Genomic DNA, 46,482 nt, shown 5'->3' with positions numbered 1-46,482 from the left:
ACAAATTAATTTAACATAAAATTTACCCTCACGTAACATTAACACCATAACAGCATGGATATCAGCCACTATTTTTTTAAACAACTGTTTGCTTTTTTTATCTGAAAGCTAGGAATGTATTAAGATTGGATAAATAAACGCCCGAAAATAAAAGGTAATTACATAAAAATACCTCCAAATGGAGGTAAAGATAAGCTATAAAAAAAGTCTATTAATATTCAAACAAAATACTTCCCCAAGTAAAGCCACTACCAAAAGCGGATAGTAAAACTAAATCCCCTCTTTTAATTTTCCCTTTTTCAATCGCTTCACTTAGCGCTATCGGGATAGATGCTGCAGTTGTATTACCGTATTTTTGAATATTGTTATATATTTTTTCATCCGGAAGTCCAAATTTCTGCTGTACAAACTGAGCAATTCGGAGATTTGCCTGATGTGGAATAAACATATCCAAATCTTCTATCGTTTTACCTGCCTTAGATAATGCCTCCTGCATGGTTTCCGGAAATCGTGTTACAGCATTCTTGAAAACAAAATTCCCATTCATAATAGGATATACTTCTTTATTGGTTACATTTTCTGGTTCTTTTCTCATCCTGTCGCTCCAGCCAAATTTGGAACCCGGAAACTGCGTACAGAGTTCGTCTGCATATTTCCCTTCAGAATGCATGTTCATTGCCAAAATATCTCCTGCATTTTCATCTTCGGTTGCAGAAAGAACTACTGCTCCTGCTCCGTCACCGAAAATTACAGATACTCCTCTTCCTTCATCCGAAAAATCTAACCCAAATGAATGAATTTCAGCTCCCACAACAAGAATATTTCTGTATGTACCAGATTTTATGAATGCATTGGCAACACTCATCGCATATATAAATCCGGAGCACTGATTTCTTACATCTAAAGCTCCAATAGTATCACAGCCTAACATTTCCTGAAGTAAAACTCCACATCCAGGAAAGTAGTAATCTGGAGAAAGCGTTGCAAAAATAATGTAATCTATATCTTTTGAACTTAAACCTGCATCTTGAAGTGCTTTTTCGGAAGCTTTAAATCCTAAATATGCAGAAGTTTCGTGAGAATCATTTCGGTTGAGACGGTGTCTTCTTTCTTTAATGCCGGTACGCTCTGTAATCCATTCGTCATTGGTCGTCATTAATTTTGCTAAATCATCATTGGTAACAACATGATCTGGGACATGAAATCCTATTCCTTTTATTGTACTTTTAATCATATAGTTTGTTTAATTTTGGCAAATATAAAACTTATTGAATACATACTATTTTAAAATATCAGTATTTTTACTTTATGCCGATTAATACATTTTACAGAGATTCTAACTGCGAATGGATAGACGTAGAAGCTCCAACTCCAGAAGACATGCAGTTTCTACATGAAAGATACCAAATTAATAATCTTCTTCTGGAAGACACCATGGATCCTAACCACCTCCCAAAATATGAGGAAGATGGTGATGTGAAATTTTTTCTCCTGCGTGAAAGTACTGAACTGGAACGGAAAAACCTGAATACTATAAGCGATATCAGCACAAAAATAGGAATCTTCATTCTTGAAAAAACGATTATCACCATCCACAGAATGAAAACAAAAAGTATTTCTGAAACCAAAAAAAGTCTTTCTGCCAATAATGAATTTTATTCTCCCGATAAAATAGCTCTGAAAATAAGTCTGCTCATTATGAAAAGCTTTGATGATGAATCTCTGAGCCTATTTGAAACAATGGATAATATCGAAAATGAAATTTTCCTGAAAAATACCAACCACACCAACGAAATCCGAAGACTATACCGACTGAAAAGAAAATCTGGTCTCAACTCCCGTGTAATGACTATTTCTATTGATGCTATTGATAAGTTTAAGCTGCTTGATATTCAGGATGCAGAATTTGTAGATTTAAAGGATAAGCACAAAGATGTTTTAACAGATTTCGATCATCTTAATGCCCAAATTACCAACTTAATTTCTATGTTTTTAGCCCTTTCGGATCAGAAAGCCAATCAGGTAATGAAAGTTTTGGCAATTTATTCTGTATATTTTTTACCCATCACCTTTATTGCAGGTTTATACGGAATGAATTTTGACAATATGCCTGAACTCCACACCAAATCTGGCTATTATATTACTTTAGGCATCATGCTCGCCATTGTAGTAATAACTTTTATATATGCAAGAAGAAAACAATGGTAAAAAGAAAACCGTTTCAAAAGAAACGGTTCTTAAAATATTTAGGTAATCTGAATTTCTGATTTATTCTTTTTTGAAGGCAAATTCATTAAAATAATTGCCATGAGAATTAAAAGAATTCCGATCCACTGAATTAATATTACTTTTTCATTTAACATAAAAAATGCCATCGTTACGGAAACCGGGAGTTCTAAAGACGATATAATACTTCCCAAACCTAAACCTGTTTTAGGAAATCCCAAGTTGAATAAAATGGGCGGTATTATGGTTCCAAATAGTGCCAATACAAAACCGTAACTCCAAAAAATAGATGTATTAAATGGCTTTATGTGTGCTGTATTGTCTGTAAAATTTAAATAAAATAATTTTAGCGCATCAAAATGCATAGGACCTATCTGAGCAAAAAACAAAAATATAAGTATAATAACAGAGCCACCACTCAACATAATAATACTTTTTCTAAGTACCGGAAGATGCGTGGCTATGGTATTGGAAGTAAACATGGTTGCCGTAAATGATGCCGCCGCCAATAAACCCCAAAATATCCCTCTCCAATCGAGCGTTACCTCCAAATGAATTAAATTAGTTGCTAAAACAGTTCCGCATAAAACAATAATGGTTGCCAATATTTTTCTTGCGTTGGGAAATTTTTTCACCAAAAAGCTTTCTACTACAACACTGAACCAAACCGACTGCATTAAAAGGACAATTGCAACCGAAACAGCAATATACTGAACTGAAATATAATAAAACAAACTTGTACATCCCAACGAAGTTCCTGCAAAAACCAAACCTCTCGTTTCTTTTGCAGTGGGTGATGAAAGTTTCTTTTTAGAAGTTATTGTCTGAATAAAATTCAAAATTAAAAGTCCTACTAACCCTAAAACAAACTGTGACGTAGTAACTTCTGCTGTTGTATAACCATCTTTATAAGACATTTTAACGAAAGTTGCCAACATCCCATAAACGCTGGCTCCCAATGCCACAAACAAAATTCCTTTTACAATGTTCTTCTTCATAATTTTTTAAAAAGCCGGCAAATATACAATAAATAATATTGTTATTTTTTACAGAAGCAATTACAAAATTATTTCTGAACAATCAGTTTTGTTTTAAAATCTACCCCAATTCCCTGAACACTTACTACATAAACTCCATTTTCGAAATCTTTAGTAGAAACAGGAATTCTTGCATCTGGAGAAGATCTGTTTTCGGATAACACAAGTTTTCCGGACATATCATACACCTGAACAAACAATTTACCTATGGTATTATCTTTCAAATAAATAAAAAATTCATCTTTTGCAGGATTGGGATATATTCTAATGAGATTTCGGTCTACGGGAGCATTTGTATTACCGTCTCTACAGTCCGCAGGTACAGAAAAATCTTCTACCTGATCGTTTATATTGGTTTTGCTTCCTGCTAATGCATTCAATCCTAAACCTCTTCTTGCAAATGTTTTCCAAATCATACAACGGTCTTCTCCTTTAGAAGTAATAATTTCTGCATCCAAAATTGCATTTCTGCCATCAATAAACGTAGGATTACAGGTCTGTAATTTTAATGCATCGGTTACCAACTGTAAAACTTTGGCACTTCCACTATTTTTATCTGTTACAACATCTGAGGAATAACCATATTTTGCTGCATACTGCCAATGTAAATCCCAAAGCATCGATGCCCAAACAAAACCTATTCTGTGAACATCCGGAACTATCTGTGAATCCTCTTCAAACTCCATTCCATTGGTATCTCCGTAAGTATAATCGTTCACAGAAAAATCCGGAGAATATTTTGCAGGTCTGAATCCCAATCCGGTTTTAGGTTCTCCACTTGCATAGGAGCCTACACTTCTAGGAACTGAAGCATTATCTCCTGGGCTGTTGGTAAGCATTAAAGCAAAAAAATCTGACCATCCTTCTCCCATTTGTTCTTTACTTTGAACTGCTGAAAGGCAAGTAAATCCGTTTCCGGTTAATCTGTTTGAAATTCCATGACCGTATTCGTGAGTAATAATTCCATTATCAAAACTTCCATCGGGAGTTACTGCAGTATTGGGATCGCTTTTCAGGCTTACATTTACTGTTAAAGAATTATTTAATTGTGTTTTAATATATTCTCCTTCTGTATAGTTGATTAAAACTGAAGGTATAGTTATAGACGGATCTATTCCTCCCATCGAAGAAGGAAAATTTGCTGCTCCCTGATTGTTATAAATGATTACAGCAACTGCACCAGCATCTTGAGCATTCTTCACTTTCGATACAAAAGTACAGTTCGTACCACCTCCCCTTTCAATAAGCCCAATTTTTCCTGCTAAAGAATTGGCAGCTAACGGTGAACACCCATTTATTACATTTGCTACTACCACATCGCCTGTTACGCCAACATTATTTAATGAAGGACCAAACTGGGCAGCACTTGCCTGAGGAATACGCACAACCGCTGAAGCAGGTGCATTATAATAAAAATACCTGTTTACCGTAGACCAAAGATACATTTGCATAACAGGTTTATTTCCATCTGCTGGAGTAGTAAAATTTGCATTATTCAGTCCACCGCCGTCTTGAGCTTCAGCTAAAAGATAATCGTTTCCGACACCACCTTTCCCGAAATTATTCTGCTGAAAATTTCGTGCAGATTCTGTAAAACCAAACTGATAAAATATATCATGAACTTTATTGGTTGTATAAAATAAGTTGGTAATTGCCGCATTTTGATTGAAGGCTGGGCTTCCATTAAGAGAAAAAGGAAAATTAAAACTTCGTGCAGAACCCCCATCCGGAGAATATCCTGGCTGATTTTTATCTGCTTTATCTTCATATGCAAAAACATTGTTTCCTCTTGTAATGGTATATTTATCTATTCCTGTTGAATGCCATCCTTCTGGTGAAGAAGATAAAATCCAAGGATTTGATACTATGGAGCGATTTCCAAATGTAGGTGCTTCTATAGGCAAAGGAAATACGTTATAGTTTGCGTTATCAGGTGAAAGAAGTGATTTTTTTACCTCTTCTTTCTTATTTTCTAAGTTTGGGTTTATGATATTCCGAGAATAGGCATCAGGATGAAAACTGCAGCTTAATGTTAGATTTTCTTTCAGAATAATTTCCCCTGAATGAGCATCAACAATGATATTCCAAAATTTTGAACTTTTTAAATCTTTTACAGAAAACTGATAAGCCAATTTCAAATCTGACCGATCTGTAAAATACACCAGTTTTTGTCTGACAAAACCTTTATTTTCTGGCTCTCTATCGGATTCATTAAGAATTGCATAATTTTCAATTTCTTTTTCATTCAAAAAAGTTGAAATATTCTGAAGTGCTTTCTCTTTGGTAACAGACGCTATTTCTGATGAAACATAAGAATAGTTTTTAATGAAATTATCTTCATAATAAATTATTTTTTGATCTTTAATAACAGCAGTACCCACAGAATTATATACCGGAAACCCTTTGAAAATTTGCTGAGTTTTCACAATCTCTGCATTTAACGATTGAGAAAAATCAGTATTATCTATTTCAAAATCCGTTAAATCCGGTTTTTCAAAATTCTGAATTTGTGTAGTAGAGATATAATTTTTCAGCAATCTTTGGTTTTCCTGAGAAAAAAAAGAATACGGAATTAAAATAAAAAGAATAAAAAAATATATCATATTTATTTTAAAAGTAAATTTACTATTCATAACTACACTTTTCGCCTTATAAAAGTAAGAAATCTTTCTAATAAAAAAGACTGTCTCTAATGAAACAGTCTTTGTATTAATAATTTTTAAAATTACTATTTGGATACGATAACTTTAGCTGTTGTATTGATACCTAAGCCTTTTACCTTCACCATGTACGTTCCATTAACCAATTTATCTGTAGAAATTGATTTTTTAGAATCGGGAGAAATTTTATTTTCTGAAGTAACAAGTTTACCCGACATATCGTAGATTTCCACATTCACTTTTCCTAAAATATTTTTCGGGAAATTAATGAAAAATTCATTTTTGGCTGGATTTGGATAAATTGAAATTGCTGTATTTTTAACACTTTCTGTTTCAGAAGTTGAAAGCACACATTCTGTAGGAACTGTAAAATCTTCTGTTTGATCATTAATGCTTGTTTTAGTTCCCGCAGAAGCATCTACTCCAAGACCTCTTTTAGCAAAAGTTCTCCAGATCATACATCTGTCTGCACCACCCGTTTTTGCCATTTCTGCAGCCAAAATAGCATTTCTTCCATCTATAAAAGTTGGATTACACGCTTGTAGTTTTAGTGCATTAGTTACTAATTGTAAAACTCTCGCACTTCCACTTGTGGGATTTGAAGTAACATCGGATGAATATCCATATTTATTTACATATTCCCAATTAAGATCCCAAAGCATTGTTGCCCAAATAAAACCAATTGAATGAACATCTGGAACTATAGCTGAGCCGTTATTATACTGCATTCCGTTTGTATTTCCATAAGTATAAGCATTTATAGCAAAATTAGGAGAATATTTTGCAGGTCTTATCCCTCCGCCAGTAATAGGTTGCCCAGAAGCATACGTACCTATGCCTCTTGCCACTGATGCATTATCTCCTGGCTTGTTGGTTAGCATTAATGCAAAGAAATCTGACCAACCTTCGCCCATTTGTTCTTTGCTCTGGTTAGAGTTTAAGCAATTATACCCACTTCCTGTTAATCTATTGGAAATCCCATGTCCATATTCATGAGTAACAATACCGTTATCAAAACTTCCATCGTATTTTGCATCGAGTCTTAAATCTACATTCACCGGTATATTTGAAAATAATTTACTCTTAATATATGTTCCTTCAGAATTACTTATTAAAATCGACGGAATTGTAATTGTAGGATCTGTTCCCTGCATTATTCCCAATGTAGATCCATTTGCCGCATCATTATAAATAATAACTCCTATCGCACCTGCATCCTGAGCATTTTTAACTTTTACAGGGAAACTACAGTTAGAACCACCTCCTCTTTCAATAAGACCTATTTTTCCTGTGAACTCTCCAGCAGGAAAAGGTGTACAACCTGTAACATTGCTTGCAAATTTTACATCTCCGGTAACACCTACATCATTCAGTTCTGGACCAAATTGCGCATAACTTCCAACAACATTTCGTGAAACTGCATCCGAAGGAGCATTATAAAACAACCTTTTATTAGACGCAATCCAAAGATACATTTGCATTATTGGATTATACCCATCAGGATAAGGTGCAAAATTAGCATTATTATATCCTCCTCCATCTTGAGACTCAGCAAAAACCTCATCATCACTTGCTCCTAAATTTCCGAAGTTATTATTCTGAAAGTTTCTTGCGGATTCTGTAAAGCCAAATTTGTAAAAAATATCGTGCACCATATTGCTTATATAAAACAAATTGGTAGTAGAAGCAGATAAATTATTAATTGCTTTCGCATTAGCATCATAAGGAAAATTGAAATTTCTTACACTTCCTCCATCAGGAGACAATCCGAAAGTAGTTTCATCATCATCTTTATCATCATAAGCATAGACATTATTACCTCTTGTTATGGTATAATGAAGCAACCCATTAGAATGCCACCCTTCTGGTGAAGATGCTAAAATCCAGGGATTGGTAACTATACTTCTCGAAGCAAAAGTTGGAGCTTCGGTTGGTAGTGCAAAAACATTGTACGAAGCATTGTCTGCCGACAAAACCAAACTGTTTTTACTTGTATTGTAATATTCCTTATTTTGAGGAAATAAAACACTGTAACTTTCAGAATCTCTACTATAAGCTCCTTCGTGAAAGTTACAAGATAGATTAATATTTTCTTTACTTAAAATATTTCCCGACTGTGCATCTATAAGATAACTCCAATGGTTAGAAGATTTAGGCTCGTGTACTAAAAATTCGTACGCAAACTTCAAACTTCCAGATTCATCGGAAACATATACCAATCTTTGTTTAGCAGCGAGATGCTTATTATTTCCAGCATCAGAAAATTTAATAATTGGAAGATTAGAAATTTCGGCTTTTCCAACATCAAGAGCTATTTTGTTAAGGGCTATTTTTGGGGTAATTGAAGCTGTAGCTTCAGCAGCGACTTTATAATCTTTAATAAAATTATCTGTGTAATAAACAATTTTATCATTTTTTACTAAAGCAGTAGCAACTGCATTGTAAACCGGATAACCTTTATAAGTTTGTTGTGTTTTAATTATATCACCATCTAATGATTTTGAAGAATCTACATTATCTATAACAAATTCATTAAGATCTGATTTCTTATATTCTTTAATTTTATTTTGAGAAATATAATTTTTAATTAAATTTTCATTAGACTGTGCAAATGATTTCAAGGATAATGTTGATAAAACAACAATTACAAGCGGTAAAACTACTTTTTTCATTTTAATTTATAAGTGCGCAAATGTACAATTAAAAACCAATGAAATTGAATTTATATTGAATTATTCATAAAATATATTAAAGCGTAAAATTTAAGAGTTTTTATCTAAAATCATATTAAAAAAAAACCACTCTTGCGAGTGGTTCTTATATTAAAATGTGAGTGAGATTATTTACCTCCTTCCATTTTCTTTTTCAATTCTGCTAATGCATCGATATCTCCTAGAGTAGATCTTTCTTCGTTATTAGATGAAGAAGATACATTTCTGTTAGCAGATTCTTTCACATTCTTTTTCTCCTCATCTCTGAAGATTCCTGTGTGAGAAACTACTACTCTTTTAAACTCTTTGTTGAATTCGATTACCTTGAAATCAGCCTCTTCACCTTTCTTGATTTTAGATCCATCTTCTTTCTCTAATAATCTAGATGGGCAGAAAGCTTCAACTTCAGCATCTTCAAATTGTACAGAAGCACCTTTATCGTGTACTTCTACAGCTTTACCAGCGTGTACAGTTCCTTCAGCGTATTTAGTTTCGAATTTATCCCAAGGGTTTTCAGTTAATTGTTTGTGACCTAGAGATAATCTTCTAGCTTGGATGTCTAATTCTAGAACTACAACATCTAATTTATCACCAACTGCACAGAATTCAGATGGGTGCTTAATTTTCTTAGTCCAAGAAAGATCAGAGATGTAGATTAATCCATCAATCCCTTCTTCCAATTCTACAAATACACCGAAGTTTGTAAAGTTTCTTACAGTTCCAACATGTTGAGAACCTACAGGATATTTAGCTTCGATATTTTCCCATGGATCTTTAGATAATTGTTTCATACCTAAAGAGATTTTTCTGTCTTCTCTATCTAAAGTAAGAACTTCTGCTTCTACTTCATCACCAACTTTTACGAAATCACCTGCACTTCTCAAGTGAGTAGACCAAGACATTTCAGAAACGTGGATTAGACCTTCAACACCTGGAGCGATTTCTACGAATGCACCATAGTCTGCAAGAACTACTACTTTACCTTTTACTTTATCACCTACTTTCAAGTCAGCAGAAAGAGCATCCCAAGGGTGAGCTTCTAATTGCTTCATACCTAATTGGATTCTTGTTTTCTCGTCATCAAAATCAAGGATAACCACTTTCACAGTTTGTCCGTCTTCTAGGATTTCAGATGGGTGGTTCACTCTAGACCAAGAAAGATCTGTGATGTGGATTAATCCATCAACACCTCCAAGATCGATGAATACACCGTAAGAAGTAATATTCTTAACAGTACCTTCAAGAACTTGTCCTTTTTCTAACTGAGCGATGATTTCTTTTTTCTGACCTTCGATATCTGCTTCGATCAATGCTTTGTGAGATACAACTACGTTTTTGAACTCAGGGTTGATTTTCACAACTTTGAATTCCATAGTTTTACCTACGAACTGATCGTAATCTTTAATAGGCTTAACATCGATTTGAGAACCAGGTAAGAATGCTTCGATTCCGTGTACGTCTACGATCATACCACCTTTAGTTCTAGATTTAACAAAACCGTTTACGATTTCTCCAGTTTCGTGAAGTTCATTTACTTTATCCCAAGCTTTAAGTGTTCTAGCTTTTCTGTGAGATAATTGTAACTGACCTGTTTTGTCTTCTCTTCTGTCTACCATTACTTCAACTACATCACCTACGCTTAAGTTTGGATTGTAACGGAATTCGTTAAGAGAAATAACACCTTCAGATTTGAAATCGATGTCTACGATAGCTTCTTTGTCAGTTAATCTTACAACTTTACCAGTGATAACGTCGTTATCATTTAAGCTGCTAAGAGATCCGTTGTAGATTTCTTCAAGATCACTTTTTTCTTTTCTTGCATCTGCATCTAGACCAGATTCGAAAGAATCCCAGTCAAATTGTTCTGGTGCTACGTTTTGGTTTAATAAAACCTCTGCTGAATTTGTCTCTTTTGACATTTTCTAAAAAATTTGTATTCCTTCTTTTTTAACGGTTTGAAAAATTGTGGTTTTAAAAAATACGGAAGTCATTAATTATTAATATTTTACTTTCCCCAAACCTTACCACGAAAAGTGGTGCAAAATTACGATTTTTTTATTAATATAACTATATAAATTCCAAGTAAAATATTTTATAATATAAAAAACAAAAGCCTTACTATGAAGAGGTAAAGCTTTAAAAAATTTAAATATAAAAATTAATCACCATCATTCATCCGTTTTAGAAGAATCTTCAAGCAACAGAGATAGTTTGGAAAACTCTTCCTGGGTAAGATCCCGCCATTTGCCGACCGGAAGATCCAGTTTTATATTCATAATCCGAATACGTTTTAGTTTTTTTACTTCATACCCCAAAAACTCGCACATTCTTCTGATTTGCCTGTTTAAACCCTGAGTTAAAACAATACGAAACGTCATATCATCTATTTTCTCTACCTCGCACTTCTTAGTAACAGTATCTAATATAGGAACACCGCTTCTCATTTTCTCAAGAAATTTCGGGTTAATAGGCTTGTCTACTCTCACAAAATATTCTTTTTCGTGATTATTTCTTGCACGAAGAATTTTGTTAACAATATCTCCATCCGATGTAAGAAGAATAAGACCTTCACTGGGTTTATCCAGCCTTCCGATAGGAAAAATTCTTTTGGGATGATTAATGTAATCTACAATATTGTTTTTTTCTCTATGCGTATCTGTGGTACAGACAATCCCGATAGGTTTATTGAAGGCGATATATACATGATCTTCCTGAGGCTCGCGGATAGCTTTACCATCCACTTCCACAAGATCTTCATCAGAAACTTTAGTTCCCAATTCCGGAATAACTCCGTTAACAGTAATTCTTCCTTCCTCCAAAAGTTTGTCTGCAGCTCTTCTTGAGCAGTATCCCATTTCGGATAAATATTTGTTGATGCGTGTTTTTTCCATTTTACTGAAGCTTCTTGTTAGAAAAAAAGGTAATTCCGTAAGAAAAGCCTATAAAAAAAGTACTGTTTCCGTCAAAATTCTGAACATCCAAATTAATTTGAAACTTATTTCCCAGACTTTTAGTAATCGGTTCAAAAAAACCGAAGGAAAGACCTATTAGCTTCGCATTTTTAGAGGAAGTATGATTAATCTGAGTTCCAAAATTGGCAGAAATATAGGTAAATTCTTCATCTTGCGGATTACTTATAATAAAAAACGGCTGAACCGTCCAATATATCACATGAAAGTTTGGATCAACATAACTGTACCTAAGCCCTATTCCTAAAGCAAACCAATTGAGTGGCTGATACCCAACCTGTGCCGCAAAACCATAATTAAATTTTCCGGGATCAAGGTTTTGTCTCTGATATTCGCTGGTTACCTGGCTTTGCTTAATCATCGCAGCAACATCGAAACCAATATTGGCTTCCACTACACCAAAAATGCCCAATTTATTGGGTTTTTCCTGAGAAAATAAGAAGTTTGAAATTAGAAGCAGTAAAAAATAAAATTTTTTCATTCTAAAAAAGTAAAATCGTTTTCGAGGTAATTTTTATGGGCATCTTCAACAGAATACTCTCCTATTTTGGTTCTTCTAAGCTGAGTAAGATATGCTCCAACGCTCAATTCCTGCCCGATATCGTGTGCAAGACTTCTGATATAAGTTCCTTTTGAACACCCCACAATAAAGCTAACTAGAGGGAAATTAATTTCAATCTCTTTAATATAATGAATGGTGGTTTTTCTGGATTTCATTTCTACTTCTTTCCCTGCTCTTGCCAAATCGTATGCACGGTTTCCGTCAATTTTAATGGCGGAAAAAATGGGTGGTTTCTGTTCAATTTCACCTAAAAATTTGTCTAAAGCCGTTTTCACATCTTCTCCCGTAACTTTTGAATAGTCCTGCTGAAGAATTTCCGGTTTTTCGGTATCGTAAGATTCGGTTTGTACGCCTATTTTTATTTCTGCCCAATATTCTTTGGGGGCATCCTGTATTTCGGGAATTTTTTTGGTGAATTTTCCGGTACAGACAATTAAAAGCCCTGTTGCTCTTGGATCTAAGGTTCCTGCATGACCAATTTTGAATTTTTTCGGAAGATTAAACTCTCTTTTGAGTTTGTATTTGAGTTTGTTTACTGCCTGAAAGGAAGTCCAGTCCAGAGGTTTATCCAGGAGAAATATATGTCCGGTTTGCAATTGTTCGGAAGTCATTTTTAGGAATAATGAGGGGTGAATAATTTTAAAAATTTCAATTGGGCTAAAATAATGAATTTACATCCGAATTCTACAGCCCGGCTTGAACGGAGCTCTTTTTGCGAGGAGGTACGACGAGCAAAAAAGCGGGAGTGGAAGACGGATTAAGCTGCCCAAATAAAAAAAATACTGAGATTATTTAAACCAATAAAAATAAACCAAAAGCCCTATTCCTACGATAATTCTGTACCAACCCCAAGGTTTGAAGCCATATTTATTGAGCAATCCAATGAAGGATTTTATGGCAATTAACGCTACAATAAATGCCACAATATTGCCTACAACAAATACGGTGATATTTTCTGAAGATGAAAAAATCATTTCGTAGCCTTTGCTTTCATTAGGTGTTCCTTTTCCCCATGTTTTCACGAAAACTGAATAAACCGTCACCGCTAACATGGTAGGAACTGCCAAAAAGAAAGAAAATTCTGCAGCGGCTTTTCGTGATAACCCCTGAGTCATTCCACCGATGATGGAAGCGGCACTTCTACTGGTTCCAGGCATCATAGCGAGACACTGCCAAAAGCCTATGGTTACTGCTTTTTTGATGGATATTCCTTTTTCATCGTGAATGACAGGATTTTTGAACCATTGGTCTGCAAACAAAAGCACGACCCCACCTAAAACCAAAACCGTGGAAATGGCAATCTGATTCCCTAAAACGGCTTCTATTTTATCGTCCAGAAAATATCCCAAAACCAAAGCAGGAACTACCGCAAAGGTAAGTTTATAATAGAATTTTAAATTACTGAAATCGAAAAACTTTTTCCAATATGCGACAACCACCGATAATATTGCCCCAAACTGGATGGAAACCTGAAACATTTTTAGAAATTCGGTTTCCTGCATCCCCATTAAACTGGCGGTAAAACCCATGTGAGCCGTTGAGGAAATTGGCAGATATTCTGTAAGCCCTTCTATGATAGCAATAATGATTGCTTTGATTAAATCCATCTTGAAATATTAAATTAAAAAAGATTAAGAAATTGAGATATTTAGTAACGAATAACCAAATTTCTGAATTTCTTAATCTCTGTATAAAAAACTGTAATCTATTTTCTTTTTAAAATAGCGTAAACTTCTATCGCAAAACCTATCACGACAAATAATGGCGCTATTCTTATTCTTCTGATGGAAAAAATATCTTCGTTCCAAGAATTAGGATCAAACTTACCGTTTACTGTATTGGCATCCGAACCCATCATCAAAAGAAATCCGAGCACAATACATGCAAGCCCAATCAGCATCCATTTGTAATTTTCTTTTCCGAAATAGAAATTATTTTCTTTAGGAGTTTCTGTATTGCCTCCAAAATCTTCTGCAGAAAATTTGTTTGTTTTTTTGCTCATGTTATGAATAATATAAATCGTCGACATTAGATCTCAGGAATCTCCATGTCGCAATAATTGTACTTAGAACCGTTATAAATATTCCTACTCCAAAAACACCTGCTACTAACCAAATATACTGGTTGGTATCCTGTACAAATGGAGTTTTGATGGTTGTTGTAAAGTAATACCAAATTCCAAATAATGCAAGCAATCCTATTACTGCCCCTAAAAGACCTAAAACAACAGCTTCTTTAATAAATGGTGTTAAAATAAATCTACGTTTTGCACCGACAAGCTGCATGGTTTTAATAATAAATCTTTTAGAAAATACCTTCAGACGTATCGAATTGTTGATTAAAACAATTGCCAAGACCAAAAATAAAACACAAAATCCTAAAATCCATTGCAGTATGGTATTGAGTTTATCGTAAATCTGCTGCGATTCTGAATCATTTTTAACATCTACAACACCTGGAACTGCCTTAATCTGTTTAAGTACATTTACAATTTTTATGGAATCGTTGTATTCCGGCTTTAACGCTACTTCTACTGATGCAGGATAAATATCGTCTTCAAATAAAGCTTCAGTATCTATCCCCAAACTTTTTTTAGCTTCTGCTGTTGCCATTTTCTTGGAAATATACTTGGTATGCTTTACAGATTCCATTTTTTGAATTTGTTGTACCGCATCATCTTCAAGCTTCGCTATTTTTGCAGAATCTTTAGCATCGTAGTTTTCATCAAAATAAGCATTTACAACAAGTTGCTCCTTAAGATAATCAGAATATTTCTGTGCATTGATTAAAATAAGCCCCATAAGTCCCAATAAAAATAAGACCAAGGCAATACTTACCACTACCGTAATATTGCTGGATCTAAGCCTTTTCTTATTAAAATCATCTACCGATTTAGCCATTAATATTAAAATTTTTGGCTAAAATAGAAAAAATCTTCCGAAATTTGGGACGAATTAAAGAAAATCATTGTTAACGAAATCATAAAAAACATTGAGTGTAAAAGCCAAAAAACATCTCGGACAACATTTCTTGACCGATGAAAATATTGCCCGTAAAATTGTAGACGGACTTAGTTTTGAAAACTACGGCAATATTCTGGAAGTAGGTCCCGGAACAGGGGTTCTCACCAAATATTTATTAGAAAAAGAACAAAATCTTTATCTCGCAGAAATTGATACTGAATCTATTGATTATCTAAAAAATAATCATGAAGAAATCACCGATAAAAATTTTGTAGGCGACTTTCTAAAATACGATTTTTCTCCTTTAGCTGAGCAACAGACTGCTATTATAGGTAATTTTCCATACAATATTTCTTCGCAGATTCTTTTCAAAATTATTGATTATTATGAATTGATTCCTGAAATGGTTGGTATGTTTCAAAAAGAGGTTGCAGAAAGAACAGCAGCAGTACCAAGAACTAAAGATTACGGAATACTTTCTGTCTTAGTTCAGGCTTATTACGATGTAAAATATCTTTTTACAGTACATGAAAATGTATTCAACCCGCCACCCAAGGTGAAATCGGGTGTCATTAAATTAACCAGAAATCCTAAGGAAGGTCTTGCCGGAAATGAAATTCTTTTTAAACAGATCGTTAAAGCAGGATTTAATCAGAGAAGAAAAAAATTATCTAATGCTCTTAAAATACTTACCATTCCGGAAGCTCTAAAATCTCACGAGTTTTTAGACAAAAGAGCAGAAGAACTTAGTGTTGCCGATTTTATTTCTTTTACGAAATTGTGGAAAGATAATATATAGAAAAATGCCTCTCAAAACTTGAGAGGCATTTTAAATTTCTGTGAGAGATATTACTCTCTATTTTTAAGCATAATCCAACCCGATCTGTTCATCTGAACTTTAGACTTGTTGTATTCAAAATTAAACTTGTACCAGTAAGTTGCCGTAGGAAGTTTTTTACCTCCGACAGTACCATTCCAAACTGGAGTTTCTTTTGAGAATCTGAAAACCTCAACTCCATATCTGTCGTAAATAGAACCTGTGAAGTTTTTGAAATCTTTAAGCGATGTTAAATCTAAGAAATCGTTTACACCATCTTGGTTTGGAGTAATAATGTTATTAATCTGTAAAGTGAAAAATTCTATACTTCCGCTGCAGCTTGTTCCTTTGGTACGAACTCTTACCGTATAGTTGGTATTATCCAAAAGCCCCGTAAACACATTTGAATCCTGCCATAAAACCCCATCTAAAGAATATTCCAAATTGACCGAAATATTATTAATCATAGGATTAGCAGCTGTAACTGTAAGAGTATTGCTTTCGTAATTCAGTGCTGTAACATAAGGAGATGCAGCAGCCTGAACTTTTACTGTAAATTCGTCCTGGCAAATTCCATTTTTAATTAAAACTTTATAAATTCCTAATTTGGTAGCATTAATGGTCTGTGTTGTAGCACCGGTACTCCAAAGATAAGTATAATTTAATCCAGCACCTCCTGCATCCAGTACTATACTGTCTCCTATACACATTTCTACATCTTCAAGTGGGGTAGAAATTGCAGGAATTACTTCTACAGTAAATTTTGCAGGCTTTAAAGATTTACATCCTTTCGCTCCTATTGCATACACTTCAAAAGTTGTAGTTTGAAAAACTGTTGCAGTCTGTGTATTTCCATTTCCGCCGAAGTTCACCCATTCATAAGAAACGCCCCCTGAAGCGGTAAGAGTAACAGATTCTCCTGCACAAATCCTTATTCTGTCCGATATAAGACCCGCAACTGGAGTTACTTCACGCTGTAAAGTAAGCTTTACAAGAATACTACAAAATCCTCCGTCTGAGATAACAACATGTAGAATTTGCCCATCGGTTCCGTTATAATTGGCAACATTGGTAATAAAATTGGCATTTTTTGCCAGCGCATCTGCTAAATTTTCGTAAAAATGAAAAGTGGCATTGGGTGTTGGGCTCATTAAGGGTTTTGCTCCATTCAGATCAAAAGTTGTAATGTCTGGTGTACTGCAAAGTCGATATGTAGCATCTTGCCCCAAAGGTGTTGATCCTCCATTGATTTTAATAGATGCTTTTCCAGGACATGGATTTCCCGGAACACTCACTTCAACAGTATAATTCCCAGGTTCTATCACAGTAATTGTATTAGTTGTTGCACCAGGAATAGGATTTGTCCCGTAGAACCATTGAAATGTCATTGTTGGATCATTTACTGAAGCCGTAAGTACTGTAGGAACTTTATCACATACATTAATTTCACTTGGTAAAGTTGCACCAGTATTATCCAACAGTTCTACTCCAATATTAAAAGATCCACCTTCTAAAAATACAGCGGTATCGAAACTCGTATCTGCACCATAAGGTCCAAAATCTGCCACTACCATCTTAAAATGATAAGCTTGCCCGGGAATAACCGTTGCAACCGCTGTTAAAGGAACTGTTCTTCCTCTAAAATTAGTTTCTATAGGCAATGTATTATATCCAGCAAAGTAATTAGCATTAGATGCAGCGCAAGACCCAGGAATTTCAGGTCTGATATTGGTTACACTTACAGGTCCCGCTCCTCCGGGAAGAACCGCCATATTTACATAAGGACCACCAGATACAGGCTTAAGAAGTAGCGCAAATCCGTCCGCATATCTACATGGATATGAGCCGTTATATTCCTCTGAAGCAAGCAAATAATTAAATTTTATCTGCGATGTTGTTGGTACAAAATCAAACTCCAAAATTGCTGAATTAGTAAATGTACCAGCAACTCCTATGGCTGCGACAAGATCCGGATCGCTTCCACCAGTATTATTATCACTCAAAGTTCCTCCATAAGCTGAGTTACCAGCATTTCTTGCAAATCCTGTAGATAAAATAATTCCGTCTTTAAAAGGAAAATTCGTTGTCCCTCGATGAAAATACCCCCAAGATCTATTATTGTTGCTTACTGCTGAATTAGGAGTAACTGTCGCATTGGTAACATTCGGAACCAAGCATGTATTACTTCCTGAAGAAATCAATACATCTTTTACCAACTGTAAAGGAGAAAAATTGGTTTCCTGATATCCTGCCGCATTAACATCAATAAAAGCACCGGATTTTTTAGATTCAGCAGAAAGTATTTTCTTTTGAGGTTGTCTAGGCTCAGATATTTGAGCATCATATTTATTTACTGATATTAACAATAATAAAAAAAATAGTAAAAGCTTCTTCATAAGAATATTTTTTTAATCAAATTTATGAATTTATAACAATAAACCTTTATTATGAACAATAATTATTAAAAAAAAGAGTTGTTTTTTTACAAAACAACTCTTTTCAGGTTTATACTAATTTCTATTTTTCAGGAGAATCCATCCAGATTTCAATTCTAATTTTTTACTGGCTGGGTTTTCCCATTGTACGCGATACCAGTATGTTGCCGTTGGCAAATTAATCCCTTTAATAGAACCATCCCAACGGGTGTTAAATTTATCCGCCTTAAATTGTTCTGCTCCATACCGATCAAAAATTGATGCTGCGAAATTTTTATAATTGCTGATTCCGCTAAAATCTATATAATCGTTTACGCCATCGCTATTGGGTGTAATAGCATTACTCATAACAAAGGTAAAAAATGCTATAGTATTACTACATTTTGCTCCTTGAGATCTTACGTAAATAGAGTAGTTTGTATTTTTCAGAACATTGTAGAATATATTTGAAGGCTGCCATGTGACACCACCATCAATAGAATATTCTAAAATTCCACCAGTAGGATTTGTCGCTGTTAAAGTAAGCACATTTTCCTCATATCCGATATTTGTAAACTGGGGCAAATCTGGATTTATAATTTGAGCAGTAAATAATTTTGAACAGGTACCATTACTTATCGTTACCGAATAAGATCCAGGTACATTGGTAGTGATTGTTTGTGTTGTTTGTCCTGTACTCCAAAGATAAGTATAGTTGGGACCTGCTCCGGCATCTAGAGTTCCCGGATCTCCTGCGCAAACATAAACATCTTTCAATGTAGAGGTTATAGCGGGAACTACCTGTATTGTAATAGTAGCAGGAGTATTAGAAACACAACCATTACCTCCTAAAGCAAAAACCTGATAGGTTGTGGTAGTGGTCGGAGACACAACTTGGGTATTTCCTGTCCCAGTTAACCCCGTCCAATTATATGTAAATCCGCCACTTGCAGTTAAGGTCACCGATTCTCCGACACAGATTTTTATTTTTGTTGCTGTAACAGAAGCTGTTGGAGGTCCCACAACAACAGTAACAAAAGCCTGATTTGCTGAAATACATCCATTTGCACCTACAGCAAACACAGAATAGGTAGTGGTGTTCATTGGAGAAACGACCTGTACGTTACCATTTCCGGATAAACCTGTCCAATTATAGGAAACACCTCCTGAAGCGGTTAGCGTTACCGATTCTCCCGGACAAATCTGTTGAACAGACGAAGCAAGATTGGCAACTGGCAGAACTTTATCTAATACTACAGTTACTGTAGAGTTATAAGTGCAATTCAAACCGGAGGGTGAATTCGTATTTATAACCGTTAAAGTATAAGTTCCACCAGCATTCACTACCGGATTTAGGGTATTTCCTCCTGAAACTATATTTCCTCCAACAGTAGACCATTGAATTGTAGAACCCGAAGGAATAACAGAAGCTGAAGCATTCAATGTAATCTGAGGCTGAGAACAAGTGATCGTTTGCGGTGGCGCAATCGTAAGATTTGTTACAGCAGTTGTAAGAAGTTGTAAACTTACCACATAAGAACACCCACCGTTTTTCACCAAGACATAAATGGTTTGATTTCCTGCACTTTGGAAATTAGTAGCATTATTAATCGTATTAGCATTCCCGGCATTTGCATCCGCCTGATTTAAATAATAAGCAAATGTTGCCGTTGAAGTTGATGTAATATCAGATTGAGCAGATGTTAAGTCATAACTTATATTTCCTTGCTGATAACATTTTAAAATTGATGAATTCTGTACAGTAATCGGTTGCGAAACCTCAATAGTTATGGTTGCAGGATTTGCAGAAACACATCCATTTGCTCCGACAGCAGTTACAGTATATGTTGTCGTAGAAGTTGGCGTAACTGTTTGTGTATTTCCATTTCCCGAGAGCGATGTCCAATTATAAGTAGCTCCTCCCGAAGCAGTTAAAACCACAGATTCACCTTGGCAAATAAGTATTTTACTTGCAGATAAACCTGTATTGGGCGGTGCACTATCTCCCGTAACATTTACTGAAGCCGTTTTAGAACAGTTTACATTTCCCGGCTGAAAAACACTTGAAATTGTTAAGGTATATGTTCCTGCAGAATTTACTACTGGGTTCAAAGTATTTCCACCTGAAACAATATTTCCACCTCCTGTGGCTGCCCAAGAAAAAGTAGAACCTGTTGGATAAACCGATGCCGATGCATTTAAAGTAACTTGAGTATTAACGCATGTGATAATTGAAGGATTTGCTATTGTCGCTGTAATTTCCGGAGCTTTAACCAATTGTAATTGGGCAACTTTAGAACAAAAACCATTTTTTACCAAAACATAAATCGTCTGATTTCCCGCACTAGAAAAAGTTGTAGGCGTATTAATGGTGTTTCCATTTCCCGCATTGGCATCACTTTGATTAAGGTAATACGCAAAAGTTGCTCCCGGAGTTGTACTTATTGTCGTTTGGGCAGACGTAAGATTAAAATTAACATTTCCTGCAGCATAACAACTGGTTAAAGTAGCATTCTGAACAACAGGCGATGTTCCTCCAACAATTGTTACCGTTGCCGATCCCGGACATGAATTTCCCGGAATAAGTACTTCTACTTTATAAACTCCCGGCTGAGTCACAGTATATGACGCATTTGTAGCTCCGGGAATAGGGTTAGTTCCTAAATACCACTGGTAAGTTGCTCCCGCAATTTGTGTTGAAGCAGTAAGCGTCTGTGGTGCATTATCGCATACATTAATCGAAGATGGAAGCTGAACCCCTGCCGGATCTAAGATTTTGACACCAATATCAAAAGAACCTGCTTCTAAGAAAACCCCTGAATCGTAGGTAGGATCATCATAATCCGCCAATACCATTTTAAAATGATAGGTCTGCCCGGGAATTACTGTTGCCGTTGCAGTAAGAGGTATTGTTCGACCATTGAAGTTGGTTTCAATACTCGCTGTGTTATATCCTCCAAAATAAGCTTCATTTAAAGCTCCACACGACAGAACTCCACCACCAAACTGTGTTGAAGGACGAATATTTCTAACACTTACAGGACCTGCACCACCAGGAAGAACTGCAAGATTGGTGTAAGTAGGATCTCCAGATTTCTTTAACAATAAAGCGAAACCATCAACAAACTGACACGGAAAAGTACTATCATATTCTTCGGAAGCAAATAAATATCTGAACTTAATTTCTGTTGCAGTCGGCACAAAATCAAACTCGATGTATGTTGCATCTTCCAACATATTGTTGGGAATATTAAGTGCCGTAGCAAGATCTATATCTCCCTGAGTTCCTAAAGCATCGCCTAATGGACCTGACTGAAAAGAATTTCCGGCTTTTCTTGCCTGTCCTGTACTAAGCACAATTCCTTTTTCAAAAGGAAAATTTGTAGATGCTCTATTGAAAAATCCCCAGCTTCTGTTTTGGTTACTTGCTGCAAGATTGGGAGAAACAACAACATTAGAAACATTTGCCGTAGAACAGGTGGAACCTCCTGCTATTAAAACATCTTTTACGAGTTGAGTTATACTGTAAGAAGATTCTGTATAATTGGGAGTATTTATATCAATAAAAGCTCCTGCTTTCATTGTGAGATTAGAGGGTTTGCTCAAAACTTTAGCATTACGTCGCTGCGAAAAAACAGAATTACTCAGCAAAGTAAATACTAAAAGAAAAAATATATTTTTAAGTATGTTGTTGAACATTTTAACTATTTTCAACAAAAATACTATTTTTTTATTTAAATTCTATCTGAAAATCAATTACATTATTAACAGCTTAATTTTCGCTAACAGTTTGAATTCAGTATTTTAGAAAACAAAAAAGACCGAAATAATCGATCTTTTCTTGTCAACATTTTAGTAAATCTTACCAATTTGAATTATGTCTAAGAAAAATCAATCTTTATTCAGTTCTTCTATTTTTTTCTGAAGTTCTTCTATTTTGTCTTTCAAAAATTTAATCTCATTTTTGTTGTTGCTTACGTTACTCTTCAAAATCACATTTTTAGCACGTTCGCTGTGATCTTCATCATCTTCCTCGTCATTTATTTCCTCGATATCTTCCTGGATGTCTTCAATATCTTCGTTAATTTCCTCAATATCTTCACTTATCTCCTCGATGTCTTCACTAATTTCTTCAATATCTTCCTGAATATCTTCAATATCCTCCTGAATATCTTCAATTTTTTCATGACTTTTATTTACCGACATCTGAATAAAAATAGCAAGATATATAGCTTCCAAAGAAACCACTGTGGTTAAAATTAAAAGCATTTTATCGAACTCAACAATATTGAGCATGGGAAGCAAAAACGAAATGATGAAAAATAAAGTATGCGCAATTAATGAAGGGATAGACCCTATCCACCAAGTAACTCCTTCTGCTATCTTTTCTAAAAATGCCATTTTTTCATCTTGTTTTTCCATTACTTTATTTTTTTAAATATTTAAAACAATTCTTTACTTACTCCCAAACCAAATAATGCGAAATCGTATTTTGCAGGATCTTCAGCATCAAGCTTTCTTACGACTTCATCTAATTCTAATACCGTTTTCCAGTCATTCTGCTTTCTGGAAATAAGTTCCAGCTTACGTGAAATATTCCCGGTATGAACATCTAAAGGAATAGATAAAAATCTTTGATCTATTTTTTCCCATATCCCGAAATCTACACCGCGATTGTCTTTTCTTACCATCCATCTCAAAAACATCATGATTCTTTTGGAAGAAGAATTCTTATAAGGTGAACTTACATGTTTATGCGTTCTGTGCTTTTCCAATCCCAAAAAATCTTTTCTGAATCTTTCGATGGAATGTTGAAAATTATGCTCTTCCTGATTTAGTAAAAACAATTCTTCCAGACTTTTATGATGATTATAAATTTTCTGAAACTGTTTTATAAAATACGAAAAATCTTCTCCATTGAAGGTTCTGTGTATATTTTTATCTTTTATAAAATCTAAATCTCTTTCGGCATGGTTAATTACGAAATCGTAAGGGGAATTCCCCATAATTTCGAGCATTTTTTCCACAGATTTAATAATCGACTTTCGGTTTCCCCAAGCAATAGTTGCGGAAAGAAATGCAGTAATTTCAATATCCTGCTTCAACTGAAAACGATGAGGAATCTGTACAGGATCATCGACTATAAAATCCGGACTGTTGTAGATATCCGCTTTTTCGTCAAGAAATTCTTTAAGTTCTAATAGATTCATCTTCAATTCAAATTTTCACACAATCCAATGCTTTGGGAAGATAGGTATTGGGGAAAACAGTTCTTGCTTCATCGGTAAAAACCGTTAAATCACCATAACGATTAGAGAAATGTCCTAAAATTAATTTTCCAACATTTGCTTTTTTAGCTATCGCTGCTGCTTCTAATGCTGTAGAATGACCTGTGTAATCTGCCATTTCTTTAAGATCGTGCAGAAAAGTAGATTCGTGGTAAAGAACCGTTACGTCTTTAATGATAGGAACTACAGATTCTAAATATCTTGTATCACTGCAAAATGCATACGAAACCGGAGCAAGCGGATCTGTTGTTAAAATTTCATTCTTCAGAACATAGCCATCGCTGAGAACAAAGTCTTTTCCGGCTTTTAAATAATGATAATCGCAGCTTTCTATCTCGCTGTACTTAGACACTTCTGCCATATTAATATGTCTGTCCTTTGGTTTTTCCTTAAAAAGATAACCATTGCAGTAAATTCTGTGATCGAGCGGAATGGTGTACACTTCTACCCTATTATCTTCGTAAATTTTTTCGGAATAATTTTTATCCAGTTCATGATAAACAACCTCAAAACCTCGGTGGGTTTCTGTAATCGTAAATATTGTTTCCAACATTTTTTTTATTCCTTTCGGTCCGTATACATGAAGCGGATTTTCTCTTCCCAAAAGCCTGAAAGAAGCAATTAATCCCGGCAAACCAAAACAATGATCGCCATGAAGATGAGAAATAAAAATATGATTTATTTTAGAAAATCTTGCTTTGGCTTTTCTAAGCTGGACCTGTGTTCCTTCCCCACAATCGATAAGGAAAGACCGCTCCTCCATTTCCAAAAGCTGTGAAGTTGGAGAAGAATTTATGGTAGGTATTGCAGAATTAAAACCTAATATTGTTAAATAAGTGCTCAAAACTATAATTTATCGTTCGCAAATGTACAATAAAAGCCTGAAGTTGAAATCGGTTTAAAATTGACATGAATTTTTAATTCAAAAATAAAATAATGAGAAGATCAATTTAAACCTTACACCAATCAGTCTTTCAGAAAATCCAGAAATGAATCTAAAGCTTTTTTTCTGTGGCTTATTTTGTTTTTGTCTTCAGGATTCATCTCGGCAAATGTTTTTTCATATCCTTCCGGAACAAAAATAGGATCATAACCAAAACCTTTAAAGCCTTTATTTTCATTTAACAGAGTTCCATAAACTCTGCCTTCGAAAAATTTTGCTCCATTATCGTCAAAATAACACAAAACTGTTATAAAATAGGCTTTTCGATTTTCAAGACCACTCATTTCATCTAATACTTTTGCGATGTTCTTGGCAAAATCATGATCTCCTGCATATCTTGCAGAATAAATACCCGGTCTTCCGTCTAAAGCTTCTACAGCCAAACCGCTATCATCACCAAGACTTGGAATTCCGGTTTTCTCGAAACAATATTTTGCTTTTATTAATGCATTCGCATTAAAAGTATCTCCATCTTCAACAATTTCTTCGTGAATATCGTAATCTGTAAGACTTTTTACTACAAAATCTACTCCTAAAATCTGCTGAATTTCCTCTTTTTTATGAATATTGTGGGTTGCTACTAATAATTCCATTAAACTTAGATGTTTGAAAATCGATTAAACTATTTTTGATAATATTTTCTATTACCATCAGACAAATATAATGTTAATTGTTTCAATCTTCCGAAGTATCGATCAGATAAACCATGTGAAATAAATTTAATTTGAAATATCTTCTTCTGAAATCTCATTTAACGACATAAAAAAACTGCCCAATTACTCAGGCAGTTTTCAGTTGTATTATTTAATACTATTTTTCCAGCTGCTTATAGCTTCTTTGGATAAAGTCCGTAAGATCTTTTCCTTTCAATAGATTTTGAGATAATTTTGCCAGATCTAAAGCATATTTTATCTGTGTGTGTTTCTCTTCAGCATTATCGTTGGAAAGAATTTTTGATGCAAATTCGCTGTTAGAATTCACTACAAGATTATACATCTCAGGAAATCCTCCCATACCGAACATTCCGCCTCCTCCGGTAGCCTGCATATCTTTCATTCTTCTCATAAATTCCGGCTGAGTGATGGTGAAAGGAGCATCACTGCTATCTAAATCTTCAAGCTGAACAGTGAATTTCTGATCATTGATAGATTCTTCAACGGTCTTTTTTAACGATTCTTTTTCTGTTTCATTCAGTTTAGAAATTACAGGTTCATCTTTTTTAATTAAATTATTAATATGATCTGCATCTACTCTTGCGAACTGAATTTTCTCTTTTGAAGACTCCAGTTTTTGAATTAAATGCGGAACAATAGGAGAGTCTAAAAGAAGAACTTCGTACCCTTTGTCTTTGGCAGACTGAATGTAAGAATGCTGCTCATCTGCATTGGTAGCATAAAGAATCACCAAATTACCGTCTTTGTCGGTCTGGATGGGTTTTATCTTTTCTTCAAGCTCATTCCAAAGGAAATATTTTCCGTCTGTGGTTGGGTAGAGTGCAAATTTGTCAGATTTTTCGAAGAATTTATCTTCAGAAATCATTCCGTATTCAATTACAATTTTAATGTCGTTCCATTTTTTCTCGTAATCTTCACGGTTTTCGTTGATTAAAGCAACCATTTTATCTGCCACTTTTTTGGTGATGTAAGAAGAAATTTTCTTCACCGCACCGTCAGCCTGCAAATAAGAACGGGATACATTCAGCGGAATGTCCGGAGAATCTATTACTCCTCTCAATAACATCAGGAAGTCAGGAACAATCCCTTTTACCTCATCGGTTACAAAAACCTGATTCTGGTAAAGCTGAATTTTATCTTTTTCGATATTCAGATTGTTGCTCAGTTTCGGGAAATATAAAATTCCGGTAAGATTGAACGGATAATCAACATTTAAATGAATATTGAATAAAGGCTCTTCGAACTGCATCGGGTAAAGCTCGTGATAGAAAGAGGCATAATCTTCTGCAGTAAGTTCAGATGGTGCAATCGTCCAGGCTGGTGTAGGATTGTTGATGATATTGTCTACTTCTTCCGTCTCTGGCTTTGTACCTTCCGGTGCATCTTCAGGAAGAGGAAGTGTATGTGTTTTGGTTCCGAATTTAATAGGAACAGGCATGAATTTGTTGTACTTTGTCAACAATTCACGAATTTTATTTTCTTCTAAAAATTCTGTAGAATCTTCGGCAATATGGAGGATAATTTCTGTTCCTCTTTCGGTTTTTGCAGTAGTTTCTTCTAAAGTAAATTCCGGGCTGCCGTCGCAAATCCAGTGAACTGCCGGTTCGTCTTTATAAGATTTAGAAATAATTTCCACTTTCTCTGCTACCATAAATGCAGAATAAAAACCAAGACCGAAATGACCGATAATTCCTGAATCTTTTGCAGAGTCTTTATATTTTTCCAAAAATTCTTCAGCTCCCGAAAATGCCACCTGATTGATGTATTTCTCAACTTCTTCGGCGGTCATCCCTAATCCCTGATCTATGATGTGAATTTTTTTATTCTCCTTATCAGCTTTTACTTCAATTTTCGGGTTTCCGTATTCTACTTTGGCTTCACCGATAGACGTTAAATGCTTCAACTTCAATGTGGCATCCGTTGCGTTGGAAATAAGTTCTCTTAAAAATATTTCGTGGTCACTGTAAAGAAATTTCTTAATCAATGGGAAAATATTTTCCACCGATACATTAATACTTCCTTTCATATGTATATAATTTTATTGTTTTCTGAATTCTCAATTCTCAAAAAAAATACCATCGCTTAGAAACTGTCATTTTGACAGATTTAAAAATATAAACCAATGCAAAAGAATAATTTTCTTACATTTACTTGTCTTCAAAAAAATTTCATGGAAATTATTATCAATAAAAACCTAATCCTTTCTAATCCTGAAACCAAAAGCTTTCTTGCAGATGCTTTTTATCCAAAAACAGATCAATTATTACCATTGGTAATTTTTGTTCATGGTTACAAAGGTTATAAAGATTGGGGAGCATGGGATCTTATGGCTGAAAAGTTTGCTGAAGCCGGTTTTTTCTTTGTGAAATTTAATTTCTCTTACAATGGAACCACCGTTGATGCACCGAATCATTTTGAAGATTTGGAAGCTTTCGGGCACAACAATTACTCTAAAGAACTTTCAGATTTAAGTTTTGTACTGGAGCATTTCTTACAATATCCACAGATTGATAAAGATAAAATTATTTTAATAGGACACAGCCGTGGCGGAGGAATTTCTTTGGTGAAAACTTCAGAAGACATCAGAATAAATGGAATCATCACTTTAGCGAGCGTGGACAGTTTAGATCGTTTTCCAAAAAATGATTCACTCGAAAAATGGAAAGAAAATGGTATTTATTATGTTGAAAACGGAAGAACCAACCAACAGATGCCGCATTATTATCAGTTTTTTGAAGATTTCAAAAACAATGAATTAAGACTGGATGTTGAACGTGCAGCAGAAACGGCAAAGGCTCACTTTTTAATTATCCACGGTACAAATGACGAAAGCGTTAATGTAAAAAATGCTGAACATCTGCATATTCTCAATCCTAATTCAGAATTATTTTTAATAGAAAATGCAAACCATACTTTTGGAGCTAAAGAACCTTGGGAAAATCTTGAAATGCCAAAAGATTTAAAGACTGCCACCGAAAAATCTATTTCTTTCATCAAAGAAAAATTTTCTAATTAATTTCAATTTGGAATAGGCAATGTTAAATAACTGATATTCAAATAACAATTATTTTATCGCTAAGAAAAACGAAGAGCAGTTTAATTTTTTGAAATGTTTTTAAGCTATACAATGGCACTTTGTTTAACCTCGCGTTTTATAAATCCACATCCCGAACTCAGGTTAATTAAAGTTTTTTAGATTTTACCTGAATTTAATGTACAAAAAAAGTTTATTGAGAAATTTCAATAAACTTTCTATATCATTATTAAAATCGGCACTAAAGAAATAATCCCGATTTTTTTTGATTTATTCCTTAAATGTTAAGCTTTTTTTACAAATTCAGACTTAAGTGCCATTGCACCAAAACCGTCAATTTTGCAGTCAATATTATGATCAGATCCTGGTCTAAGACGGATATTTTTCACTTTAGTTCCAGCTTTTACAGGTTTTGGAGCACCTTTTACAGGCAAATCTTTTACTACAACTACAGAATCTCCGTTTTGAAGTTCATTACCATTAGAATCCAAAATTTTATCTTCTGTATCTGCTTCTGCGGGATCCCACTCGTGAAAGCACTGCGAACAAACCATCATTCCATCTTGTTCGTATGTGTATTCTGACTGGCATTTAGGGCATTGGATTGTTTCGCTCATTTTTGTATTATTTTAAAAATTATTAGTTCTAATTATTCTGATAAAATAAAAAATCCTGTAATATCTTACAGGATTGCGATCCGGACGGGACTCGAACCCGCGACCTCCGCCGTGACAGGGCGGCATTCTAACCAGCTGAACTACCGGATCATTTTAGTAGTGCAAAAATACACATTTTAGATCAAATTCAAAATTATATAATAAAAAAATGCTTTCCAAAGACGGAAAGCATTCATTATCAAACTAATTATTTTATAAGTGTGCACTTAATTTTTCGGCGATAACTTCTTTAGGAGCTACCCCTACCAATTTATCTACAACTTCTCCGTTTTTAAAAATTAAAACTGTAGGAATATTTCTGATACCATACTGCATTGAAATTTCCTGATTGTTGTCTACATCCACTTTCCCTACAACAGCTTTCCCTTCAAAATCGTTAGCAACCTCTTCGATAATTGGACCTAAAGTTCTGCATGGACCACACCATACTGCCCAAAAGTCTACCAATACCGGTTTATCTGATTTTAAAACTGTTTCCTGAAACGAGCTATCTGTAATTTCTAAAGCCATTTTTTTATTTTTAAATTATTACTATTCTAAACTTGTAAACAAATTTACAACTATTAAGCGACAAGACTATCTATGCTCAACATTTGTATTTTCTATAACAAAATCTTTCGAGATTTCTTTTAAAGCATCCACCAAAGCATCTATTTCGTTTTTGGTCGTTAAATGACTGAATGATACTCTTAAAGGTGTACAGTGATCCATTTCTTCTTCCGATAAAACCATCATCATCACCATTGAAGGTCTAGAAGCCCCTGAAGAACAAGCACTTCCTTGCGAAACCGCAATCCCTTTCATATCGAGTTGCAAACCGATTAAAGGATTTTTAAAAGGTAACAATACACTTACAACTGTGTATAAACTGTTATTCAACTCTGAACTTCTTCCGTTGAATTTTACTCCAGGAATTTCTTCCGAAAGTCTTTCTACAGTATATTTTTTTATATTTTGCATGTGGGAAGAGTATTCTTCCATATTTTTGAGAGACAATTCTAATGCTTTGCCCAAACCGGCAATTCCTGCCACATTTTCTGTTCCCGCTCTAAGGCTTCTTTCCTGAGGACCACCTGTGATAATCCCTTTCAGACCACTCGCTTTTCTTATAAAAGCAAAACCTATTCCTTTAGGCCCATGAAATTTATGAGCACTGCAAGATGCAAAATCTACCGGAATATCCGAAAAATCGAGAGTCATGTGAGCCATGGTCTGTACAGTATCCGAATGTAAAAGAGCATTGTTTTCCTTACAAATTTCTGCTACTTTTTTAAGATCAATCAGGTTACCTATTTCGTTGTTGGCATGCATTAAACTTACCAGTGTTTTTTTATCCGAAGATTTCAGAAGATCTTCAAGCTTAGATAAATCTATATCTCCTTTTTCATTAGGGCGAATGTATGCTACTTCTACTCCTTTTCGGCTTTTCATATCCAAAATACTTTCAGAAACACATTTGTGCTCCAATGGAGAACTGATGATTCTTTCTACTCCCAAATGCTCTACACAAGATTTGATGATCATGTTATTGGATTCTGTTCCGCACGAAGTAAAAATAATTTCGGCAGGACTTACATGAAGATAATCTGCAACCTGTCTTCTTACATTTTCGATTAAAATTTTAGCTTCCTGGCCAAAACTATGTGTAGAAGAAGGATTTCCAAAATTAATTTTCATGGTTTCAATCATTGCATCAATCACTTCATTAGAAAGAGGTGTTGTCGCTGCATTGTCCAAATATATTTTAGTCATTTTTACTTTGAATATTTTAGTTGTACGGAAGTGAATTGATAACTTGAAGGAACTGAAAATACAAACCAAGGATTAGACATAACCTGAATTGCCATTCCGCCAGATTCGTACTTAGGGATTTCCACATACAGAATATTATCTTTCGCAGAAATATTTGTAATTTCCTTTACTTTATGATCTCCAGAATTGAAAGTTCCCAAATAACAAACCACAACTTTTTTATCTTTGGGGAATGCAGGGGTTTCTATTATTGGATACTGCCCCGAAGCAGTGTATCTTTCTTTTATTTCGTCTGCCAATTCCTGCCGGTTACTTAAAATTCTGAACCCCTGTTTTTGAGTACCTCCCTGAGTTTCAGAAACCAGTATTTCTGCTTGATTGTGCATGTTTGAAGTTTTTTGTGCCGGAGTTCCGGTGCAATTTATTATGATTGCAAAAAACAAAATTAGCAATCTGTTCATTTTATTTTTATTAATTCTTCAAAATTAATGAAAAAAACGGTAATGACCTTCATTTGCCCATTGCAACATCTGTTTATCTCCCGAAGTATCTCCAAAAGCTATGATTTTATCATACTTTTCACCAGAAATTTCTTTTTTAATACGAACCAGTTTCTCTTCACCGTTACAGTTTTTCCCGATAAAATTACCTGTAAAAATTCCATTTTTAAACTCTCCCTTTGTGGCAATAAGCATCATGCCCAATTTGTCTGCAAAAGGTTTCGTCCAAATATCCAGCGAGGCAGTAACGATAAAACTTCGGGTATTTTCACGGTCTATATTTTTGATGAATTCTAATGCATTTTCCCGAAAAATTGAAGGAAAATTTTCTTCAAAAAACTGAATAGATTTTTCTTCTATTTTCGATTGCAACTGACCTTTAAGCACAGAACCTATAAAACTTTTCTTTACCTTTTCTGTGTCTGCCAGTTTTAGTTTTAAAAGAATGAATAGCGGAATATGTCGGATAAACTGTGTTCTGAATTTTGTGGGATTATAAAATTTCAGAAACAAAAACATGGTGTCTTTGTAGGTAAGCGTACCGTCAAAATCAAAACAATATAGTTTTTTCATCATTTAAAGCTTCATCTTTTTAAAAATAAACTCCGGAATATTTCTAATGATCATCATAATAATTCCCCAAACCGGTAATACATACACTACATTTTTTTTCTTTTTGAAAGCATTGTAAATACAATCTGCAGCTTTTGTGGGAGTTGCAGTTAATTTAGGATTTAGTGGTAAACCTTCTGTCATTTTTGTAGCCATGAAACCCGGCTTTACCGTCATTACATGAACTTTTTTATCGAAAAGGTAATTTCTCAAACCACTTAAATAAGCGGTGAATGCAGCTTTTGCACTTCCATAGATAAAATTACTCTGTCTTCCTCTTTCTCCTGCAACTGAAGACAGCCCAATAATGGTTCCTGATCTTTTGCTTTCAAATTTCTGAGCAAAATAATTGATAACAGGTACCAGTTTAGAATAATTGATATCTATAATACGTTCTGTATTCTTATTATCATATAGACCTTCCTGCGTATTTTCCCCTAAATATCCCGCTGCACAAAACAACAGACTTGAATTGACATGATCCCAATCTGAAAATTTAACGGGTTTCATTAAATCAATCTCAATTATCTCAGACTGCTGTAAGAATTTTACATCGATATGTCTTGCAAATCGTTCTGCCGATTCTTTATTCGATGTGAAAAGATAAATTTTTTCAAACCTTTCTCCTGCTTTTAGAGCTTTTTCTACAAAAGCCTGTGCTACTTCGGAGGTACTGCCGAGAACAATCATTTATTTATTATTTAAAATTCTTTTGTGCTGCAAAGACACAAATTTGGAACTCTCTACATTTTTAAGATAATTGGTAAGAGAAGATTTACTCATACTATCTTTCGCAAGATAAATTCTGCCTCCAAATTCTTCTACAATATTATCTAGCTGTACAACTAAGGCTTTTAGTTTAGAATTAACTTTAAAATCCAGAGCCAATGTATAGCCCTCAAATGGAAAAGAATTGTAAGCCAAAGGATCGTTTTTGCCTATATATTTAAGAACTGCTAAAAAAGATCCGTTACCAGAATTAGCGATTGTTTCTAAAATTTTACGCATTCCTTCCTTTCCTTTTTCTTTGGGAATAACCATTTGATATTGAATAAATCCTGATTTACCATAGATTTTATTCCAATCTTCGATAATGTCTAAAGGATAGAAAAAAGTTTCGTAAGGAATAATATCTTTTACAACTTTTGCTCGTTGTTTATTATAAATTAAATAATTGAAAATTTTCACCGTAAGATTATTAAGAACAAAACCGGGAAAATAAAAAGGAACTTTTGGTAATTTTTTTGATTTTAAAATCAATGGTTTTTCTTTTACCTTATTCGGCAATTCCGACTGCATGGCAAAGTCCCCTCTTTGTAATACGCTTCTGCCAATATTTTTGCCTTTTTGCAAACAGTCAATCCACGCGACATTATATGTCCAATCTTCACTTTCTTCAAACAAGTGAAAAATCTCGTCTAAATTTTCCGCCTTGATACTTTCTTGTCTAATATAGGCACTATCAATATTTTTCAGCTTAAATTTTGCGGATAAAATAATACCGGTAAGTCCCATTCCACCAATCGTAGCCCAGAATTTTTCTTTATTCTCGTCTCTGGAGCAGGTTAATACATCACCATTTTCAATCATTAACCTAAACGACAATAAACATTCTGAAAAACAATGAATTCCTTTCCCATGAACGTCCGAAGCGATGGCACCACCAATTGAAATAAATTTAGTACCCGGTGTTACCATTAGAAAATACCCTTGTGGTACTACTACTTCCAAAACCTCAGACAATAATACTCCAGATTCGCATTCTATGACACCATTTAATCTGTCGAAACTGATAAATTTATTGAGTTTTTTTGTTGAGAAAATACTTTCACCTAACGAAGCATCTCCGTAACATCTCCCGTTTCCTCGGGCAATAACTTCATTATGATTCTGTAAGAATTGTTTTATTTTGATGAAGCTGTCTTCAGACCTCATTTCTTTTTCAACTACCGGGAAATTTCCCCAATTGGTAACTTTCTGCTTGAAATCTGGCTTCATTTCTTAAAATAAATTAAAATTAAAAATGCAGCAACCCACAATATTAAAGTTACTTGTATATAACGGTCTCTATAAACGATTTTTGTTGGAGATTCGGTACGGTTATATACCAAAGTCTGCTGTAAATATCTTAGAAATGCAAATACTACAAAAATTACCGTGTAAAATACCCCAGAATGTAATTTAACCTGAATTTCTGGTGACAAGGTGAACATAAGATAGCAAACAATAGCTAAAGTTACAGATATAGACAATGCAATATCCGCAAACTGAACATTATAACCATCTAATGCTTTTCTGGTTTTACCTGAAACCTGAGCATTAATCAGCTCTCCTCTTCTTTTCCCAATAGCTAAAACCAATGCTAACACAAAAGTAAGTAATGTTGCCCACTGAGATATAAATATACCCGTGATATAACCGCCTGCCTGAACACGCAAAACAAAACCGATTGCAATAATGAAAATATCAATAATAGGAACATGCTTCAGCTTGAAAGTATAGGCCAGATTCATAACAAAGTAACTTGCAACTATTATAGCAAACTTCCACACTTGAATATGGTAGAAATTATACGCAAAAAACACCAACAGAATATCTGTAACAATAAGCCCGACCAAAATACCAATTGCACTCTTTTTAGAAATAGCACCACTTGCTAAAGGGCGTTTTCTTTTTTCAGGATGCTTTTGGTCTGCTTCTATATCATTATAATCATTAAGGATATAAACCACGCCTGCAGCCAAAGAAAATACTACAAAAGCAAAAATGCTTTTAGAAAGTAAATCTATATTTTTAATATTTCCGGAAAAGAATAATGGAACAAAGACAAAAAGGTTTTTTACCCATTGCTCTACGCGTAGAAGCTTAAGATATTTCTTCATTTATGTGGTTTCGAATGCAAAAATAGTGATTTTAAAAAAAATATGCATAAAAATACAAAAAAACCGCCGAAGCGGTTTTAATAATGATAATATTTATTTGTTAAAAAAGACTATTGACCGCTTTGTGCGTCATTAATCATTTTTTCGTTAGCTGTGATAGCAAACTCTACTCTTCTATTTTTAGCTCTTCCTTCTTCAGTATCGTTACTTGCAACAGGCATAGATTCTCCTTCACCTAAAGCAAACATTCTGCTCGATGCAATACCTTTAGACACCAAATATGCTTTTACTGAATTCGCTCTTCTTTCCGATAATTTTTGGTTATAATCATCCGATCCTTTGCTGTCTGTATGACCATAAATATTGATGTTTGTATCGGGATTATTTACCAAAACCTGAACAAGTTTATCTAAATTAGTTTTCGCTAAAGTAGTAAGATTTGATGAATCGAAAGCAAATGTTACAATACTTTCATTCATAGTGATTTTAATACCATCACCCACTCTCTCCACTTCTGCTCCAGGTAAAGTTTCTTTAATTTCTTTTGCTTGCTTATCCATTTTGTTACCAATAACGTTACCCGCAACACCTCCGATAACTCCTCCTAAGATCGCACCTAAAGCAGCATTTCTTCCTTTTCCTATATTATTTCCCAAAATTCCTCCAATTACAGCCCCAGAAGCTACACCTACTGCAGTACCTCTTTGCTGATTATTTGAATTTTGAACTGCCTCACAACTTGTTAATAATAAAGCTGATGATAAAAATAATGCGCTGATATATGTTTTATTAAATTTCATTATAGTATTTTTTTAATTATCTGGTAAAATCCATACCAGTTCTTTGGAAATTGTAAACCACTTTAATGGTATTACCTTCAAATGGAACATTTTGCTCTAAAGAAAATTCGTCTGTTCCTTTTTCAATAACATTTAAGGTATAACCTGCTGTATTTTGTTTAGCTTTTGTGCCTTCAGCTATTTTCTTAAAGGTGAAAACATTAGATTTAATATCAATCTTGATTGGCTGAATGAGTTTCGGACAAGAACCTCCTCCATCTAAAGTATAAGATCCTGAATAATTATTCGGAATAAATCTCCAGTGGCTTCCTATAAAGCATTTAGCATCTGCTCCTTCATCAAAAGGTTTTATTTTATAAGATTTATCGTAATCGATGCTTACAATCTGCCAATCTCCTTTCATTTTTAGAAATTCTGATCTTTGACTCTGAGCCTCACCTGCTTTTTTAACTCCGGAACAAGACACTGTAAAAAGTGAAGTTCCCACTATGCATGCAAGTAATAGTTTTTTCATAGTTTAATGTTTATTATTAATTTTTTATATCTAATTGAAAAGCAATAGATGCTCAATAATTCAACTTTATAATAAGTAAATTATTTTAATATTAGTATAAAAAACCGTGCCAACTAAAGCATATTATTAAAAATAAAGCCTGTAATTATACAGGCTTTATTTATGTTATATATAAAAATATCTGAAAATCATTTTCTTACAGCTTTCTTTCCAGATTTACTTTTTATTACATTTTTAGAATTTTGAATTGTAGTTTTTCCATGATAAAAATTGTTGTAAGCATATTCAGCTGCTTTTTTCACATCAATTACACCTCCTGCCTGAGATTTATCCTGAAAATCGTTTTCTTTACTGATATTGCTTGTTTTTACCAAAGCTTCAATAATCTGTTCAGGTTTAAGATCCGGCATATATGCTAACAAAACTGCGGCAGCACCTGCGGCAACTGGTGATGCCATAGATGTTCCCTGTTGGTAGCTGTATTCATTTTTCGGAACGGTAGAATAAATCTCTTCGCCTGGTGCAAATACATTTACCATTTTTTTGTTATAGTTAGAAAAACTTGCTCTTAAATCGTTGCTTCTGTTTGTACTTGCTCCAACAACCATAACATTGTTTACAAATGGCGCAGCATCTGTTACGTTCTTAAAATTGGTTGGATAAGCCAAATGCTCTGCTACATCTTCATTTTCGTTTCCGGCAGCTTTTACAAGAAGTACACCTTTATCCTGAGCATATTTAAAAGCATCCCAAACAACCGTTTTTCCCGGTGATACTGGCTTACCAAAACTCATATTCAAGATTTTTGCTCCGTTGTCTACCGCATATCTAATAGCATTGGCAACATCTTTATCTCTCTCGTCCCCATTTGGAACTGTTCTTACAGACATAATTTTGGCTATTCTGGAAGCTACACCATACTGAACTTCTTTCCCCTGAGGCAATCCTGCGATAATTCCTGCAACGTGTGTTCCGTGTTCGGCATCCGGACCTTCATAATGATTGTTTCCATATTTTCTTTCGGAATAATCATCATAATTATCTCCAACAATTTCTGCTCTTGGATCATAATCCAAATCATATTGTTTAACCTGAGCACCGTAATGATCGAGTGCCGGCTTAATTTCTTTCGTCATTAAATCTTGTACATCTTGCGGAGATTTACCTTTAAATTCAGGATTTCCAGCTAAATTTTTAAGAATTTCAAGAGCAATAGCATCTTCTTGTTTTGTAGGCGTAATTCCTGCAAGATTTGCCGAAGTTAACGGTTTGCCATTTAGAAGCGAAACCATTGAAGGAATTACTTGGCTAATCATTTCAAACTGTTTAAACTGCTGTCTTCCTTCTACGCTTTTTTTATTGAAAATCTCTTTAGACTTCATGTACATCGCAAATTCTTCGGGCATTTTTGCCTGATTTGCTTTGTTTTTATTAGAATCATCACCTTCAAAAATAGGTCTGTATTTGGCAACAACTCTTGTTACCTCCATATTATCGATATCAATATCACCATTTTTTCCTCCAATAAAGTTCCATCCGTGGATATCATCTACATAGCCGTTTCCATCGTCGTCTTTACCATTTCCTGGAATTTCGTTGGGATTTGACCAAATATTCTTTACCAAACCTGGGTGATCTACCTGAACTCCGCTGTCTAAAACTCCTACTACAACAGTTTTAGGTTTTAATCCTTTAGATTCGAGAAATTTATATGCATTTTCTGTATTTACGCCATACACTTTAGTGGTTGCAAAATCTTTATGATACCAAGTCATTAAATCTTTGTTATCTTTATTTGCAACTTCTTGTGCTGAAGAATAAGCAAAACCTGCTAAAAAAACGGCTGCTAAAAATATCTTTTTCATATTAAATTTTATTTTTTTTGAATTTATTTCATCTACTTTCTTCGGACTTCATTTAAACGAAAGTCTATGAATCTAGAACCTTTTGATTTTTATTATAATTGCTTTATATTTTTAATATAAGTAACAGATTCTGGTCCTTTGTTACAAATAAGGTCTAAAACGGATAAATCCTTAAGAAAACCCATTTTATCTGAAAATGTCTGATAGTATTCTTCCATATCATAATCTGAAGGATTCTTTGTTGAAAATTTTTCTCTGAAATTACTTTGTTCAGGATTTTTTAGGTACTCGCTGTTCAAAGAGTGTGCCTTATCTGTTTTGAGAATATTCTGAATAATTTCTATGCTTTTGAGATTTAAATCTAGTAAAAATTTATTTTTCTCTTCATAAAGTTTTATGAGTTTATCCTCATAATATTCGAAATAAGGAGAACTTTGGTATGCTGTTTTAATCGACTTCCAATGTAATTTCTGCCAGTCTTCACGATAAGAAACTTCAATATCTTTATATATACGGCTTCCGTTATGATGAATGGGAATGATTAACGATAACTGACCGTTTGCTCCGAAAATGTTGGCTCTGTTTCTATAAGTCTGTTTTGGAAAATTTTCAAACTGCTCAAAAGTTACTTCATTTTCAGGATTCAAAAATTCTGAAAACCAAGAAATCGGTGGTAAATAGAATACCGGTAATAATATATTTTGCATATTTCTTATATAAAAATGAAGTACTTTTTCAAATACTTCATTTCATTTATGTTTATCAATTAATTAAATCTCATCATCTTTTTTCTTCTTACCAAATAATTTCATGAAATATTCCCATCCGAAGAATAAAACTAAAATCATTACAGCAACCCACCAATAAGATGTTTTGTTGGCTTCACCAGTATTTGCAGCTTTAAACATTCTTTCCCAACGAATTTTAAACGGAGCTTGATAAGATGAGCTTCTGTCTGCAAAAGCACCTTGTAAACTCATCCAAGTAAACATTGGTTTTCCAACAATATTTTCTTCCGGAACAAAGCCAAAAAATCTAGCGTCTAAAGAAGCATCTCTGTTATCACCAATCATCATATAATAATCCTGCTTAATGGTGTATTGGTTAGTTTCTTTTCCGTTGATGAAGATTTTGCCGTTTTTATTCTCTAGAGTATTATGCTCATAATTTTTAATAATCCATTGAAATTCTGGTAAAGTTTCTTGGTTGATAGCAACTACATCACCTTTTTTAGGAATTCTAAGCGGGCCATATTGATCCTGATTCCATGGTTTATTGATAGGGAAAATAGAATTAGTAGTGTCTATTTTTTTCTTAGTTTCATTATTATAATATGCTATTGCAGATTCTCCTTTAGGCTGAATATCTTCTTTCATTTCAATAACCTGAGGGAGTTTTTTAATTTCTGCAGCCACTTGGTTCGTTAATCCCTGAAAAGCATATATAAAACCATTTCCGTTCTGAATTTCCTGAACCGGCAAGAATCCATAAATATTATATAATCCTGGAATATCTAACTGGCTTCCAGTAGTTACAATATATCTGTGCTGAACTTCCTGATCTCCTAATACAGTTTCAGGTTTACCATTTACGAACATTCTGCCATCTCTCATCTCAAATGTATCTCCCGCTACAGCAACGCATCTCTTTACATAAGGATCTGCTCTGTCTAAAGAAGCATGCACAGAATCTCTAGGATAATTGAATACTACAATATCATTTTTCTGAGGTTTGCTGAACTGAAATATTCTTTCGTAAGGTAATTTTACTGCTTCTACATAAGATTTTCCGTCATTTTTAGGATTTCCATCTTTTTGAAAATCATAAATTGTTCCTTGTAGGAATGGAATTGCCACAGGACGCATTGGAAGTCTGTATCCATAGCTCCATTTATTTACAAAAAGGAAATCACCCACAAGAAGAGTACGCTCCATTGAACCTGTAGGAATCCCGAAAGGCTGAGTAATGAATGTATGAATAATCGTAGCGAAAACCACGGCAAACGTGATAGATCCCACAAAAGAATCTTTCTTCTTTGCTTCTTTTTCTTCTTGAGTTAGATAAAGTTCATTTTCGTCTTCTATTTCCACATCTTTGGAATAGTTGACGGTCGCCATATATATAAATGGTAAAATAACCGTAAGCAACTGATCTTTGAAGAGCGTTTTTCCGAACTTCTTCATGAGATACAAATGAAAAACACTCATCATGATAGGTCCTACAATCGGCAAATAAGATAAAATCGCCCACCATTTCGGGTGTTTTGTCTCTTTAAGTATAATGAAATAGTTGTAAAAAGGTATAAATGCGAAAAGTGGACTGTACCCTAGTTTCTTAAACAGCTTCCATGTAGAAATCCCCATTAAAAGTGATAAAATGAGGACATAAACTGTATACGTTAAAAAATAATTCATAAATTTTGTACCTAATATATAATATAAGTAATAAGCTTTGTATCTCGCGAATAAATTTATATTCCAGATCTTTTACTACCAATTAGTTTGCAATGTAAGAATTTTGTTACAAAACTAAAGTCCCAAAACATCTTTCATCGTAAAATTTCCTTTTTTGTCTTTTATCCATTCCGCTGCAACAACAGCTCCCAATGCAAAACCATTTCTATTGAATGCGGTGTGTTTTATTTCGATTTCGTCTACTTCACTTTTATAAAAAACAGAATGCGTTCCCGGAACTTCATCTTCTCTTACTGCAAAAATACCCAACTGATTGCCTAAAGTTTCTTCCAACTTCCACGCATCGTAGGTATTTGAATTTTTTATAATTCCTTCAGCCAAAGAGATTGCTGTTCCGCTCGGTGCATCCAGTTTATGAATGTGATGAATTTCTTCTAATTGACAGGTATACTGATTAACGTTTTTCATCAGTCCCGCCAACTTTTCGTTCAACGCAAAAAATAAATTCACCCCCAAACTGAAATTTGAACCATATAAAAATGCAGTTCCGTTTTCTAAAGCAATTCTTTCAATTTCAGGCTTTTTTTCCAACCAGCCGGTTGTTCCGCAAATAACAGGGATTTTATTTTCTAAACAGACTTTAATGTTATTAAATGCTACTTCAGGCAAAGAAAACTCAATAACCACATCGGGATGATTAAGATTTTCATGGGTCGGAGTTTCTTTAAGTTTAGCAACAATTTCGTGTCCTCTTTTCAAGGCAATTTCTTCTATAATCTTGCCCATTCTGCCATATCCGACTAATGCTATTTTCATTATTAAATCTAAAGTTTATTTAAAATCTATACGTTAAAGCCAAACCTGTTTTGGGAGGATTGAAATTATAATCATCGTAAATAACTGCAGGTGCCAAACTAAGATCCGGATCTTTTCTTCCTTCATATAAATGAGCGTCTACAACTGCATCAACAATATTCAAAATATAAATAAGTCCTGAAATTGCAATTGCATAATCCCGCTGTCTTTTGGCTCTATCCTGAGCATTTCCCAAGGCTACAGCATCTAAATAAGGAACCTGAGTTAAAAATTCGTTGGGCGTACCGTTCAGTTTAGCAATATAATATTCTCTGTACTCCTTATATTTTTTCTGGTTCCAGATTGCAATTCCTACACCCGTTCCTACTGCACCCCAAACGATTGGAATTTTCCAGTATTTTTTATTATAAGCCTGTCCTAATCCTGGAAGTACTGCAGAATACAATCCTGCTTTGGTAGGATTCAGTTTAGTAACCACTTTTTTCGCAGGAGCATTCACTCTCTCTATCTCCTGAATAACTTTAGCAGGAGCTTGCGGTTTTGCAGCAGGAATACTGTCTTTTGCATAATGGTCTAATCTTATGCTATCTCTGGGATTGATCTGTGAAAAAAACAACCCAGCTATAAAAACAAAGATAGTGACAAGTATTTTTTGCATTTATTTAATATGAGATAAAATATATTCCAGTTCATCTTCATTCTTAAAATCTAAAACGATTTTACCTTTTTTCCCCGTTCCAGTAGTCTTAATTTCTACTTTTACATCCAGAATATCTGCAATTGTTTTTTGTGCTCTCTTATAATTATTAGACAGTTCGGCTTTGGCTCTTTTTGCTGCCGGAGATTTAGGATTTTTTAATGCGGTAGCTGCTTGTTCAGATTGGCGAACATTCAGTTTCTCTTTAATGATCATTTCAAAAAGAGTTTTTTGATGCTCTTCATTTTCCAGACTGATGATTGCTCTTCCATGACCGGCAGAAATCTCTCCGCTTCGAATAGCGTTCTGAATATCCGGACTCAATCTTAAAAGTCTTATCGAATTGGTAATAGTACTTCTGTCTTTTCCAACCCTTTGGCTTAAATTTTCCTGTGTAAGACCTATTTCTTCTAAAAGTCTATGATAGGTTAAAGCAATTTCGATAGCATCAAGATCTTCACGCTGAATATTTTCTACCAACGCCATTTCTAGAAGCTCCTGATCATTTACCAGCCTGATATAAGCAGGCACAGAAGACAAACCAGCTATTTTACTGGCTCGGAATCTTCTTTCTCCAGAAATAATTTCAAATTTCTCTCCGTCTTTTCTAAGTGTAATTGGCTGAATTACTCCTAAATTTTTTATGGACTGAGCGAGTTCATTTAATGCTTTTTCATCAAAATAAGTTCTGGGCTGTGTGGGATTAGGATAAATGTCTTCAATAGGAACCTCCATAATATTTCCTACGAATTTATCTGCTCCTTCATCGGTTGCTGTGTTTACGGTAGCTTTAGATTCTGCACTCAGAATAGCTCCTAAACCACGCCCCATTGCTCTTTTTTTGTCTTTCATATTGTAAAATGGCAGTCAGCTAATGCATCTTGCTTTTTTTATATTGATAATTTGTTGTAATCAGATAAATTTTAGTTGAAGTAAATCTTAATTATTTACTAATTTCTCATTTTTCAGCAACACTTCTTCTGCAAGCTGAATGTATTGAATAGCTCCTTTACTTTCAGCATCATAATTCAGAATACTTTCTCCGAAACTTGGTGCTTCACTTAATCTTACATTTCTGCTGATAATAGTTTCGAAAACCATCTCAGGGAAGTGAGAATTAACTTCTTCCACAACCTGATTAGAAAGACGCAGACGACTGTCATACATCGTAAGAAGCAACCCTTCTATATCAAGATCTTTATTATGAATTTTCTGTACGTTTTTAATGGTATTTAAAAGTTTGCCAAGACCCTCCAATGCAAAATATTCGCACTGAATTGGAATAATAACAGAATCTGCAGCTGTTAAAGCATTTACAGTAATTAAACCTAAACTCGGTGCACAGTCGATAATGATGAAATCATAATCTTCTCGTACATCTTTCAATGCTTCTTTCAGCATATACTCTCGGTTTTCCTTATCTACCAATTCTATTTCTGCTGCAACCAAATCGATATGAGAAGGAACAATATCCAAATTGGGAGTTGCTGTTTTTTGGATACAGCTTCTGGTATCTACACTATGCTCTAAAAGATTATAGGTAGAATACTGTACTTCTTCCACACCCAAACCAGAAGTAGCATTTGCCTGTGGATCGGCATCAATAATAAGAATTTTCTTTTCTAATACACCCAATGCTGCTGCTAAATTTACGGCAGTTGTAGTCTTTCCCACTCCACCTTTCTGATTAGCGATACCTATAATTTTTGCCATTGCTCAAACTTTAATGCTCAAAAATACACTTTTTTCTTCGCTATTAAAGAATCCCTAAAACCAAAATTGAGTTAAATTGTTGTTAATAAGAATATTACACAATAAAAAAATTATCCACAAAAAAAAATCTTTGTGGATAACTATATATAAAGTTTTATTACTCTTAATTATCAAACTTCATAGAAATCGGGAATTTAAACAAACTTCTCACAGACTCTCCTTTTTTATTTTTTCCTGGAAGCCATTTTCCTTTTACTGTCTTAATAGTTCTCACTGCTTCAGCATTAAATCCTGCATCTTTTCCATTTGTTTTAATATTTGAAATTGTACCATCTTTCTCAACAACAAATGTAACCACTGTAGTCATACTTCCTTCTTCTGTAAAAGAAGAAACATCAAACTTGTTGAGTACTTTATTTCTAAAAGAATCAATTCCACCTACAAAATCTGCACTTACCGCTAGAATCCCTGGATTATCCACTGCATCATCACCAGATCCATCTTCCGCTATAACAGTTTTTGGAAGAACAACTGTTCCAGATCCTGAATTTGCAGGTAAAACTATATGTACATTAGGCTCTGCGGGAGGCGAAACGAAATCATTTTTAAAACCAGCAACTGCTTTTGGTGGAATCTCAGTAACAATATCACTTTCATTCGCATCTTTTTCGGGAGTTGGAACCTGACTATTGTATTGCATCACGCTCTTTGGAGGTTGTGGAGCCGTTTGATTTGGAGTTACTGCCGGTGGATCTTCAGGTACATCCGAAATATCAATTGGTGGTGGTAAAACGAAAGTTGGCTCAGTTACTTCCACAGTTTTAAAAGCATTAATTACTATTGGAGTAATTGCAAAAGCTGCTAACAAACTAACACCAATAACGAGTGATTTTGTTAAAATTCGGTCAGATTCGTTTCTCAAAACATACGCACCATACGCTTTATTACGGTTTTGAAATAAAATTTCATTCAGTCGAAACTCTTGATTTTGTTCTAGGTTTTTCATCACATTAACAATTAATAGATTAAGCAAGAATAATTATCAGTTTTCAATCAATTATCCTCATTAAATAAACTAACATCAAAATATTTGCCAATTTTATGATATTTATAAATCAATTCAATAATAATACTAATAAAATGAAAAATTAACTATTCTACAACTAACAAAAAATTAAATCTGATGTATAAAAATATATTGACATACAAATCCCTAGCCCCGATTGAGCGGTATGTTTAAGCTCTTTTTTATAACTCGGCGATGGAAATCGTCGGGTTGTAAAAAAAGCGAGTAGCGAAAGCGGGAAAAGCTTCAAACAAAAAAAAAGACTATCCTTACGACAGTCTTTTGTGATATTTTGATAAAATTATTATTAAAATAATTCTTTTCTGATGATATTCTGGCTTCTTTCAGGACCTACAGAAACAAGGTATACATTAATCCCTAAATATTGCTCGATAAATTCTATATACTTTTGTGCATTGGCAGGAAGTTCATCATAACTTCTGGCTGTGGTAATATCTTCAGTCCAGCCTGGTAAATCTTCATAAATTGCTTCGTAATCGTACAATTTTGTAGTAGAAGATGTAAAATAGTCAATAATTTTACCATCTTCTGTTTTATATTTCGTAGCGATTTTTATAGAATCAATTCCTGTAAGAACATCTAGTTTTGTGATAACAAGATTATTAATCCCATTAATCATACAAGCATGTTTTAAAGAAACCAAATCTAGCCAGCCAGTTCTACGAGGCCTTCCTGTAGTAGCTCCAAATTCGTGCCCTATCTGTCTGATTTTTTCTCCAAGTTCATTATCTAATTCTGTAGGAAAAGGACCGTTTCCTACTCTTGTGCAGTATGCTTTTGCAACACCAATTAGGTTTTGAAGTGATGTTGGCGGAACTCCTGCTCCTGTACAAACACCGCCAGTTGAAGGGGAAGAAGATGTTACATAAGGGTAAGTTCCAAAATCTATATCTAGCATTAAAGCTTGTGCACCTTCAAAAAGAACATTTTTACCTTCCTGGATAGCCTCATTAAGTTCCAATTCTGTATCAACAATTCTATCCTGAAGCTGTTTTCCAATTTCTAAAAATTCATTATAAATTTCTTCAACATCCAATGTTGGTTTGTTATAATATTTTTCGAAAAGAGAATTTTTTACCTTAAGATTTTTCTCGATTTTCTCACGAAGAATTTCAGGATTAAGTAAGTCGACCATTCTAATACCAACTCTTGCAATTTTATCTTCATAGCAAGGTCCTATCCCCTTTTTGGTAGTTCCAATTTGTGTACCTCCAAATTCTTCTTCACGATACGTATCCAAAAGAATATGATATGGCATAATAACATGCGCTCTTCTGCTGATGAAAATATGATCTGTCTTAAGACCTTTACTTTCAATCTGGCTAACTTCTTTCATGAAAGCTTTCGGATTCACTACTACACCGTTAGCAATAATACATTTACCTTTACACTGAAGCACTCCAGATGGCAGAAGGTGCAAAACAAACTTTTCATCTCCTACATAAACAGTGTGACCGGCATTATCACCTCCCTGAAAACGTACTACATAATCTGATTTTGCGGATAAAACGTCTGTTATTTTACCTTTTCCTTCATCTCCATACTGAAGACCTACAACTACGTAAGTTGACATATTTTTACTTTATTTTAGATTCATGCAAAATTAGTTTTAAAAATATTCGTGACCAAATTTGAAGCAATCTAATTTGATATTAGTATGAAACTGATATTCAAATAAATGAATTTAATCTGTCAACAGATAAATTTCCAATTACTTTTCAATGTTTAATGAATACGTTTAAGAATATCTTTTGTGGGATCAGTTTCAGAAGTTGGGGAGTAATATTAAAAATTGATATTTTTGTAGAGGATGAAAACAGAAGACCTACTCAAGTTATTATTGCCTGAATACTTA

The 46,482-nt window shown here is 34.2% G+C and carries 40 protein-coding genes and 1 tRNA gene; 3 read left to right on the top strand and 38 right to left on the bottom strand.

Going from position 1 to position 46,482, the window contains the following annotated elements; all coding sequences use genetic code 11:
- Positions 1–211 precede the first annotated feature (211 nt).
- Positions 212–1,234, bottom strand: a complete 1,023-nt coding sequence (locus IV513_RS06760) for a 3-oxoacyl-ACP synthase III family protein (protein WP_209389847.1) — start codon at positions 1,232–1,234, stop codon at positions 212–214.
- A gap of 74 nt (positions 1,235–1,308) precedes the next feature.
- Between IV513_RS06760 and IV513_RS06755 the strand changes: the two genes are divergently transcribed.
- Positions 1,309–2,208, top strand: a complete 900-nt coding sequence (locus IV513_RS06755) for a CorA family divalent cation transporter (protein ID WP_209389846.1) — start codon at positions 1,309–1,311, stop codon at positions 2,206–2,208.
- Between the two features lie 38 nt (positions 2,209–2,246).
- Here IV513_RS06755 and IV513_RS06750 read toward each other — a convergent pair whose 3' ends face one another.
- From IV513_RS06750 to IV513_RS06705, 10 genes are all read right to left on the bottom strand, one after another.
- Positions 2,247–3,227 carry a DMT family transporter gene (locus tag IV513_RS06750; RefSeq protein WP_209389849.1) on the bottom strand — a complete coding sequence of 327 codons (981 nt, stop codon included), beginning with the start codon at positions 3,225–3,227 and terminating at the stop codon, positions 2,247–2,249.
- 65 nt (positions 3,228–3,292) lie between these two features.
- Positions 3,293–5,866, bottom strand: a complete 2,574-nt coding sequence (locus tag IV513_RS06745) for a T9SS-dependent M36 family metallopeptidase (protein WP_209389845.1) — start codon at positions 5,864–5,866, stop codon at positions 3,293–3,295.
- 125 nt (positions 5,867–5,991) lie between these two features.
- Positions 5,992–8,595 carry a T9SS-dependent M36 family metallopeptidase gene (locus IV513_RS06740; protein ID WP_209389844.1) on the bottom strand — a complete coding sequence of 868 codons (2,604 nt, stop codon included), beginning with the start codon at positions 8,593–8,595 and terminating at the stop codon, positions 5,992–5,994.
- A gap of 167 nt (positions 8,596–8,762) precedes the next feature.
- Positions 8,763–10,553 carry a 30S ribosomal protein S1 gene (rpsA, locus tag IV513_RS06735; RefSeq protein ID WP_209389843.1) on the bottom strand — a complete coding sequence of 597 codons (1,791 nt, stop codon included), beginning with the start codon at positions 10,551–10,553 and terminating at the stop codon, positions 8,763–8,765.
- Positions 10,554–10,802: 249 nt separating this feature from the next.
- On the bottom strand, positions 10,803–11,525 hold the full coding sequence (rluF, locus tag IV513_RS06730) for a 23S rRNA pseudouridine(2604) synthase RluF (protein WP_209389842.1): 723 nt from the start codon (positions 11,523–11,525) through the stop codon (positions 10,803–10,805).
- Between the two features lies 1 nt (position 11,526).
- Positions 11,527–12,084, bottom strand: a complete 558-nt coding sequence (locus tag IV513_RS06725; protein WP_209389841.1) for a hypothetical protein — start codon at positions 12,082–12,084, stop codon at positions 11,527–11,529.
- Positions 12,081–12,776 (bottom strand): tRNA pseudouridine(55) synthase TruB, encoded by a 696-nt coding sequence (truB, locus tag IV513_RS06720; protein WP_209389840.1) that lies wholly within the window; start codon positions 12,774–12,776, stop codon positions 12,081–12,083. Before truB ends, IV513_RS06725 begins: the two co-directional genes overlap by 4 nt.
- A gap of 177 nt (positions 12,777–12,953) precedes the next feature.
- The gene (locus IV513_RS06715; RefSeq protein ID WP_209389839.1) at positions 12,954–13,772 is read right to left on the bottom strand and encodes an undecaprenyl-diphosphate phosphatase; all 819 of its coding nucleotides are present in this window, start codon (positions 13,770–13,772) and stop codon (positions 12,954–12,956) included.
- 98 nt (positions 13,773–13,870) lie between these two features.
- Positions 13,871–14,167: a DUF3098 domain-containing protein gene (locus IV513_RS06710; RefSeq protein ID WP_209389838.1), complete on the bottom strand. Its 297-nt coding sequence runs from the start codon at positions 14,165–14,167 to the stop codon at positions 13,871–13,873.
- 1 nt (position 14,168) lies between these two features.
- Positions 14,169–15,065 carry an ABC transporter permease gene (locus IV513_RS06705; protein WP_209389837.1) on the bottom strand — a complete coding sequence of 299 codons (897 nt, stop codon included), beginning with the start codon at positions 15,063–15,065 and terminating at the stop codon, positions 14,169–14,171.
- 91 nt (positions 15,066–15,156) lie between these two features.
- Here IV513_RS06705 and rsmA point away from each other — a divergent pair, with 91 nt between their 5' ends.
- The gene (gene rsmA, locus IV513_RS06700; RefSeq protein WP_209389836.1) at positions 15,157–15,927 is read left to right on the top strand and encodes a 16S rRNA (adenine(1518)-N(6)/adenine(1519)-N(6))-dimethyltransferase RsmA; all 771 of its coding nucleotides are present in this window, start codon (positions 15,157–15,159) and stop codon (positions 15,925–15,927) included.
- Positions 15,928–15,977: 50 nt separating this feature from the next.
- Here the strand turns inward: rsmA and IV513_RS06695 are convergent, their stop codons facing one another.
- From IV513_RS06695 to htpG, 7 genes are all read right to left on the bottom strand, one after another.
- The gene (locus IV513_RS06695; RefSeq protein ID WP_209389835.1) at positions 15,978–18,341 is read right to left on the bottom strand and encodes a choice-of-anchor L domain-containing protein; all 2,364 of its coding nucleotides are present in this window, start codon (positions 18,339–18,341) and stop codon (positions 15,978–15,980) included.
- A gap of 114 nt (positions 18,342–18,455) precedes the next feature.
- Positions 18,456–22,058 carry a choice-of-anchor L domain-containing protein gene (locus IV513_RS06690; protein ID WP_209389834.1) on the bottom strand — a complete coding sequence of 1,201 codons (3,603 nt, stop codon included), beginning with the start codon at positions 22,056–22,058 and terminating at the stop codon, positions 18,456–18,458.
- 192 nt (positions 22,059–22,250) lie between these two features.
- Positions 22,251–22,781 (bottom strand): DUF1003 domain-containing protein, encoded by a 531-nt coding sequence (locus IV513_RS06685; RefSeq protein ID WP_209389833.1) that lies wholly within the window; start codon positions 22,779–22,781, stop codon positions 22,251–22,253.
- Between the two features lie 20 nt (positions 22,782–22,801).
- Positions 22,802–23,569: a TIGR02757 family protein gene (locus tag IV513_RS06680; RefSeq protein WP_209389832.1), complete on the bottom strand. Its 768-nt coding sequence runs from the start codon at positions 23,567–23,569 to the stop codon at positions 22,802–22,804.
- A gap of 7 nt (positions 23,570–23,576) precedes the next feature.
- On the bottom strand, positions 23,577–24,491 hold the full coding sequence (locus IV513_RS06675; RefSeq protein ID WP_209389831.1) for a ribonuclease Z: 915 nt from the start codon (positions 24,489–24,491) through the stop codon (positions 23,577–23,579).
- A gap of 122 nt (positions 24,492–24,613) precedes the next feature.
- On the bottom strand, positions 24,614–25,183 hold the full coding sequence (rdgB, locus tag IV513_RS06670; RefSeq protein WP_209389830.1) for an RdgB/HAM1 family non-canonical purine NTP pyrophosphatase: 570 nt from the start codon (positions 25,181–25,183) through the stop codon (positions 24,614–24,616).
- Positions 25,184–25,400: 217 nt separating this feature from the next.
- On the bottom strand, positions 25,401–27,290 hold the full coding sequence (htpG, locus tag IV513_RS06665; protein ID WP_209389829.1) for a molecular chaperone HtpG: 1,890 nt from the start codon (positions 27,288–27,290) through the stop codon (positions 25,401–25,403).
- Positions 27,291–27,434: 144 nt separating this feature from the next.
- Here htpG and IV513_RS06660 point away from each other — a divergent pair, with 144 nt between their 5' ends.
- A complete protein-coding gene (locus IV513_RS06660) occupies positions 27,435–28,280 on the top strand; it encodes a S9 family peptidase (protein ID WP_209389828.1) in 846 nt (281 codons plus the stop codon).
- Between the two features lie 302 nt (positions 28,281–28,582).
- Here IV513_RS06660 and IV513_RS06655 read toward each other — a convergent pair whose 3' ends face one another.
- The 20 genes from IV513_RS06655 to IV513_RS06560 all read right to left on the bottom strand — a co-directional run bounded on the left by IV513_RS06655 (position 28,583) and on the right by IV513_RS06560 (position 46,200).
- Complete coding sequence (locus IV513_RS06655) at positions 28,583–28,915, bottom strand: zinc ribbon domain-containing protein YjdM (protein ID WP_209389827.1); 333 nt, start codon at positions 28,913–28,915, stop codon at positions 28,583–28,585.
- A gap of 76 nt (positions 28,916–28,991) precedes the next feature.
- Positions 28,992–29,065, bottom strand: a tRNA-Asp gene (locus IV513_RS06650).
- Positions 29,066–29,167: 102 nt separating this feature from the next.
- A complete protein-coding gene (trxA, locus tag IV513_RS06645; protein WP_130915062.1) occupies positions 29,168–29,485 on the bottom strand; it encodes a thioredoxin in 318 nt (105 codons plus the stop codon).
- Positions 29,486–29,551: 66 nt separating this feature from the next.
- Positions 29,552–30,727, bottom strand: coding sequence for a cysteine desulfurase family protein (locus tag IV513_RS06640; protein ID WP_209389826.1), 1,176 nt, complete (start codon positions 30,725–30,727; stop codon positions 29,552–29,554).
- A gap of 2 nt (positions 30,728–30,729) precedes the next feature.
- Positions 30,730–31,113 (bottom strand): hypothetical protein, encoded by a 384-nt coding sequence (locus IV513_RS06635; RefSeq protein WP_245168883.1) that lies wholly within the window; start codon positions 31,111–31,113, stop codon positions 30,730–30,732.
- Positions 31,114–31,212: 99 nt separating this feature from the next.
- Entirely contained in the window at positions 31,213–31,800 is a 588-nt protein-coding gene (locus IV513_RS06630) for an HAD family hydrolase (protein ID WP_209389848.1), read from the bottom strand.
- Positions 31,801–31,803: 3 nt separating this feature from the next.
- Positions 31,804–32,529 carry an SDR family NAD(P)-dependent oxidoreductase gene (locus tag IV513_RS06625; RefSeq protein ID WP_209389824.1) on the bottom strand — a complete coding sequence of 242 codons (726 nt, stop codon included), beginning with the start codon at positions 32,527–32,529 and terminating at the stop codon, positions 31,804–31,806.
- On the bottom strand, positions 32,530–33,837 hold the full coding sequence (locus tag IV513_RS06620) for an FAD-binding oxidoreductase (RefSeq protein ID WP_209389823.1): 1,308 nt from the start codon (positions 33,835–33,837) through the stop codon (positions 32,530–32,532).
- Positions 33,834–34,721, bottom strand: coding sequence for a UbiA prenyltransferase family protein (locus IV513_RS06615; RefSeq protein WP_209389822.1), 888 nt, complete (start codon positions 34,719–34,721; stop codon positions 33,834–33,836). Before IV513_RS06615 ends, IV513_RS06620 begins: the two co-directional genes overlap by 4 nt.
- A gap of 110 nt (positions 34,722–34,831) precedes the next feature.
- Positions 34,832–35,521 carry an OmpA family protein gene (locus IV513_RS06610; RefSeq protein WP_209389821.1) on the bottom strand — a complete coding sequence of 230 codons (690 nt, stop codon included), beginning with the start codon at positions 35,519–35,521 and terminating at the stop codon, positions 34,832–34,834.
- A gap of 16 nt (positions 35,522–35,537) precedes the next feature.
- Positions 35,538–36,035 carry a lipocalin family protein gene (locus IV513_RS06605; RefSeq protein WP_209389820.1) on the bottom strand — a complete coding sequence of 166 codons (498 nt, stop codon included), beginning with the start codon at positions 36,033–36,035 and terminating at the stop codon, positions 35,538–35,540.
- A 188-nt stretch (positions 36,036–36,223) separates the two neighbouring features.
- On the bottom strand, positions 36,224–37,900 hold the full coding sequence (locus IV513_RS06600) for a S8 family serine peptidase (protein ID WP_209389819.1): 1,677 nt from the start codon (positions 37,898–37,900) through the stop codon (positions 36,224–36,226).
- 92 nt (positions 37,901–37,992) lie between these two features.
- Positions 37,993–38,607 (bottom strand): WbqC family protein, encoded by a 615-nt coding sequence (locus IV513_RS06595; RefSeq protein WP_209389818.1) that lies wholly within the window; start codon positions 38,605–38,607, stop codon positions 37,993–37,995.
- A 63-nt stretch (positions 38,608–38,670) separates the two neighbouring features.
- The gene (lepB, locus tag IV513_RS06590; protein WP_209389817.1) at positions 38,671–40,314 is read right to left on the bottom strand and encodes a signal peptidase I; all 1,644 of its coding nucleotides are present in this window, start codon (positions 40,312–40,314) and stop codon (positions 38,671–38,673) included.
- A 114-nt stretch (positions 40,315–40,428) separates the two neighbouring features.
- Entirely contained in the window at positions 40,429–41,130 is a 702-nt protein-coding gene (gene dapB, locus IV513_RS06585) for a 4-hydroxy-tetrahydrodipicolinate reductase (RefSeq protein WP_209389816.1), read from the bottom strand.
- Positions 41,131–41,149: 19 nt separating this feature from the next.
- On the bottom strand, positions 41,150–41,788 hold the full coding sequence (locus IV513_RS06580; protein ID WP_209389815.1) for a DUF5683 domain-containing protein: 639 nt from the start codon (positions 41,786–41,788) through the stop codon (positions 41,150–41,152).
- Positions 41,789–42,679, bottom strand: a complete 891-nt coding sequence (locus IV513_RS06575) for a ParB/RepB/Spo0J family partition protein (protein WP_209389814.1) — start codon at positions 42,677–42,679, stop codon at positions 41,789–41,791.
- A gap of 87 nt (positions 42,680–42,766) precedes the next feature.
- Entirely contained in the window at positions 42,767–43,540 is a 774-nt protein-coding gene (locus IV513_RS06570; protein ID WP_209389813.1) for a ParA family protein, read from the bottom strand.
- Between the two features lie 163 nt (positions 43,541–43,703).
- Complete coding sequence (locus IV513_RS06565; protein WP_209389812.1) at positions 43,704–44,546, bottom strand: energy transducer TonB; 843 nt, start codon at positions 44,544–44,546, stop codon at positions 43,704–43,706.
- Positions 44,547–44,913: 367 nt separating this feature from the next.
- On the bottom strand, positions 44,914–46,200 hold the full coding sequence (locus tag IV513_RS06560; protein WP_209389811.1) for an adenylosuccinate synthase: 1,287 nt from the start codon (positions 46,198–46,200) through the stop codon (positions 44,914–44,916).
- Positions 46,201–46,482 lie beyond the last annotated feature (282 nt).

The organism is Chryseobacterium sp. RR2-3-20 (genome assembly GCF_017808115.1).
GTDB lineage: Bacteria > Bacteroidota > Bacteroidia > Flavobacteriales > Weeksellaceae > Chryseobacterium > Chryseobacterium oryzae.
The sequence above is the reverse complement of the archived record's forward strand: the minus strand, read 5'-3'. Positions and strand labels throughout refer to the sequence as shown.

Coding starts and splice junctions, on each gene's coding strand:
- IV513_RS06760 (WP_209389847.1), bottom strand. CDS start 1,234: ATGATTAAAAGTACAATAAAAGGAATAGGATTTCATGTCCCAGATCAT.
- IV513_RS06755 (WP_209389846.1), top strand. CDS start 1,309: ATGCCGATTAATACATTTTACAGAGATTCTAACTGCGAATGGATAGAC.
- IV513_RS06745 (WP_209389845.1), bottom strand. CDS start 5,866: ATGATATATTTTTTTATTCTTTTTATTTTAATTCCGTATTCTTTTTTT.
- IV513_RS06740 (WP_209389844.1), bottom strand. CDS start 8,595: ATGAAAAAAGTAGTTTTACCGCTTGTAATTGTTGTTTTATCAACATTA.
- rpsA (WP_209389843.1), bottom strand. CDS start 10,553: ATGTCAAAAGAGACAAATTCAGCAGAGGTTTTATTAAACCAAAACGTA.
- rluF (WP_209389842.1), bottom strand. CDS start 11,525: ATGGAAAAAACACGCATCAACAAATATTTATCCGAAATGGGATACTGC.
- IV513_RS06725 (WP_209389841.1), bottom strand. CDS start 12,084: ATGAAAAAATTTTATTTTTTACTGCTTCTAATTTCAAACTTCTTATTT.
- truB (WP_209389840.1), bottom strand. CDS start 12,776: ATGACTTCCGAACAATTGCAAACCGGACATATATTTCTCCTGGATAAA.
- IV513_RS06715 (WP_209389839.1), bottom strand. CDS start 13,772: ATGGATTTAATCAAAGCAATCATTATTGCTATCATAGAAGGGCTTACA.
- IV513_RS06710 (WP_209389838.1), bottom strand. CDS start 14,167: ATGAGCAAAAAAACAAACAAATTTTCTGCAGAAGATTTTGGAGGCAAT.
- IV513_RS06705 (WP_209389837.1), bottom strand. CDS start 15,065: ATGGCTAAATCGGTAGATGATTTTAATAAGAAAAGGCTTAGATCCAGC.
- IV513_RS06695 (WP_209389835.1), bottom strand. CDS start 18,341: ATGAAGAAGCTTTTACTATTTTTTTTATTATTGTTAATATCAGTAAAT.
- IV513_RS06690 (WP_209389834.1), bottom strand. CDS start 22,058: ATGTTCAACAACATACTTAAAAATATATTTTTTCTTTTAGTATTTACT.
- IV513_RS06685 (WP_209389833.1), bottom strand. CDS start 22,781: ATGGAAAAACAAGATGAAAAAATGGCATTTTTAGAAAAGATAGCAGAA.
- IV513_RS06680 (WP_209389832.1), bottom strand. CDS start 23,569: ATGAATCTATTAGAACTTAAAGAATTTCTTGACGAAAAAGCGGATATC.
- rdgB (WP_209389830.1), bottom strand. CDS start 25,183: ATGGAATTATTAGTAGCAACCCACAATATTCATAAAAAAGAGGAAATT.
- htpG (WP_209389829.1), bottom strand. CDS start 27,290: ATGAAAGGAAGTATTAATGTATCGGTGGAAAATATTTTCCCATTGATT.
- IV513_RS06660 (WP_209389828.1), top strand. CDS start 27,435: ATGGAAATTATTATCAATAAAAACCTAATCCTTTCTAATCCTGAAACC.
- IV513_RS06655 (WP_209389827.1), bottom strand. CDS start 28,915: ATGAGCGAAACAATCCAATGCCCTAAATGCCAGTCAGAATACACATAC.
- trxA (WP_130915062.1), bottom strand. CDS start 29,485: ATGGCTTTAGAAATTACAGATAGCTCGTTTCAGGAAACAGTTTTAAAA.
- IV513_RS06640 (WP_209389826.1), bottom strand. CDS start 30,727: ATGACTAAAATATATTTGGACAATGCAGCGACAACACCTCTTTCTAAT.
- IV513_RS06635 (WP_245168883.1), bottom strand. CDS start 31,113: ATGCACAATCAAGCAGAAATACTGGTTTCTGAAACTCAGGGAGGTACT.
- IV513_RS06630 (WP_209389848.1), bottom strand. CDS start 31,800: ATGAAAAAACTATATTGTTTTGATTTTGACGGTACGCTTACCTACAAA.
- IV513_RS06625 (WP_209389824.1), bottom strand. CDS start 32,529: ATGATTGTTCTCGGCAGTACCTCCGAAGTAGCACAGGCTTTTGTAGAA.
- IV513_RS06620 (WP_209389823.1), bottom strand. CDS start 33,837: ATGAAGCCAGATTTCAAGCAGAAAGTTACCAATTGGGGAAATTTCCCG.
- IV513_RS06615 (WP_209389822.1), bottom strand. CDS start 34,721: ATGAAGAAATATCTTAAGCTTCTACGCGTAGAGCAATGGGTAAAAAAC.
- IV513_RS06610 (WP_209389821.1), bottom strand. CDS start 35,521: ATGAAATTTAATAAAACATATATCAGCGCATTATTTTTATCATCAGCT.
- IV513_RS06605 (WP_209389820.1), bottom strand. CDS start 36,035: ATGAAAAAACTATTACTTGCATGCATAGTGGGAACTTCACTTTTTACA.
- IV513_RS06600 (WP_209389819.1), bottom strand. CDS start 37,900: ATGAAAAAGATATTTTTAGCAGCCGTTTTTTTAGCAGGTTTTGCTTAT.
- IV513_RS06595 (WP_209389818.1), bottom strand. CDS start 38,607: ATGCAAAATATATTATTACCGGTATTCTATTTACCACCGATTTCTTGG.
- lepB (WP_209389817.1), bottom strand. CDS start 40,314: ATGAATTATTTTTTAACGTATACAGTTTATGTCCTCATTTTATCACTT.
- dapB (WP_209389816.1), bottom strand. CDS start 41,130: ATGAAAATAGCATTAGTCGGATATGGCAGAATGGGCAAGATTATAGAA.
- IV513_RS06580 (WP_209389815.1), bottom strand. CDS start 41,788: ATGCAAAAAATACTTGTCACTATCTTTGTTTTTATAGCTGGGTTGTTT.
- IV513_RS06575 (WP_209389814.1), bottom strand. CDS start 42,679: ATGAAAGACAAAAAAAGAGCAATGGGGCGTGGTTTAGGAGCTATTCTG.
- IV513_RS06570 (WP_209389813.1), bottom strand. CDS start 43,540: ATGGCAAAAATTATAGGTATCGCTAATCAGAAAGGTGGAGTGGGAAAG.
- IV513_RS06565 (WP_209389812.1), bottom strand. CDS start 44,546: ATGAAAAACCTAGAACAAAATCAAGAGTTTCGACTGAATGAAATTTTA.
- IV513_RS06560 (WP_209389811.1), bottom strand. CDS start 46,200: ATGTCAACTTACGTAGTTGTAGGTCTTCAGTATGGAGATGAAGGAAAA.